Below are 57,671 nucleotides of genomic sequence, written 5' to 3' on the forward strand. Positions count from 1 at the left end.
ATCAAAAGCTGTAACCCTTATTCTGCATACCTTAGAGCTTTTCTTAGTGCCATTCGCCACTGAATTGACCTCATTTTCATGCCCGACAAAGGGTTGACCAATGGGCTGACCATTCACATCCCACAACCGTACTGTCTTGTCATCACTGCCACTGACAATCCGCTGACCCTCGGGGTCAAACGCCACTGAATTGACCTCATTTTCATGCCCCTGAAGGAATAATAAGACCCTGCCAGAGGATGCTTCCCAAACCTGTACAGTACCCTTACTATCTCCAATCACCAATTTTTTGCCATCTGGAGAAAATGCCACCGAGAAGACCGCTCCCAGAACTGGTGTAAAAACCGAGTTCGTGAGATCCGCTCCCATCAAATTTATCCACCGCAAGCTGGCATTAGCAAAGTTTACGTCTGTAATAACAGTATGGCTGAGATCAGATTTTTCTAGACTATAAGGATTTATTTCTAGTAGTAATCTCACCAGGTTGCCACCTATATAACCTACCTGAGTCTGGGTTTGGCCACGGGTTGACTGAATTAGTGCGAGCAACTGTTGTTTGAATACTTGCTCATCTAACATTGGCACAGCTAAATCTAGCAAAGCTTTTGCCAAGGGAGCGGTACCAAAATAATTAGATAATTTTTCTAAAGATGCTTTGGCGAATGAATTTAGCGGTGCTATTGGGAGCGGTTGCCTATCTTCCCCGCACTGTCGTTGAAAGTATTCTGACCAAGTGTAATCTTGTGGTGGAACAGTATCTAAATGAGACTGTGCTTGAGCCAGTTCTGTGAAGTCGGGAGCTAAAATTCCTAACTCTGCCACCAGCTTGTAGGCAGCAAAAAATTCCAATAACGAACGATGGGCGGGGCTGTAGTCTCCTTCCGCGTTACGAATTAGCATTGTTTGCCCCATCATGTCGTAATGCCAGTGGTCTAAATCTTTTTCTTCTTGGACTACAGCAGGAAATAAACGCCGAATCCGGTCGGGAAATTCTTTGTAGTTCATGCTCATCTGGTCTGTTGAGAGCATTTCCCAGGACAACTCACACAAAAAATAGAGCTTATCTGCCAATGAGGTAAAGGTACGGTTGGTTTTGATATCTCTCTCCATCTTGTGCCGCACAGCATATAAATATACCCGTGATATATCAACTGGCTTACCCGCCTCAATCTCTGGCAAAGCTTCTATAATTAGTTCCGTCATTACGGGACGACGTGCCAAATCCCGCAATGTCGGATTACTCATTATCTGTTCTACGGTTTCTGATTCAGCACGAAACGCTAATACCTGCCGAATTTGCTCGTCATCAAATTTTTCTAGTTCCAGCACTTCAAAGCGCGGTGTCTCTAGAGGCAAGTTAATTGTAGATGCTTGCAACTCTGCACTTAGCAAAGCCCTGCCTTCTTTGGCTTCCGGGAAATGTTCGGTGCGACAGGTGAGAATTACCTTTGCCCCTGGTACTACTACTTTGGCTAGTTCCCAGAAGTTGTTGATCATTTCTTGGCGATTGACTCTAGCTGCCATTTCATCAAAGCCATCAAAAATCAACAGCACTTTACCCATGCGGTTGAGTTGCTCAAAGGCAGAATAACCAGGCAGTGGGATTTCATGCTTGCGGAAAAAGAATTCTGAAAATAGCGATTCTACTTTGTTGTTTCTTTCCTAAAAAAGAGATTAATACACCCCAAATTGTTAGGGATGAATTTTTGGGATGCTGTTCCTGTTCCTAATTCCTGCCGCAAGAATGTTACTAGTGTTTCGTTCGTGACCCATTGGTTAGATACATCAGCCGAGTCAAATCCGCGCAAAATTGCGCTAGTCATTATGCTGCTGGCTCCGCTCACGTTTTCATGGGCTAGCTCAAATTCTCTGCAAGCGGCAATAAAACAGCGATCGCGTGTATTTCCGCGATCGCCTGGATCGGCTTCTGTAAAATTGAGTAGTTCCCCACTGTAACAACAGTCCAACCAAATAATCTGCTGCCTTACTGGACTTTCTTGCAATAACTCACGTAGCCACTTTAATTGCAGTCCCCAGTTCCCATCACAATCAGCATCACTGGTAGCTAAAAAACCTTCTTTAATGCGTCCTTTGCTGCGAAGACCATGCCCTGAGAAATAGAACAGGGCTGTATCTGGAACGCTTTTACCTTCAGGATAAAAGAGTTGTTCTAAAGCATTCTTTAAATCTGACACCTTGATTTCCTGATTTGGTGATATGCGTGGTGCATCACCTTCAAACGGATCTAGGAATTCTGGCAATCGCTTGACATGAAAATTTCCAGCTTCACTGAGTCGCTTGGCGATCGCTTCGGCATCGTTAGCAGGCGATCGTAACGCTGACAATCCTGGAATATTATACTTATTAATACCAACAACTAAAGCATCCTTACTCATTAATATGCGATTTTTTGTAAAAATTCTGGAAAATTTCTCAATATTCGTCTCTCAAAATTCTTTTTTTTGACTGCGGCTTTATACCCATAACTAAAGTTTTCTACCCCCTGTCTTTTTTTATAAATATTCCTTACTAAATATTTACCCATGAGAGTCACTTTTCCTTTAAAGGCGTAAATATTGGTCTGTCGCCATCTAAACCTCGTAACAAATAAATTGTCAATTGCTGACCTAATTCTTTTTCTTGCTTCGGATTAATAGGTATTCGCCAACGAAGAGATTTGTAAAGTTCTAAGCGATACAAATCAAACGCAGATTCCAATAAGTTACAGTAGACACTTGCGGCATCAACTGCCCAGGAATAAGCGAAGATTGCTCCCAGTAAAGCAGCAGGGATAGCCCACCAAGCCCAAACAGTCCAAACAATAAACAGCAAACTCCACAGCCAAAAACGGGCTGCTGTATTCAGATTTGACCGTGCTTCTTGTAATTCTTTCTTCACTCCATCCGGTAATAGTAGCCAGAGGCGAGACCAGCAAATTATAGCATCCAAGCCATACTTATCAAAAGGGCGGCTTTCGGATGCTCTAAGAATATTACCTAACTTTGTAGGCATTAACCTATTAGGTTGAGATGGAAACTGCATAAGTTGTCTATCCAGCGTTACATATTCCTCTAATTCTTCATCAGTTATTTGTTTATCTTTTTTATTAGCCAGAGTTTGCCAACGATTTTCTTTTCGAGCAAAATGACGCTTTTTTTGCTGTATCATCCAGCGTCGTAAGAAAAGTAAGGGAGACAGCCAACTAGGCCAATAGCCTTCTAAAAATCTGAGAATAAATAAATCGAACCTTTGAACCACAAAAGCTGAGACAGCAATAATCAGCAAACCACTTACCATCACAGCAATCAGCAAAGATTCTGATTGCAGTTTAAGCCAGTCTTCCAAGGGCTTTTGACCAAAACGCCACACCCAAGCTAGTAATCCCCCAATCCAGAAAACAAAGGCTGGTGTTAGTATGTTCGCAGCCCAGTTTTCTGCCAGCTTTCCACCCAGACTTTCCAAAAATTTGGTTGGCATATTTTGTAACTAATCAGCAGGTATTAGTGGGACATTATGAGTCGGACAGTTTGGTATATTTGCTCCGACAACGCGACGATACCAAGTATAGTCGTCCCCTTCAGGACATCTATATTTTGAAGCGGATATTGGTTGACCTTTACCTGGAAGTTCTTCAAAACCTTTTGATACCTGTTTTTTACTGAGAAATTCACCTATCCAGTTGCGAGTATCTGGGTAACTTTTGAGCGTTTCTAAAATCTGTTCATGGACTTGTTCGCCAGCTTTAGCTTGTGCCAACAGTTCAGACAATTGGCGGTCTACTTGAATCGCATCATCTCCTAAAATTTCTGGAAGAAAGGGACGAATCGAACGAGTTCCCTCTAGAATATCTTCAGGTTCAAACACCACAATTTAAAACCTCATTATGTAAAATTAATCGCTAATTATTTTACATATACACTGAAACAATAGATAAAGGACAATTTTTAGTCTAAAAACATAATGGGGCGCACAGTTAGCTGTACGCCCCCACGAATGAATGTATTCCACTGAATTGAAATATGTGATTTAAATGATCGAATTGCTCAAAAACACGATGCCGATCGCACACAAAGCGAAGCCAGCAATGCTCATTTTCCAGGGTAAAGTTCGGTTGATTTCTCCCATACCCATTGCCACGCCAATTTCTCTAGCACTCATGGCAACTGCAAACAGAGTTAAGGTAATGCCTAGTATATATGCAACTACTGGTATTATTCCTGTACCAACAATAGATTCAGCATTAGCGTAACCCTGAAATAAACCAGCACTAATACTTACCAGAGCAAGCACTATCAAGTTTAGTTGATTTGGCATCATCAGCATAGTACCAAAAACAATGGTAGAGATAGCGATGGCTGCGCCAACGCTTTCAGCGAACGCTATTTCTGTGCCTGGTAAATTTAGCTGCAATAAATGAATTACAATGCCCAAAACTGTTGCGAAGATAAAACATCCAGCGATCGCAGCGCCACGAACAAACACAGATGAGAGTAAGCCAATCGCAACAATACCAACTAAACAATTTAAGCTAATTACTGGATCTGCCAATCCCCAGAGAAAGCCTTCCCAGGCGTTAGAGATGGCATGATCAACTGGTGTACCACTCAAAGAACTCAGTAAGCTAATTAAAATTAAAGCTGCGATCGCCCCAATATGGCGAGGCATTAACTTCGAGGTATAAAGTTCCTTTGAGACAGAGAATTCTGATAATTTAGTCTTGAACATCACTATAGGCCAAATTAGTTTTTTCGGTAATTTATACTACCCACCTACCCCAAAAAACTAACGTAGTAAAAAAAGAATTAGGCAATAGAATTCGCTACTACACAAAACTTAGTCCACCTCTGTGGACTAAGAGAAAATCAAGGATTTTTAACCCACGGAAGTGGGTTTTGTTGATGTAGCCGCGACTTTCAGTCGCCTGATGAGTAATAAATATAACGTAAGTTCGACGAATCATATAATGTCCATCTAATTAGCCGTAAAAAAGACCTCTCCCTGGTTTTACTATGCAAAACCGTCCCTCTCCGACTCGGAGAGGGACAGACTTGAACTTTAGTTCAAGGTAGGGAGAGGTTTCTCGAACTCACGTTAAATATAGACTTTTCAAACAACCTCCGAGTCGGAGAAGAAAAGTTTTGCGTATTAATTTTTTTTAGTGGTCTTTTTATTCAGCTAATTAGACAGACACTATATGCAAATCTAGGCTTATGATAAAGCTTCTAACGTCTGAATTGTTCTTCAACCTAGTATTTATTCCAAGGTAGAATGTTCCCCTTTACCCAACTTAAAACTTATCTTAACTGAAGTCTATTCAAAAGAAGATTAATCTAGAAAATATCTTCATTGAAAGAGAGAATGAAATTCATCAACTTGCTACTACTTAGTATTACTCTCATCTTCTTTATATGGATTAATCCACTACAAGCTAGTTCACTAGCTCAATTGTCAACGCCTTTACCTTCAGTTGCACAACGGGAAACAACATCTCTGCAAAAGTCACAGGATGTATTGACTATTGCAACTTTTAATGTGGAGAATTTAGACCCTAAAGACCAACGCTTTGATAATATTGCTAAAATTATTGGCAATAATTTGAACGCACCAGATGTCATCAGTTTAATTGAAGTTCAGGATAACAACGGACCAAGCAATGATGACGTTGTTAATGCAAATCAGACTTACCAAAAACTGATTGATGCGCTCAAAAATATCGGTAGTCCAGCATACGAGTTTGTTGATATTCCGCCCAGCGACGATCAAGATGGTGGAGAACCCGGAGGAAATATCCGGGTCGGTTTCTTGTTTCAACCCAGCCGAATAACCCTCGCAAAACTACCCCAAAAAGGCGGCTCATTAGATGCTGTGGCTATTACTCAAGGTGCAAATGCTCTCGATCTCTCGCTTAATCCAGGTCGGATTGACCCCACGAATCCTGCTTTCGATGACAGCCGCAAGCCACTTGTAGCAGAATTTATTTTTAACGAGCAAAAACTGTTTATTATTGCTAATCACTTTGTTTCCAAACTTGGAGGTTCTCCCAGCGATGTGAAACGAGTCAAACAAGCCGAAATCGTGAATGGATTCGTCGCGCAACTACTAGAAGCTGACCCACAAGCTAAAGTAATTGTACTGGGTGATTTAAACGATTTACCAGATTCCTTAGCTCTGAAGACTTTAGAGGGTAACATTCTGGAAAATCTGACGGATAGTTTACCTGTTAGCGATCGCTTTAGTTTTAAATTCCGTGGAAGTAATCAACTTATTGATCATTTGTTGGTCAGTGAAAATCTTTCTCGTGTTGCTCAACCAGAAATTGACATTGTGCATGTTAATGTTGGCTTTCGTCAACCTGTCAGCGACCACGATCCTGTGATTGCAGCGTTTAACTTACCTCCTACCCAGTCCACCTCTGAAAACATTCCTCCTGTTGTCCAACCTACTCCCGCAAGTGATTCGGCGATTATATTGCCTCAATTATCCAAAGTTGCTTTAGTGAAAGAACTCGCTAAGGAGTATACGCCAAGCAAAAGTTTGAATTACGATCGCGCCAGAGATCAAATGTTTGGCGTTATTGACAACCAAGCAGGTATTGTCACAGATATTTATGCTACTTACCCAATTCGTTTAAGTGGCAATGGCGATCCTAGTCAAGAAGCTGACAAATTAGGACTGAATACCGAACACGTTTGGCCACAAAGTAAAGGTGCCCAAAAGGGTAATGCTAAAAGTGACCTTCACCATCTGTTTCCGGCACGAGAAGATATTAATACTGAGCGAGGTAATAAACCCTTCGACGATATAGCCGACACAACTACTAAGAAATGGTATCGAAATGATACTGTCCAATCTACAATTCCTACTAGTGCAATTGACGAGTTTAGCGAATCAGCATCTTCTAAATTTGAGCCTAGAGAGAAAGTAAAAGGGGATATAGCCAGGGCAATTTTCTACTTTTACACTATTTATCGGGATCAGGCTAAGAAAGTAGAAGAAAATTACTTTCAGAATCAGCGTCAGACTTTGTGTAAATGGAATCAGCAAGACCTACCTGATATTACCGAGATAGAACGCAGTCATGCGATCGCCCAATTTCAGGGTAATGAAAATCCATTCGTGTTAGATGTCACATTGGCAGAACGGGCATACTGTAATTCCTGAAACGGGAATATTTTATCGATGAAGGCACGAGACAGATAGCGCACCTAAAGCCTGCTCTTCTCCCAAGGACTTCCAAATAAAAAAAACTCAATTACTTCTTGTGGGGTGGACATCTTGTCCGCCCTTGGCTAGATGCCCACCCTAGAAGATTGGATAATTTATCAAAGAAGGCAGGAGGAAAACTACCCGACGCTTCAAACAGACTCGATCATAATCGGAATCTCAATGATGAACTCTGTGCCTTTAAGCGGTTCAGAAATACACTTGAGTTGGCCACCATGTTTGTTAATAATTTGGTAGCTAATCGACATTCCTAAACCTGTACCTGAACCAACAGGTTTAGTTGTAAAAAACGGATCAAAAATTTTTTGCTTTACTGCTTCTGTCATACCGCAGCCATTATCAGTAATCCGAATTATCACTTTATTCGTGTCTAAAATCTCAGTGCAAATGCGAATATGGGGATTGTTATTTATCGGTTCTTGGTTGCCAGTTATTTTTACATTGACCGCTAATAAATTGCAACCCAAGATTGATTCTCTCAAAGTATCAATAGAATTATTCAGGATATTCATAAATGCTTGATTTAGTTGTCCAGCATAGCACTCAACTTTAGGCAAATTGCCGTATTCTTTTATTACTTGAATATCTGGATGATTTCCTTCGCCTTCCAAGCGATTTTGCAAAATTAAGAGAGTACTATCAAGACCTTCGTGGATATCAACTGCTTTTTTTTCTGCTTCATCTAACCGCGAGAAGTTACGCAAGGATAAGACTAGGTTGGAAATTCGCTGAGTTCCTATTTTCATGGAAGATAAAATTTTCGGTAAGTCTTCTTTAATAAAACCCAAGTCAATTTTTTCAATATAAGTTTGAATTTCTGCTCCTAAAGGGGAATGGCATTCTTGAGAAAGCGTAATCAAATTGAGTAAATTTCTAATATATTCATTGATAATAACGATATTACCGTCAATAAAATTCACAGGATTATTAATTTCATGGGCAATACCAGCAACTAATTGCCCCAATGAAGACATTTTTTCAGTTTGAATGAGTTGAGCTTGCGTATTTTCAAGTTCCTTTAAGGTCAGTTTGAGTTGGCAGTTAGCTGCTTCTAGTTGTGCAGGACTCGGTAAAGCTATAGCTTGGGGAATGATGGGTAATAGTGCGATCGCTGTATATAGTGAGATAATAGCCGTAATAAACTTGATGAAAGTGGATAACCAATAAGTTGGATGCCAAAGCGTCCATACATCCATTACATGGGTTGTACCACAAGAGACGATAAAAGCTCCAAATAATAAAAGTATCCATTTGAAGGGGAAATCCTTTCGCTTGTGGACAAAGTAAATCAGGATCGTGGGGATAGAATAATACACCAAAGCAATCAGAGAATCTGAGATGATATTTAGCCACACTAAATTTGGCTTCCAGAGATAACAATGTCCATGTGGAATGAATGAACTCTCAGTCAAAAAATTTTGCAAAAGTTCCACCATACACCGCCAAACGAGGTAATTTGTTATTTAATAGCTGACAAATTATACACGCTGGATAACAAATTGTCCTTAAACTACCTATTCCAAATTAATGAAACGCTTAGGCTGTATTCATTTTAAATTTTAAATTTTAAATTCCGCCTTGAGGTACTAGTGCAGTAATTCCTCAACTTGATGTTGACTCCACAAAGTTCTATATAAACCCTGTCGTTTTACAAGTTCTAAGTGATTGCCTGTCTGCACAATTTTTCCCTTTTCCATTACAAAAATTCGGTCAGCAATTGCTGCTGCTGATAATTGATGCGTGATAAAAATTACCGTTTTTCTTTCAGTCCCATCGGAGAGGTTTTTGAGGATTTGCGCGGCTGTTTGATTATCTACACTAGAGAGGGCATCATCCAAAATTAACACTGGAGCATTGACCAGCATAGCCCTAGCTAAAGCAGTACGTTGTCGTTGACCGCCAGAAAGAGTAATACCGCGTTCACCAACAATAGTTTCATATTGCTGGGGAAAATTATGAATTTCTGATTCAATTTGGGCAAGTTTAGCAACAGATTCTACCTGCTCTTGTTCGCTAACTGGATCGCCGTAGCGGATATTATTTTTGATTGTAGTACTAAATAGAAAGCTATCTTGAGGAACGTAGGCGATCGCACCTCTTAAATCTGCCAAAGCAATCTTAGTAATATCCACCCCATCTAAAAACAATTGTCCTGATTCAATATCTAACAAGCGGGGCAAAGCATTGGCCAAAGTTGATTTCCCCGAACCAATTGACCCAACAATAGCCACAGTTTCTCCAGCCGCAATGCTAAAGTTCACATTTGCTAAAGCTGGAGTTGTTGAACCAGGGTAATTATAAGTGAGATTTTTCGCTGTCAGTTCCCCTTTCAGTTCAGCCACAGGCAGATGTATGGCATCGGCTGAATCTTTAATTTTCGGTGTGACAGAAAGAATAGATTCCAGCCTATCAATACTAACTTCACCCCGTTGGTAGGCAGTAATTGTGAATCCTAAAATGGCCGTGGGGAAGGCCAAACGCTCTACATAAATTAACAGTGCTAAAAAGTCGCCAACCTCAAGCGTCCCAGAAGACATCCGCGCTGTCCCTAGCCAGATGATGATCAGTGAACTGATATTAGCTAGCCCACCAATTAGCGGAAACAATGTATTTCGGATTTTTGCTAGTTCTAGATTAGCAGTCAATAGCTGCTGATTTTTCTTGGCAAAAGCTCGACGCTCGTTTGCTTCTTGGGCATAGATTTTAATTAAGGCAATGCCACTGATATCCTCCTGAATGAGTTCGCTGATGTCAGAGAGTTGCTCTTGGACTGTTGCTTGTTGTTTACGTAAGCGAGTGCTAAACAGACTCACCAACAAGAACATAAAAGGGTACACTGCCAAGGAGGCTAGTGTGAGATCCACACTAATCGCCAGCATTACTGGCAGTGTCAGAGCATAAGCAAAGGCTGTATTTGCTAAACTTAAGACCGCAAAACCCAACAACCGCTTGATATTGTCTACATCACTGGTAGCCCGACTAATCAAATCGCCAGCAGTATTACTAGCAAAATAAGCAGGCTCCAGCTTGAGTAAGTGTTCAAAAATCCGTTGTTTCAGGTCAAATTCCACTTGACGCCCCACCCCAAATAGCCAAATGCGTGATGCCATTCGCATTAACCACATCGCCGAACTGAGTAAGACAATGATTACTACATAATGTAATATTTGGTTCCAGTTGAAGGTTGTTGAGAGCTTATCAACACCAGCACGAATCAACCAAGGGATATAAACGCCCAGTGCATTGACAGACAACAAAGCGAGAATGCCTAAGGATGCCTCCTGCCAATGGGGTCGTAAGTAAGCACTGAGTTTAGCGAGTCGTCGAGATTTTGCCATTAAAGCAATTTTGCAACTTTATCATCCTAGATTAACTGCTAGTCCAAGAAGGCAGCTATGTAGGGGATTGGGGACTGGGGACTGGAGATTGGGGATTGGGAAAGAATGGGGTCTGAATCCCTATTTAAATTTTCTCAATCCCCCAGTCTTTAGTTTAATGAAACCCTTGCAAATTCGTAATTCCGAATTTCGGGTAGCGTTACTAAAGCGTTGCATTGCGGTCTTTTTAGTATTTCTTTTTTACTTTATTACCGCTGAACACGCAAGAACCTGTAAATTTCAACGAGATAACTTTCCCAAGTTCTGGTTGTCAATTGCAACGTTTCTGCATTTGGTACAAAGTCTTCAAGTCGTAAACCCCGTGTGCGAATATCTTGAGGATTTCCTTGTAATAGGTAGGGAGGCACTTTCAAATTATAAGAAAGAATGCTATCCCCCATCACATCTGAGATATTCGCTGTGGTACTTGGTTGCCCTAACGCCACTAGTGTCCCAGATGATTGTGTAGCCGTTGCTACATAATTTTGATCTGCCATTGCTAGAGGTGCGCGATAAAGGAAATAGGCGACTGCTGGTGTACTTGCTAACAGCAAAATCGTCAGTGCCCAACCAATCAAGTATCCTCCTGGTTTCTCTATCCCACCTCCTTTGATTTTCTGAGCAGCAAAAACCATCAGCAAAACAGAGGCTCCTAGAGGCTTAAGTGGAAAAGACAGCATCCTCCATAACGACGCCACAGCTGGTTCACTGGGGTTGAGAAATGATAGGGCTACGATTACCAAGATAACGACTAAGATTAATCGCCCAACAAAACTTCCAGAGGGATAAAATCGCTGGAACAGAGAATATACGATAGTGCCAATCAGCAGCCACAGCAGTACCCGGCTTAGCAATAGAAACATAGATTAACTCTCAAATTTTCTGGTGCGGTGAGCCAGTGTGGTGATGAGGCAGCCCGTTTTGTTCGGGGTTTCCACGCTAGTTCTTCAACGGAAGGAACCCCGCTAATGAACGTAGTGGCTCCCCAGTTGGGACTGCCGTGCATGATTTCCCTGGATAAAACAACTGGCGATTTCTTAGCCATAGCAACGCTAGCAGCGTCACCCGTAAAGGTCAACCTAGAGGTTTCGGGAAATGGATTTATTTGATTGTCAAATTGTAATCGCACTGTTTGACTTAAAATATCTCAAACCTCACACCCAAAGACTACCGTCGTAGTGATTTTAGTGCAATTTTTTGACACTGCGTCTATTATTTATAATTTTCCAGAAGAGTAATCAGGTACCGATAAACTAAATTAATTAAATAACTTACTCAAAAGGAAAAACTATGTCGCCTCGAAAGCCTACCATTTTGGTAACGGGGGGAGCTGGATATATTGGTTCACATACGGTGCTTGCTTTGAAGCAAGCGGGTTATAACGTTGTCATACTTGATAATCTGGTCTATGGGCATCGCGACCTGGTAGAAAGGGTTTTACAGGTAGAACTGATCGTAGGGGATACAGGCGATCGCGCCTTACTCGATCGCCTATTTAAAACCCACGATATTGCCGCTGTGATGCATTTTTCTGCTTATGCCTACGTAGGAGAATCGGTAACTGACCCGGCGAAATATTACAACAATAATGTCCTTGGTACTTTGACCTTGTTAGAAGCGATGCTGACGGCATCTGTAAAGAAATTTGTCTTTTCTTCTACCTGTGCCACCTACGGCGTACCAGAATTCGTGCCCATTCCCGAAAACCATCCCCAAAATCCGATTAATCCTTATGGCGCTACAAAGCTGATGGTAGAGCGGATTCTCTCTGATTTTGATTTCGCTTATGGTTTGCAGTCAGTACGTTTCCGCTATTTTAATGCGGCTGGTGCTAATCCCAATGGCTTACTCGGCGAGGATCATAATCCAGAAACCCATTTGATTCCCTTGGTGCTGATGACAGCTTTAGGCAAACGAGAATCGATCTCAATTTTCGGCACCGATTACCCCACGCCCGATGGTACTTGTATTCGTGATTATATTCATGTTAACGATTTAGCAGATGCCCATATTTTGGGATTGGAATATTTATTAAAAGGTAGTGATAGCGAAGTTTTTAATTTAGGTAATGGCAGCGGCTTCTCTGTTAGAGAAGTCATTGCCGCAGTCGAAGAAGTAACAGGAATTTCCATACCAGTAGAAGAACGCGATCGCCGTTCTGGCGATCCCCCAATTCTCATTGGCACTAGCGAGAAAGCCAGAACAATCTTAGGCTGGCAACCTCAGTATCCATCCATCCAAGATATTGTTGCTCATGCGTGGCAGTGGCATCAAAAGCGACACAAGTAATACCATTTCACTTAAAAAATGATACACATGGGCAAGCAGAGGAAGCAGAGGAGCAGAGGAGCAGAGGAAGTGATTTGTATCAAGAATTTCGTGAATTGGTATAAGGGGATGGGGCATTGGCATGGGAAAGAGGCAGAGGGGCAGGGTGCGGGGGGCAGAGGAGAAAATGCTCCCTGCCCCTCTGCCCCTCTGCCCCCCTGCCTCTTCCCTACTCCCCACTCCCCCCTCTCGTCCCTCGTAGTGCAACAACTAAGATGGCAATGAATCCGAATATTGGCAGTGCGATCGCCCAAGTTGGTAATTGCTGAGAATTTCCCTCTGCTAAATTACCATTGACATCTCGTATGTTTCGTGTACTCTCTTGTGTAGATCCACCTGCTACAGTAACTTCAAATTTGAACTCAAAGGGTTTGAATCTTGCCCCAGAGATCGGTTTACCATTCAGTTGCAACTCATAAATACCTGGCTTGGGAAAAACAACTTCCGCACCTGGAATGCCTTGATAGCGTTCAGCTGACACAGGTTTTAACTCTGGTTCTAGCAGTGCAGGCTCTCCGGCTGCATAAGGTTCGGCATAAACAGCCAACTGACAATTACACTGTGACAGGGGAATTACCCTTCCACCTCTGCGGGTAAGTGCAAACCAGGCTTGGCTCGGTTCTCCAGCACGGGGATTATCATTTGGTTCAATGTGGATAGTGCCACCGACATCTCCAGCTACTTCCACTTTATGAGCAGATGCAGGGTAAAGATTAGTCATTGATATAACTAAGCAACTCAGGAATAATAAATACTTTATTGTTCCTTGATTCTGCCAGGAAATGCCTTTAAGCAGGTAATGCCTCTGTTTTTGACTTGTTGGGATGAAGCCAGAAAATAAGGATGATTTACCGCGATTTGGTTGGGGGAACATAAAACTTTTCTACGGCTAACTTTGACCAAAAAAAGCGCGAACGGATTAGCAAGACACTGAGAGTAAAAAATACTAACAGGACTGCCGCTAATTTATTTCCCCAAGTTGATTGCAAGGAACCCAGGTAATGGGAACCAATCAACACAGTATGGATGGTACTCAAGAGCAAGGCTGGCACACCCAATAGATGAATCTGTCGCCAACGCTTACCCCAAGATTTTTGCAAAGATTCCCAACTTGTGAAAGCGGCGGGGGACATTAATACCAATGCTACAGCACCCGCAGCCATACCCCACTGAAATTCTAGCGGCATAAAATCAAAGGCGGCAAAATTCCATTGCAATGAGTGTTCTATCATGTGGGCAGTGTGAACCACAGAAAGCACAAAAGCTCCCACTCCCAAGCCCCGGCGGTAACGCAGTGGTGAAGCCCACAAGCCACTAATGGGACGCGCAATTAGCGCCAAAATTAAGCAGATTAAGGCAGCGTGTCCGGTGTAATCTACCATTGTGTCACCAGTCCGCAACAAGGTGATAGCGCCAATGATCAGCGTCACCCAACCGCCTAATCGAAACAACTGACTGCGCCTGTCTTTACTTACCAAAGATGTGGAAACGCCTACACCTAGCATCGTCGGCAGGGTTCCTAAGCCAAAAGCTAGCATCGTTGCCCCACCCATCCATAAATTGCCAGTTTCAGCAGCTTTAATTTGGGCAGCATACAAAAAACCACAGGGCATCAAACCCCAAGTCATCCCCAAAAGCATTGGTGTCCACCATTTGGCTTTTAAGGAAAGCTTAATCATTCCGGTGCTGAGGCGATCGTGTAAACTACCTTGCAATAGGGGATGTAGCACAGGAAGACGCGGCAGCAAATCGGGTTTTACTTGTCCTAAGCCAAACCAAATCAACATGACACCAGTCAGAATTGCCATCCAGCGCCGAAAGTCACTGCCAACACCCGCTAGCTGTCCACCTTGCAGCAATACCGAACCTAGCGCCCCAATACCCGCACCGACTAGAGCATAGCTCAACATCCGCCCCAGGTTTAGCAGGATATGAAATTTTAATTGCTGTTGCCAAGTATCGGACTTTTCTAAGGTTGATGTGCGCCCTAAGGAAGCGCTGTGTGGTATTTTCGGCTGATGAGACAGAGAAAACGCCACTGTTAAAGGGCCACACATCCCAAAGCAATGTCCAAAACTCCCCAGGAATCCCAGGATTGCGATCAGCAACAAATCTACCATAAAAAAGTCCTGAGTCTTGAGTCTTGAGTATCCGAATAAAGATTTTGAAGAAGTAATCAGAAATTCTTTTTTTTCTTCTTTACTCAGTAATCCCCTAATGCGGCACTTTACGTGAAGTTGCGATCGCTGTCAAAAGACAAACCGTCAAACTTGAGGTTTATTCTCGGAGTGTCCCATTGTCTTGAAAAAACTGTACCTTAATCATGCTGTAACCATCTGCTTATTATTTCTGCTAGGCAATACCCAGTCTCAGCCAGAGTCACAATGGACGCTACAAGTTTCAGCAGCGTTACCAAGCCGCAATTACTCAACTCGCTGGTAAACACTATGGAAATACAGCCTTCGAGAACGAGAAGAGATCCTATCCCAGAGCAATGATTGATTTTCTTGCAAGTAATCGAGCAAAAGCGATCGCATTTCTGCAATCAGAAGCTTACACCTTGGGAATTGATTTTTACTCTGGTTTTACCCTCAAAGGTCAAGTTCGCAAATACTTCTATTTTGGCAAGTATCTTGACCCAAAATATCGCCAGCGCATGAAGGAAGCAATGGGGATTTTGACTCAAAAGAGAAAATGGGGTTGCCACAGGCGGGGGGATCTTATCTAAACCGTATTGAGAGGTGTGTTAGAGAAGAGAATCCACACCCCTGTCTGGTAAAATAGCTTGCAATATTCCTTACCTCATCTTGGTAAAGGAAAATTGAATAAAAATAATCTTATAAAATAACGCGAGAGAATAATAAATGAGGTTTTGCTTGGCTCAATCTAGCGTATGCAAGATTTTGAAAGTAATTTCATGTAATATTAGGCGCTGATGGCTTGTTGTTCAGATTCAACTAACTGATTATTAGGTACATCAAATCTAATAGTGCTGGCTGCCCAGTCTTTGAAATCGGGTGCTAGCCAGACTAGTTTAGACAAAATTTCATCATTAACCCACAACACCAAGGGGAAGCGAAACTGTTTCCGAAACTCATCTCGCATGATATTAGTACTGATGATTAGTTGGTTTATTGCCACTACAGATTCTAAACCCCTGACCATCAAAGCATCGGGTTGAGTAGCACCAATTTCAGTTGTAATCGCTGTGTACAGTTTATCAGCCGTAGGTGAGAGCAAAATTTCGTGGATATCTGCTGATGAAAATTCTGTTAACAAATTCAGCACTTGCTCCTGTCTTTGAACGCAGTTACAACATGCTAATAACAGTGAAAACTCTCCACTAGAAACCATCATTGCCCTTGCCAGCCTCTTAGTGGCTGCTATACTGCTAACTGTGCTGTTTTCCGAATTACTTAAGCTAATCATTGCAAAACCCTGCTTTTGATTTTAAAACTAGTTGAGCTATATTCAGTGATTCTACCCTATTAATTTTTATTTAAAAGTGTTCATTGGGTAAGTTTGATGACCTTTTGTCTGTGATACTAAGTATTATATAACGACCAATCATTTGGTTATTATCTCATTTTTACAATTAAGGGAAAATGTAAAGGTAGTATCAAGACAATATCTGTCAAAGGGGGCAAGCGAGAAATTAGCAATTGAATTATTACTGTATTCTCATAGATTTTCGCATTTGTCAGCGATTAAGTAATTTTTTCTTAATATATAGTTAAAAAAATACTCAGTAAAAGTTTAACAGTAAAGATTAGGAAGTGGGAAAAAACCTATAGAAATTTTCAATTGCCTTCCTACTTTGACATGGGGGTTTATCCGCTTCTCCCTTCTCCTGTAGTATTTCTAATCCCTCTGCTCCCAGCAAGAACTGTCTAAACGAAGCAAGGCATCTGACAAAATCGCATCGCTCCCGGACAGGTATTGAGATTGGAATAATGAAATGGTATTAGCCCAAGATGCAAAATTTTAGCCCATTACAGCTAACTCATCCATTTGATAGAACTTTAGATTGAAGATGTCGCTCCATTAGTCAGAAGACATGGAATATTTAGCTTTCTATGATGGGTTCAGAGTATCTGACTATAACAGCAAGTTGGAAATTTAATTTATTGTTGGAGGTAGATAGCCGATGAAAAATGCGTACAAATTTTTAATTTTTTTGGTTAATTTTTTTTGAAACAATCAGGAATGTCACACCATGCTCTTCAAAGATTGGAGGTTTGCGGGTAAGGTATATAAACAAGCTTTGGTGTTTAGGGATTTCACTAGATGTCTTATGTTCATTTTAGTGCGATCGCACTATTGCACAGATACCTTAGTCAGGCTCGAAATAGCAAGCTTGTAGGATGAGCAAAGATTTGCCCACCCAGAGATATGAAACTAAACGGAGACGTTGCCACCAATAACAAGATTTGTCGCCGTGAAGCTATTCAAAGTCGTCAAAGTACTAAAAGCATTAGCACCACCATCGGCATCAAGTTGAACTCTAGTAGAAGTACCCGATTGCACAAAGCGTAAGTAACCATCTGTGATGGGATTAGTGCCAAGGTAATTTAGACTCCTAAATAGGTCAGTCAAAACCAATTTATCCTGGCTTTGATTAAAATCAGTGATTACATCACCAGTAGTTCCCTTATCGCTAAAAGCCAGGTAGACAAAGCGATCATTCTCAGTACCACCAGTGAGGATGTCATTACCAACACCGCCAATCAGGATATCATTACCAATACCACCAGCAAGGTTATCATTACCAACACCACCCCGCAGCAGGTCATTACCACTGTTGCCTCTGATGGTGTCATCACCTTCTTGACCATTAATCACATCATCAGAATTGTTTAAGCCATCAACAATGTTGTTGAGGTTGTTGAAAAAACTAACTGTGTTCTGCCTAGTAATACTAAATTGGGCGATGTTAGCATCGAAAGCATCAAAACTTTCTTGAATGGTAGTTTGTCCATCAAACAAGATGTTACCCAAGTCAACTCTAGCGCCGCCACTGATTCGGAGATTTTCGAGGTTTTCCAGAGCAAAGTTTTGTAGGATTACCTTGGGACTATTAAGGACGCTTTCAAAGGAGATTTCTAAATTACCACCATTATTAGTTAGTAGTAGCTTTCGAGCAGTTAAACCAGACCCCTGAAATTTGAGAGTATCAGTCGCGGCAATGACTGCGGCTGATGGATTCGCTCCTTTACCCACACCACCAAAATCAGTGATAGTGTCTGTACCGTCGCCTAAGTTGTAGACAAATCGATCTTGACCGCTACCTCCGGTGAGAGTGTCGTTGCCTTTATTACCCGTGATGGTGTCGTTACCAGCTAATCCAGTGATGATGTTGTTGCTAGCTGTGCCTGTGAGGATATCGGCATTTGAGGTTCCAGTTAATTTCAGCGGAGTAACTGTTAGGTTAAAGATATCGCTGACAGTAGCGTTGCTGTTGTCTTTAACGGTGACTTTGACGCTGATGGTTCCGACATTAGCAGCTAGGGGTATGCCGCTAAAGGCGCGAGTCGTTGCATTAAAAGTTAACCAACTTGGTAAGGCGCTACCGTTATTTAAGGTGGCTGTGTAGGTTAGGATATCGCCTGTGTCAACGTCAGCAAAGGTGTTGGCGGGAACGCTAAAGTTAAACTGACTATTTTCACTGGTAGTTTTGTCTGCGATCGCACTTACTATACTTGGTGCATGATTTATTCTGCCGTAGATATTATTGTTATTGTTGGATGTCCCTGCATCATTTGCTGCATTGTTGCCGCTAAAAGAAGGATTACCTAAAGAGTTGACAGTAGGTAAAACGGTAGGCATTCCCTGGTTATTAGTGTTGCTATTGGTGAGAGATTGCATGATAAAAATCCCCCCACCTAAGCCTTGACCGGGGTTTCCTCCTGTCCCACCTGTGGCAGTGTTGTTATTAAAGGTGGTATTGCTGAGGGTTAAAGAGCCACTGCGGACAAAAATTCCACCCCCCAGTCCAGCACCACCACCGCCGCTGAAGCCACCGTAGTTAAAGCTACCACCGCCGTCGCCGCCAAAGCTGCCGCCAGAGCCTCTACTGAAGTAGCCATAGCCGCCGCCGCCACCGTAGCCACCGTTGCCGCCAATGCCGGCATAATTACCGCCTTCGCTGCTAAAACCACCACCACCGCCACCGCCGAAACCGCCGTTGCCGCCGTTGCCGCCGCCGAAACCACCACCACCGCCACCGCCGATGCCACCGTTGCCGCCATTGCCGCCGTTACCACCGCCACTGTTGCCACCGTTACCACCATTGCTGCCGCCGCCGCCACCGAAACCGCCGATGCCGCGGCTGCCGCCAAAGCCAGCGCCACCATTGCCGCCATAATTGCCGTTACCGCCATAACCGCCATTTCTGTCACTGCTAGAACCAAAGAGTCCGCCGCCGCCGCTGCCACTAGCATTGCCAAATAGTCCACCACCGCCACCGCCGAAGGCGCCGCCCTCTACTGTACCGCTACCGCCTTGGGCTGCGTTATTACTAAAAGCGACATTGGTTAAAGAGACATTGCCATTATAGATAAACAAGCCGCCACCCATACCAGCACCGCCGCCGCCCCTACCACCATCTCCACCTTTTGCGCGTCCATTGGTGATGGTTAAATTGGAAATATTGACGGTTCCCGACAAGATGAATAAGGGGCGCACGTCGCCGTTGTCGTTGATGTTATTGCCATTGGCGTCGCCACTAAGGGTGTGGTTGTTGCCCACAATGTTGATGTTGCTGTTTACCAGCGTTTTTACTACCCCTGTCACACGCACATTATTATTCAGGGTAATTGTGTCATTCCCTGCTAGTTGGTTCGCTTTGAGAATTGCATAACTGAAAGTACCTGGAGTTAAGCCTGTGCCGTCATCGGTAGTCTTATTAACAATGAAATTTGCCATTTGATTTTTTTAGGTAAATGAGGGGTTATTTGTAGGTAGGACTTACACACTCGTGAGGCTGGATTTAGATCCTTAGGGACTTCCAAAAAAATATTCAATTAACTCTTGTGGGGTGCGCGTCTCGCCCGCCCTATGGACTGGGCGCTCATGTTGCCCACCTTACAATATTAGACATCTCCGAAAAAGAATGTAGAGACGTAGTAGTGCTACGTCTCTACAAGGGTTCTAGGTAACGCATCTTTAATTTCTGGAGATGTCTATTGGATAATTTATTTCTTGGAGTTCCCTTAGGGATATTGGCAACAAGTTTTGTAGGTCGATGCAACTTTAGATGCAGCCTTGTAGAAAAGGGAAAAAATTGAAAGCTTCATTAACTCATTGCTTCTACCGGCTGGGCGACAATCACATTCGCTAAACTATTGCTAGGGTTCTTCCAAAAAGACAACCCATCATATTGAGTAAATAAATCCGGTGGTAAAATCGTAAGTCGCGGTTGAAACTCGACTTTCGGACGCACCTGATGTAGCCCTTTAGTATTCAAGCGATTATCAAATTCGGAAGCTTCATATTCCACGTTGGCAAAATCATGCTCAAAGGGTTCCTCTTCTAAAAATTGATAAATCAGCGATATGGTCTTATCAGGTGCTTGGGTTAATAAGTCGTAGTCCACCAAAAGTAAAGACGCGCTATGTTCGCTATAAAAAGCTTCTTTCAGGGCGTTATAAGCAAACCCTACTAACCGTCCCCCTTGACTCAAAGCTTCGGTGCGGGTGTAGACTGTGGAGCGTTCAGCAGGATTATTAAACATCCGCGATACATCAAAAGCATTTCGGCGAATGAGCCGTTCGATGCTATCCATAATCCAAGCGACATTCCGCACGCAGCAAATCACTTTTGAGCTAGGAAATAGTTCGTGAATTAAGGACAATTTGCTACACCACAAACGATTAGTGTCAAAGATGACTTCTTTATCCGCTTGGAATTCGTAGAATGTAGAAAAAATAGCTAAGGTTAATGCTCGTTTTTGCTCAGGGGTGATAAAAACGGAAAATTCATTGTCTTCGCTCATTGCTTCTAGCATTCGGTTCACCAGACTACCTACAGGGCTAGACATACTGGCGTGAAACCGGGGATTTTGCCGCAGTAAGGCTCCGAGTAAGGTGGAACCGGAACGAGGTAAGCCGGAAATCAAGTGGATTTTTGGGATCATTTAGTTACAAAAATACTGCACCTATGGGCTTTGATTCGCAGAGAAAGAGCGATCGCCAAAGTTCTGAATCATTGGCATAATGGAATTGTACAGCGCTCGGCTTGATCAATGTATTTAGTTGTCCTATTTTTGACTAGGATCAATTACCTATATTTATGTATTTCACTTGGTTATTGATCCTAATTAATCTGATGTAGTAATACTAGAATACAGTGATACTACTAGGCTACTTATGCTAAATATAAAACTATTGAGGTATGCAGATATATGAATACCAGAAAGTTACCATCCTCTTGAGAAAATGTTTTTGCGATCGCTCAACCCTTGAACTGAGTCCTTCTAACATCAGGCATGATGTCAGCCAAGTACTAAATAAGTCAAGAGTAACAAATAGCACTGAAGCTACAACTACAGCAATGCAAGTTAAATGTCTTTAGTATTAGTGAATAAATTTAGTTACTTTTAAATAATTTATATTGCAAAGTTTTAAGTAATCAGACAAAAATATTTACGAAACCCTTTCGGGGCAGGAATAGGGAACAGAAGACAAGAACTAGCCCCAAAGTAAAATTTAAAGCCATATTTATTGTGGGGTGGATATCTTGTCATTGGTGTCAACTTAACGTTAAAGTTATGTCCCACAAGGAACTCAAGTTCCTTGCTAATAGCAAAAGTCATCTTTAGATGACTAAATACCTCGAAAAATCTTTAGTCTACTGAAGTAGACTTTAGCTATTAGCCGTGAAATTTATTTCACGGCGGGTGAAGAAGGCAACAAATAAGCTAAAACCCTTTTCAAACCTCGTTTCCAGCCGGAGGCTGGAAATGCTGCTCCTGGTGGCTCTGCCGCGAGTTCGAGAGGCGGAGCCTCAAAGACGAGCATTCCCAGTCGGAGACTGGGAACGAGGTAATCTAAGAGCTAGTTATAGGCTAACTTTCACGTTAAGTTGACACCAATGGGCAGTGCCGTGCCCCTACGGGTGTACCTCACGCTTGTCAATAAACGCTATAGCGATCGCTGTGTTGACAATCCTTATAGTTTGATACGACCTGTACCTACCTCTACCTTCTGCGATCCTTCAACGATTTGGTAAAGTTTGTGTTCAAATTTCTGCATACATGCCGACCAGTCAAAGTCAAGTATAGAGGGGCGAGCGTGTCTAGTCATGTCTGCTTTCAAATCAGGATTTTCCAGAATTGCAATTACCTTTTGGGCGAAATCTGTAGGGTTGTTAGGTTGGGCAAGAAAGCCATTATGACCAGGAATTACCTGTTCTGAGGTTGACGGTGCAACAACCGCAACTAGAGGGGTTCCAGATGCTAATGCCTCGTTATTTGTAGTGCAGAAGTTCTCAGTCACAGAAGGGTTGACAAAAATATCTGCTCTGGCAAACCAACCTAAAAGTTCTGTACCGTGAGACTCACCCCATACAGTAATACTCGATCCAAACTTTTTCGCGCGATCGCGGATCTCCTCATCTAGCGGGCCACTACCAACAATTACCAGATGAACATCAGGAATTTTGGCAGCGATGACTGGAAAGATATCAAGCAATTGGTTGACATTCTTTTCCGGTGTGATGCGTCCGACAAACAAAAGAGTTGGTCGGTTATCATTAGGAATTGGGTCGTAACAGATGTTTCGCGGGTGAAATTTTTCGCAATCGATGCCTTGATAAGCGACGTATTCGGCGCGTTGGCATTTCAGTTCTTCGTATTTAGTCAGTTGTTCTTTAGAAGAGAAGTAATTGAAGTCATAAGACTCACTAAATTGCTTGACTAAAACGGGAATGATCGGACGAACCAAATTGAAGAAGCGATCTCCAAAGTAATATTTGATATATGCGACGATATCTGTATGGAAGAGTGATATTATGGGTGTGCCTGTTCGCTTTGCGTATTCAGTGCCAATTGGACGACCGTAGCCTTGCAAGAAAAATGAATATAAACCTCTCATTTGTGCGGCTTCTTCAACCACAATAATGTCGGGTTTGAATTTCTCCAGCAACTTGGTATCACTCCAATGCCGATAGCTCAATGGTTGAGGAAGAGACTTGTAGAATACTAGTGGTTGTGTGGGGAATGCGTAAGCAGAGAAATTGGGGAAAGACTGAATTTCCTCTAAACCTGGCATGGGGCGATCGCCAACATTTTTGGGGTAGCGATCGTTGATTTGCGGATGGATTAGAAAAACCTCATGTCCCTGCTCTAGCAACCAACGAACCCGTTGATGTACTGCGACGGAAACTCCAGTCAAGAAAGGGGCATACAACCCAGTAAATAGTGCAATGCGAAGTTTTTGCTTAGTCATAAAAAAGGGGAATATTTTACGAAATTGCTGGTTTTGAACTTAGGATTTATACAGCAAATGTTCCATGAACATCCTGATTATTTGGCTCACAAATTCCCACTAATATACTTAGACTAAGGATTTACACATTTTCAAATTGTCTAAATCATCAATAGTCAAAAGGATGTTTTTAACCATGTTGACAAACTATTAAATCATCCAGAAAACTAAGTCAAAATCCCCCTTGATATATTTTTCTAACTTCTTGTCATCAATGCAAATACATCTTGCTAATCAACAAGTAAAAGTGTGTACTTTGACAAGTGTTATAGCTAATATATTTTTACTAAATATAAGATAATATAATTTGAAGACTAGGGAATGTTTAGTGTAATAACTTTCATACCCTAGTTCATATCTAGCGATTAAATTCAAAGAGAAACTTTGCTATCAATAGGTTGATCTAACCATTGATAAGGGCGATATTCGACTAGCCGGACATTCCAGGGCCCTTGAACGCGATAGCTGACGCCGCGCCAGGTAACTGTTGAAACCCACAGGGATGATAGCATCGCTAACCCATAAACCCACTGTGTTAAAGGAATCCCAATTAACATTCTGATAATTGTGGCAGCTGATAATTTTGCGTAGACATGCAAGGGCTTGCCCATAAGCATCGCTTGGTCATTAGCACGAACTACTCGCTGTATCTCTAATTCCAACACCAGCATTATCAAGAGTAATCCAACAGTGTAGACCCCATAGCAAACTAACAACAAAGCCGCAGCTTCCCACTTTGCCTCTAACAACGACTCTAAAACTAAAATGATTAGTAAAGTTGGAAACAAAATGCTTGAAACAGCTTCACTAACAAGAGCTAACCAACGTGGGTGATAGAGTCGAGAATAGAGGATAAGGCGTTTGAGATAGTCTATTAAGTTGAATAAATCAGTCTCTTCACGATTTACAATCAGCAGCGAAGGCACAAACTTTACCTGAAAACCATGTTTTTTCAGGATATCGTGCATCATAAAATCTTCGCCTAAAGCTTGTCCCCATTTATCTAGGAGTCCTGTTTGGCGAAGTACTTCTGTTTTCACAGCCAAAGTCCCACCCCAAGGAATCTGGAAGATAAACATTTGCACTACTGTAGATACATTGCCCACGTAGCGCACTAAAGAACCCCAATATCTACCTGTTGGTACGTACCAACGATTACCTGTTGTCGCACCGACTTTAGGATCGCCCAGAGGACTGACTAATTCTCGCAGCCAATTCGGATGAACTATAGTATCAGCATCTACTAAAGCAACCACCTTGTAGGAGTCGTCTAACTCACGGACAGCTTGGATTAAAGAACTGCATTTGAGACTACAATTGTTGCGGACTATTCTCAAAGGGCTGATTTGAACGTTGGTTGCTTCTTGTTCTGTGATGGTTTCACTAGCAATTTTCCAGGCGGGATCTTCGTGACTATCAACGATTAACTTTAAATCATACTGTGGATAGTTTTGATTTAGGAGCGATCGCAAACATCTAGGCAAAAACGGATCGGCACCGCGTAAGCAAAGAATCACTGCTGTTTTGGGCAACTGGTCATCTGGTAATAAGTTTTTTTTAGATGACCGCAGATACCATATAAAGACAAGCGTTAAACAGACCTGAATAACCAGCCAACCCATCAAAGACTTAGACAGAAATGTTGCCAAATCTTCCATTAAATTTTTAATCTCCGACAGAATGAGGGATTGGGGATTGAAAAGAGGCAGAGGGGCAGGGTGCGGGGGGCAGAGGAGAAAATTCTTATCCCTGCTCCCCTCATCCCCAGCCCCCAGTCCCTTTACGAATCAAGCGAATATTTCATGATGATGTTGACTGTTGTATTTTTGTTTACAACAAAACTGGCGTCGCGAAACTTTGGTGTACCTGTTTGTATGGACACAGTTGGATTTTTAGAAATTCCAAAACCTTCTGTGGGAATACCAAAAAAGTCTTTATTGAGTTTGCGATCGCCATTTTGATCGTCAACTATCGCAACAGCATAAGTTCCAGGCTTCAAACCGGAGAATTCTTTTTTTACAGAAGTGCCAGTAATCTTAACGCAGCCACTTTGAGATCCATTAGAGTTACTCATTGGAAATCCTTTTTCACTTGCGTAAACTCTGAAGCAAATCTCGCCTTTTTGGTGATGTATTCCATTTACTACAACACTTAGGGTTGCAGTTGGCTCTGCATTCACTGTTTTAGCAAAGCTGATGCTCACTAAAGCAGCAAGCAAAACATGAGATAATTGAGATAGTTTCAGCATAGTTTTGTAGTTGCAATAAATTATTTCGATTCGTTCAAAATGTGGCTTGCTGTTGTTTAATTGATGCTGGCTGCCAACCTTTTCCAATTCCTTGCAGCACCTTGAGAATATCTTTCAGCAAAAGATATTCTGTTCCTTTTAAGTGCTGATGTAGACTTATATGACAATACAGCCGCTCATTCAAACTCAGGGAGCTACGCCAAATAGAGAGTATATATTCCCAGAAGATTCTCCAATGTGGCAATAAAGTTTTCCCTTTATTTGCTGAATCAAACCACACTGCATACCCATAAAAATCCGGCAGAATATTCAATGAGGATTTTCGATTTTTCTTTCCTAATAATAAATAATTAGGAAAGAACATACTCATTGATTGTTGTGGATGACTTCTGGCAAAAAACAGGTATTCAGGGATTTCATAGAATCTACCAAGAATGCCAAGTCTTAACAAGAGAATTCCATCTGCATTACCGTAACCACCCATCTGTGGTATCTTTCTCAAGGCACTAGCGCGAATTACTCCGTAACATTGATAACATAAATGCTTCGTCAGCAATTCGTGAAAACGCTCGTGTGGTTTTAGCGCATCTGCCTTGAGTTTTATATCGTAGTTTTGCAGAAAATTCCCCTGTTCATCAATGAAATATACCTGGGAATGACACAAGATTATCGTAGGATCTTGGTCAAGCACTTCAATACACTTCTTGATAAAATCTGGGGAATGTAGGTCATCATAAGCTGCCCATTTAAAGTACTCACCCGAAGACAATTCAAAAACGCGATTGAAGTTACGCGCGCAACCAATATTTGTATCATTGCGGTAGTAACAAATACGCTGGTCTTGCTCGGCATAAGCTCTACAAATTTCCTCTGTTTTATCTGTAGAAGCATTATCTGAAATAATTAGCTCAAAATCTTCAAAAGTCTGAGCCAAGAGTGAATCTATGGCTTCTTTGATAAATCTTTCACCATTATATACAGGTAATCCGATGCTCAATCGTGGCTGATTGCTACTCATAGAAAACAAGTATTTGGAAAACGGTGGATTATTTTATGCTTAATTACAGCTAATTGTTAGGTAGATGCAATGTTATAGTTTAGAATTCAGAATTCAGAATTCAGAATGATTTGTGGTGTCCCGATCCCCGACTTATTTAATAAGTGGGGGATCTAATTTTTAAGTTACAATCCAACAATGATTGTAAAAATCTGTGAACTATTTCACCAAACTTTGAATATCTGTTTTTTGCAGCCATTCATGTGTTAACTGCATTCCTGATTCTAAGTCAATTTTTGGTTTATAATTTAACAGACTTTGGGCTTTGACAATAGAACAAGCGTAAGGACGAGTCATAAAATCTATAGACTCTGGTAAAATATCAACTTTTTTCCGAAAAAGTTTTTGCCCTTGAACACGTAGCTTGAGAAACAACTTAATTTCATCCTTCGATAATGAAAGGGGTGCTTGTAACCCTTCCATTGCTGCTAAACGCATAAAATACTCTTTCCAAGAAGTTTCTTGTCCGTCGGTAATATTAAATATTTCACCGTAGGTTTCTTTTTCCACCGCCAGAAAGATGCCATCAATCAGGTTATCTATATATACATGATTGATTACTCCTTTACCATCATTGGCACAGGCAAATAATTTTTGACGCATCATCAGAATTGGTCTGACTATCCAGGGGATACTTCCAGGGCCGTAAATATCTCCCGCTCGAATAACAATGATGCCAAAGTCTGAGGAATTATTCAGTTCTAACACTGCTGTTTCAGCTTCTATTTTCGTTTGACAGTAGGGATTATTCTCGCCAGATAGTGGCCCGGATTCTGTAACACCATTAGGATAGTTGAAACCGTAAACCATCACACTGGATAGATGCACAAATGTTTTTACGCCAGCCTGTTTAGCGGCTTTAGCCATGTTGACAGCACCGCCAACATTAATATCACGAAAATGGCTAATTGCACCAGCTTCTTCGGCAATTTGATCTGTATGTAAAACGATATCTACACCCTGACAAGCTTTTTGAGCAATAGCAGAATCGGTGATACTACCAATAATTACCTCAACACCTAAATCCTGTAATTTTTTGCTCTTTTCTGTAGAACTTTGTAATCCACGAACTTTCATTCCCTGCGCTATTGCTAATTCTGCTGTACGCAAACCGACAAATTCATCAATTGCAGTAATTAGAAGAGTTTTGTTGTTGAGGTTCATATATTAGTGGGTATGCCAATTTTGGATTTTGGATTAAAATAAAAGCCTAGTAAACTGTGGTGGAAGCTTACTTAGAGTAATTTATCTTGCTTAGAAAATATCTCCCGGATCTGCGGAGCGGAGTTTATTGATAGCAAGTGCCCCAGAAGTGATGCACATTAAAACTGTTGAGGTTAAAACAAGCACTGCATTATTATTAGTCATTACTATGGGTAGTTTAGTTGCATCTGCTGCAAAACTGTACAACAACACAGAAGTAATAAATCCTGGGATGTAACCTAAGATTGCCAAAATTAAAGCTTGCTGAAATACCACATTCAACAAATATCTATTGGCGTAACCTATGGCTTTTAAAGTCGCATAAGCAACAAATTGGGTAGCAATATTGCTGTAAAGAATTTGATAAACAATTACTACACCAACAACCGCAGCCATTGTCAACATCAAATTAAGTATAAAACCAATGGGTGTTCTAACAGCCCAATATTTTTTCTCAAAATCAATGAAGCCTTGACGTGTGAAAATTTGAACATCATTAGGCAATGTTGCTTGCAAATTCTTCAGTACGTTTTCTGGATTAGTACCAGGTTTGAGGGAAATCAAACCGATATCGATCATATCTGCCGGACGACTATTGGGATTTATCCTCAAGAAAGTTGAGTCACTGACAAGTAAATTGCCGTCTACCCCAAAGGAAGGCCCTAAGGTGAATAAGCCACCAATTCTAACTTTATAGCCAATTAATGAATTGAAGGGAAATATTTCAACTGTTTGTGTAGTATCTCCCGCATTAAATTTTTCAGCTATTGGACCAAACTCTGGACGAGAACCCCGATCAAAAAGCATGACATCGGGAATTTTGAGTTTGTCTAAATTTTTCTCAACTTCCGGGAGATTTATCACAGGTTTACCTGGATCGAAACCAATAACATATATTGAATATTTCTCACCAGTTGCCGGATTTTTTAGTTTGGCAAATTGCAAATACATTGGGCTAACTGACTCTACGCCATCAAACCCTAGAGATTGGTATAAACGAGTCCGCGAAAAGCTTTGATTTGAGGTCAAAGATTTATATTGCGAACTAACTAAAAATAAATCTCCCTTGAGATTTTGATGTACTGCGGTTGCGCTGGAATAGAGTGCATCTTGAAAACCAAGTTGCACAAACATGAGCAGCACAATAAAACCAATCCCGGCTACAGCTACTAGTAAACGAACTTTTTGCTGGGCTAGCTGTAGCCATGCTAAAGGAATTTTGAAAATCATGGATTTATTTGTTATTTGTCATACCCTGCGGGAAGGCAAAGCGCCTATGTCATTTGTCATTTGTCATTGGTCATTTGTGAATGACTAATAACTAATGCCTAATAGACTAAATATGAATGGCAACATCCACTTGTAAATTGGTTAAACGGGCGACCTTTTCACTATCTGCGGCATTATCAATGGAGATTTTGACCTCAATTATTCTGCGGTCTGTATCTGAACTAGGGTTAAGGCTAAAGATGCTTTGCTTGTCAACTTGCCAACCAATCTCTTTGACAGTTCCTTTTAATGTTCCGGTAAATGCAGTGCTGTTAATGGTGGCTTTTTGTCCTACACGCACTTTTTGAACATCGGTTTGATACACCTCTGCAATCACATACATTTGAGATGTCTTACCTATTTCAGCAAATCCTCGGCTGGTGCTGATGACTTCTCCAGTTTTGGCGTGAATTTTCAAAATTTTGCCATTGATGGGAGATTTGATATAACTTAAATCCAAGTCGGCTTTTGCTTGTTGCACAGAAGTTGTTGCACTGTTGACTTCGGTTTGTGCAACTTGAACATCTACACCACGCACTTCGCCTATACTCTTGAGTTGCGCTTCTGCTTGTTTGCGTTGTTCTTGGTATGTGTCTTGAGTCCGCTTGAGGGTGGCTTGCGCTTCTGTTAACTGCTGTTGTGTAGTCTTTAGTTGCAAAGCTTTGGTATCTGCTATGGAAGCCGCGATCGCACCTTGTCTATATAATTGCTGATAGCGATTATTCTCGGCTTGAGCATTATCTACTTCCGCCTGGATGCGGTCGATTGTCGCCTGTTGTGTCGCAACATCCCCTTTATATTGTGGCTCTAACCGGGCAATTACAGCCTTTTGAGCATCGACATCTCCCGTTTTACCTCCAGATTTCACCTGCGCTAGTTTAGCTTTGGCAACTTGCAACTGGTCTAAAGCCTGTTGTAATGCGGTTCTAGAACGACCATAATTTTCTAAATAGGCTAATAATTGCCCTGCATTAACCGCATCTCCTTCTTTGACCAACAATCTGTCTACTCGTACCCCATTATTTGAAGCAGGAGCAGTCAAAGAAGTTACTTCACCTTCTGGCTCTAAACGTCCTAAGGCTGTCACAGCAAGTTTTGCAGGTGTGGCAGCTTTTGGAGGGTTGGCTGGCGCTGTCACAACTTTCGGTTTAGACCAATAGGGTGTCAAACTATAGAAAGCGATTAATCCAGCCGCTAAAGTCAGAGAAGCTGCTAAAATTAGTTGCGATCGGCCTACAGGTTTTGTGAATAATCGACTTTCTTTATTTACTGCCATATTTTCATTCCAATTCTGCTTTTTTAGGGGATAACCTGGTTATATTTAGTCGATTACAATAGACTCATCCGCAAATTACTAAGAGGCTTTTCCTCTAGATTTTCTACCTTAATCAAGTGGATGAATCTAAATTGGTTTTATATGATTTTTGTACGCTTTTACCGCCCAAACTTACTATTGTGGCGTGAAAATTAATGGCGTGTTACTTCAAAGCTTCCTAAGTTATATCCTAATTTGATATCTATTCCAGTAGCGTAAAATACAATCCCGCTAGCCAGAAAACTTAATTCTCAAAAACAATGAAGCGCTAATAAAAGTGAGATCAAAGGTTGGATAAACTTGTTATTAAGTATCGCGTGAAAATTGAGCTTTGTCAACCAATTAAATTCGCATAAGTCTTGATTCTCTCACTAAAATTTTCATCATAGTTGGATTAGAGACTGAAGTATTTACTTATTACTAATTTATTGTCTAGCAATTGAATACCAACCAATAGTTAGTTATTAAGCAGATTTGATATTACTAACAGATTATTATTAACAAGGTTGTGTACTATAAAACATTCTTGTAGCGATTTGTAGTAGGGGTAGTACCATGCGGGCAGCCGCTTTGCATCTACATGAATTACCTCTACTATGAACACTGGAATTGATTGATTGCAGAGCGGGTAAATGTAAACTCTGAGCTTTGTTTTCGGTTAACTTTTTACTGGAGACTCATTTTACCCATATTATGTTTAGCAAGGAACATACTAAAAATTAACATTTGCTTTATAAATAACTGCTTTACTTCTTAACTTGACTTATATTGAAAAATGACCAACAACTTTAGTTAAATTATGATGTTTTTCTGAGAAAAAATACTTATGCTTATTCAATTTATCTATGTATTCATTGAATTGTTATACCGTTTCTTTGTGAAGCTGCATATAATTCAATGCGCTTGGGTTTTCGAGACGCGATAAATAACTGTCCCCCGATGCCTTGGCTACGATGTACACAAGTCGAAAAAATCTTGATTCTCGATTGTTTTTTGGTTGTTCTTGTTCCCATACTCTGCATGGGAATGCCTGATTAGGGGCTGCCCTCCAGTCAGATATTGAGTCATAAACTCAATGAATGCATTCCCAGGCGGAGCCTGGCAACGAGGAAATGGATAAGAGAATCCTCACACATTTATAGAGTCATAAATTATACTTTTCTGATGATTTTTATTCAAAATTCACCTCAGTAATAGTATCGGGTTATTTATAAAATAACTTTAAAGGAATGATTTAGTTTCTGTAAAGTGTGTTATTGTTTTTATTAATTCAATGCCTTAAAGTAGTTATACAAACTAGTTATTTAATTGATATTTTGAAATTAAAAATAACTAAAGATAACTGCTTTGTAACCACCTTACGATCGTTTAATTACTTTTTCAACTTGCATAAACTCGGATTAAAGGTGGTGTCTTTTCTGTAACGAACTTGGCAACTTTACTGGGTCAAATACCATAAAATATGTTATCCCGGACGTTGAAACTAGCTATGACATTCATCAAGATACAGAACGTTGTCATTAGCACCAGTTATATTGTTGTGGTTGGGCTAGATAATCAAACGGTTTCGGGTGAAAAAACGCTTCTGTTCTCTTAGCTACTCCTCAGTTTTCATCGCTCCAGTAGGATACCATTGCTCAAAACATTTTAGATTTTGGATTTTGGATTTTTTTGGTTCATCCTGCACTTATTGTAGGTGAAACAAATCTAAAAGACACTTTAAGACTCGCTAACACAAATCTAAAATCCCAAATTGATTGACCCAATATTAAGAGTTTAGCGTTGTATAACATTTTTTCGCGATGTCTACGACGGGCTACGCCTACGCTGCGTACCAAAATTGCCTTCTAAGGCTTTATGAGGGCAGTATGTATCGTGTGGCGTCGATTTGGAGGCAGATAGAATAGCTAGCTGCTAACAAGACGAGAGATTTTCATTATTTAGTAGGCAACAGAAATTACTGTAACTACACAATCCACAGTACTAACTATGCCCTATGTCTGCTTATTCAATTGATACTGCCTTAGCGGAGTTAGAGAGCCTTGTCAATAATTGTGAACAGGCTGTGATGAGGTCTATTGAGGAAAAAAAAATGAAGTCAGATAAGCCAAATAAATCAGTGTCAACCAATAAAATCAACAGACAATTACAACACAATCCTATCGCCATCGTTGGTATGGCTTCTCTATTACCTAAAGCTAGAAATTTACGAGAATACTGGCAAAATATTGTAAACAAAATTGACTGTATTACTGATGTTCCTTCCACTCACTGGAGCGTGGAAGATTATTACGATCCGAATCCCAGAACTACTGAAGATAAAACCTACTGTAAAAGAGGCGGGTTTCTTCCAGAGGTTGATTTTAACCCGATGGAATTCGGTATACCACCCAGCATTTTAGAAGTCACAGATGTATCGCAACTATTAAGCTTAGTGGTTGCGAAAGAGGCAATGGAAGATGCAGGTTATGGCGAAAAACGTGATTTTAACCGCGAAATGGTTGGGGTAATCTTAGGCGTGGCTATGGCCAAGCAATTAGGAATGCCACTTTCAGCCAGGTTGGAATATCCGATTTGGGAAAAAGCGCTCAAAAGCAGTGGTTTATCTGACGAAGATACCCAAAAAATCGTTGAAAAAATCAAAAGCGCTTACGTTAAATGGGATGAGAACGCTTTTCCTGGAATGTTAGCTAACGTAGTCGCGGGTAGAATTGCCAATCGCCTAAATTTTGGCGGGATGAATTGTGTAGTTGATGCCGCTTGTGCTAGTTCCTTCGGTGCTTTAAAAATGGCAATTAGTGAGCTAGTTGAGCATCGTTCTGACATGATGCTAACTGGTGGTGTTGATACCGATAACACCATCATGGCTTACATCTCTTTCAGTAAAACGCCAGCAGTTTCTCCCAGTGAGAGTGTTAAACCTTTCGATGCAAAATCTGATGGGATGATGCTGGGTGAAGGTATTGGGATGATTGTCCTCAAACGGTTAGAAGATGCGGAACGGGACAACGATAAAATATATGCCGTAATTAAAGGTATTGGTACTTCCAGCGATGGGCGCTACAAGAGCATTTATGCTCCCCGCAAAGAAGGTCAAGTTAAAGCCTTAGAACGTGCTTATGAAGATGCTGGCTTCTCTCCCGCAACTGTTGGTTTGATGGAAGCACATGGCACTGGTACAATGGCTGGAGATCCGACAGAATTCGGTTCTTTAAAAGACTTCTTTGATGTACATGATGATAAAAAGCAGCACATCGCTTTGGGTAGTGTGAAATCACAAATCGGACACACAAAAGCGGCTGCGGGTGCGGCGAGTTTGATTAAAACTGCTTTGGCTTTACATCACAAAGTATTACCGCCGACAATTAACATTACCGAGCCGAACCCCAAACTCAACATTAAAAATTCATCCTTTTATTTGAATACCGAAACCAGACCTTGGATTCGTCCAGAAGGGGAAGCGCCAAGACGCGCGGGTGTAAGTTCCTTTGGCTTTGGCGGAACAAACTATCACGTCGTTTTGGAAGAATATGAAGCCGACCAAAATGAGGCTTACCGCTTACACAGTGGTGCTAGTGAAGTGCTGTTGTTTGCTCCCACGGTAGAGGAATTGTTGAGCAAATCGGAAGAGATTTTAGGTAAGTTGCGTTCACGAAGTGACTCCGCAGGAGTATCGCCTGAAGCACGTACACATTACGCACAATTAGTTAATGAGTGCAAATCACAACAAATTCCCCTCTCTGCTCCCCGGTTTGGGTTTGTCGCTGAGAATCTAGAAGAAGCTTGCAAGTTTCTGCAAACTAGCATTGATTGGCTGAAACTCAAAGGTTCAGCAGCATCTTGGGAGCATCCCCAAGGGATTTATTACCGCGCCTCTGGTATGGAGTTGGGCGGAAAAGTTGTCTCTCTATTTTCTGGTCAAGGTTCGCAATACCTGGAGATGGGACGCGAACTGGTGATGAATTTTCCTTTGATGCGCCGTCTGCATGGTTATATGGATAGCCTGTTGCTCAAAGATAATTTGCAGCCGCTTTCAGAAATCGTTTTCCCTCATCCTGTGTTTGGAGAGGCAGAAAAGAATGTCCAAATTGCTGCCTTGCAACGCACAGAATACGCTCAACCAGCCATTGGGGTATTGAGTGCAGGGATGTACAGCATACTGCAACAAGCTGGGTTTAAGTCAGATTTTGTGGCGGGACATAGCTTCGGTGAACTAACAGCGCTATGGGCTGCGGGGGTTTTGAGTACGGAAGATTACCTGTTCTTAGTGAAAGCTAGGGGTCAGGCAATGGCTGCACCCGAAGATCCTGATCATGATGCGGGTAGTATGCTGGCTGTCAAAGAAGATATCAGCAAAGTGGAAGCAGTGCTGAAGCATTTTCCGCAAGTTGCGATCGCTAATCAAAATTCTCCGACTCAATTTGTCTTGGCTGGGCCTACCGCAGAAATAGCGAAAGTCAGAGAGATTTTACACGAGAAAGGATATACAGCTGTATTGTTACCTGTTTCAGCAGCGTTCCATACACCGCTAATCGCCTTTGCTCAAAAATCCTTTGCGATCGCAACCAAGTCTGTCAAATTCCAAAGCCCCAAAATCCCTGTTTACAGCAACGTCACCAGTAAGCAGTATCCCAAAGAAGCCCAAGGTATTCAAAAGATTCTGGAAACGCACCTTTCCAACTCAGTGCTGTTTAAACAGGAAATTGAAAATATCTATGCGGAGGGTGGTACTTGCTTCGTGGAATTTGGGCCAAGGAGAATTCTGAGCAACTTGGTGAAAGAGATTCTTGGCGATCGCCCACATATTACCGTATCTTTGAACCCCAGCGCTCAAAAGAATAGCGATCGCTCTTTGCGAGAAGCAGTTGTGCAATTGCGAGTAATTGGTTTGGCTTTGAATAACCTCGATCCTTACCACCTTCCCCAAACTATCCCTCCAGTTGAGACGAAGAAGACATTAAATGTGCGTTTAAACGGCATCAACTACAGATCCGAAAAAACGAAAAATGCCTTCGCTCTTGCTTTGCAGGATGGACACAAAGTCACATTACCCGCTCCTGAATATTCTGAAGCGGCTCCTTTATTTAGCAGCCCGGGTGTAACTCCACCTGTAGCAGTGATAGAGACTAACGGACATAAAAAACTTACCCCAGCAATGAACGGTGTGACTGCTAGTATCATCACCCAGCCAGAGCAACAGATGAATCCTGTTACCCTGTCACAACCAGCCCAGGAATCTAAGATGCAACCAACACCAGAAAAACTTACAAATTACGAACAACTTTTAGCAAGTTTAGAATATCTCCTGACACAGTTCCAGGAAAATCAAGCCGAGAATTTACAAGTTCACGGTACTTATCTCAACCATCAAATGGAATACGCTAAAGCGTTTTTCCAACTAATGCAGCAGCAGAATTCCTTGTTGAGCGAAAGTAAATCAACAGCCGAAACTGCCAAAATGAAGCTAGTTGTCATGGAAAGCTTAGAGCGTAGCATGATGCAGTTTCATTCCCAACAAGGTGAAACTCTACGCATCCATGAGCAATATCTCCAAGAGCAACTGGAATATACTAAGAGCTTTTTCCAACTCATACAGCAAGAGTATTCTCAAATTATCTCAGGTGAGGGAGTAACTCAACTTACAGAGAAACTCAGCAATTTCACTCCGTTTACCACAGAAGCACCAGTACCCGCCACTACCAAGATAGTAGAAAGCCAGCCTTTGCCTGTCACTGAGCCTGTAGCTAAAAATGGCTTAAATGTTACCCAAGAACCTCTCCCGGCTGCTGTAGAGCCTGTAGTTGAAACTCCTGTATTCTCAGAGACACGAGCGATCGCGTCTCTACTTCCCACTCCGCACTTCGCCACTGTCGAGACAGTAGAGCCTGTAGTCGCGCCACCTGTCCCAGTTGTAGAACCTCAAGCCGAGGTTGTAGTCAAAATTAGCTCACCTCCAGTCAACGACGTTGTTGCATTCAAAGCAGAACCAGCACCCACAACTGCTGCACCTGTATCTGGCGCAACTATAGATATTGTTGACTTGGATAAAAATCTCTTAGCCATCACCAGCGACAAGACCGGCTACCCAGTCGAGATGCTGGAAATGGACATGGATATGGAGGCCGATTTAGGAATTGACTCCATCAAACGGGTGGAAATTCTGGGGGCACTACAAGAAATGTACCCCAGCCTACCCAAGCCCAACTTAGAAGAACTAGCAGAAAAACGCACCATCGGTCAAGTTGTCGAGTATCTGCAATCCCACGCTTCCCAAAGTGTTTCGGTAGAAATTGCAATTCACGAAGTACAACAAGTAACCGAGACTGCACCAGTAGTTGAGGTAGTTACTACACCGGAAGTAAGCGTAGTTGTTGCATTCACTCCAGAACCAGAACCTACTCCCGCTATAAGTGATGAATTTGCAAACTTAGGTGAAACCCTGTTAGCCATCACCAGCGATAAGACAGGTTATCCAGTGGAGATGCTGGAACTGGACATGGACATGGAAGCCGACTTGGGGATTGACTCGATTAAACGGGTAGAAATCTTAGGGGCGATGCAAGAAACGTACCCCAATTTACCCAAACCGAATATCGAAGAACTCGGCGATCTCCGCACCATTGGTCAAATAGTTGATTACCTACAGCAGTTGGCTGGAGGTGAAAAAAAAAAGTCTGAACCTGAGTTTGTCCAACAGCAGCCACCCCAATTAGAACATGAATTAGAGCATAATGTCCCGCGGCATCTCGTCAAACTCAAAAGCCTAGCACAGCCCGATTACTTGGATTTCACATTACCAGAGGGACACATCGGTTTAATCACCGATGATGGTTCCCTCACCACCTATAAATTAGCTGAATCCCTAATCGAGAAAGGCTGGAAAGTAGTAGTTATCAGCTTCCCCCAATCGCTCATCGCTCAACAAGCGCCCTTACCGACAGGAGTAACCCGCGTCACCTTAGCAAACTTGAGTGAAGAACATCTCCAACAACAATTGCAAGCGATCGCATCTCATTGTGGAGCGATTGGGGCCTTCATCCATCTCCATCCAATGTTTGTAGGAAATCACACCGGGAGTATTTCTTACAACGAATCAGAAAAGGCGATCGTCAAGCACGTATTTTTGATGGCGAAACACCTGAAACCCTCCCTCAACGAAGCCGCAAAGCATGGACGTAGTTGCTTCTGCACAGTTGCTCACCTGGATGGAGCCTTCGGTTTAGAGTACAAAGTCAACTTCGGTGCGATCGGCGCTGGTTTATTTGGATTAACCAAAACCCTCAAATGGGAATGGCCAAAAGTTTTCACTCGTGCGATCGACCTAAGCCCCAGACTTGATGCCAAACAGTCAGTACAAAATATCATCGCCGAACTTCACGACCCCAACCTTTATATAAGTGAAGTTGGCTACGGCTCACAAGGACGAGTCACCCTCATCGCCGATTAAAAAGTTGATTAACGCCGTGTGCAACTTTCTCTCGAACCTAACCCCCAACCCCTTCCCTACTAGCGTTGGGGAGTAAGAATCAAAGCCCGGTGTACACACAAGTCGAATTACCCCCCTTAATCCCCCCTTATAAAGGGGGGAAACATGAAATCTAGTTCCCTCCCCGTATGTATTGGGGAGGGTTAGGGTGGGGTAAAACCCTGATTAATCAGCTACTCTTCAGACTTGTGTGTACACGGTAGCCCTGTAGGGGAGAGGAATAGAAGCGGGGGTTTCAAAAATAAGTTACACATCAAACCCAATTTATGCAGGTATTCACGAGGATTTATGACACAAACAGCCCAGCTTAGTCCATCATCTGTCTTTGTCGTGAGCGGCGGTGCAAAAGGGATTACGGCTGAGTGTACTATCAGATTAGCCCAGCACCAACCCTGTAAATTTATCCTTCTCGGTCGTTCCGAACTATTAGAAACCGAGCCAGATTATGCTCAAAATTCTGATGACTCCGCATTGAAAAAATGCATCATGGAAAATCTTCTTTCTCAAGGAGAGAAGCCCACACCCATGAATGTGCAAAAGATATATAACAAAATTACCTCCAGTCGCGAAATTAAAAAGACTCTAGCAGCAATTGAAAAAACAGGAGCTAAAGCAGAATATATCAGCGTCGATGTCACAGATACGCAAGCCTTGCAAGAAAAACTTGCCACTGCTGTGCAACACCTCGGCCCAATTACCGGAATCATCCACGGGGCGGGAAACTTAGCCGATAAGTTAATTGAAAAGAAAACAGAACAGGATTTTGAAAAAGTTTACACTGCCAAAGTGCAAGGATTGGAAAATCTCCTTACTTGCGTTAATCCTAATCAACTTCAGCATTTAGTTTTGTTTTCTTCTGTAACAGGTTTTCATGGAAATATTGGGCAGTCTGATTATGCGATCGCAAATGAAATTCTGAATAAATCAGCCCATATATTTAAACAAACTTATCCCTCATGTCATGTAGTCGCGATCAACTGGGGCGCTTGGGATAGTGGGATGGTGACAGCAGAATTAAAGAAAGTGTTTCAAGAGCGAAACATCGAAATAATTCCCGTTGCAGTTGGGGCACAAATGCTCGTGAAAGAAATGGATAATTCCAATCACGCAACCGCACAAGTTGTTATTGGTAGTCCACTAATTCCACAAGCTACAGAGTTAGATTCAGAACTACGAACCTATCGTATCCGTCGCCAAATGACATTGGAGGCTAATCCATTTTTACACGATCATACTATTGCTGGTTATCCAGTTTTACCAGCAACTTGTGCAATGACATGGATGATAAATACCTGCGAACAACTTTATCCAGGTTACAAATTGTTCCATCACCAAAATTTTAAAATTTTGAAGGGGATTACTTTCAATGAATCCTTAGCAAAGGAACATATTTTAGAAATAGAAGAAATATCCAAGGTTAGCTTTGAAAACATCGAAGTTAAAGCAACAATCTTGAGTAAAAATCCCGAAGGAAAAACTCATTATCATTTTAGCGCTCAACTCAATCTCCAGCAAAAAATCCCCATTGCTTGCCCTTATGAATCAATTAATCTTGAAGAAGATAATATCATCACCACTAGAGGAAAAGCTTTTTATCAAAATGGAGGGGCTACATTATTTCATGGCCCTGCTTTTCAGCAAGTTACAAAAGTCTTAAACATCAGCCCGGAAAAAATCACTACAGAATGTCTTTGGCAAGAAATTAGCGACAAGCAACAAGGGCAATTTCCAGTGCAATGGATCAATCCTTATACGATTGACTTGAGTATGCATGCGTTATGGATTTGGACACAGCACTTTCATCAAGAAGCTTGTTTACCTGGTAGGGTGGAAAAATATGAACAGTTTGTAGCTACACCACATAACAAACCTTTTTATGTTTCGTGTGAAGTAAAAGCAAAAACAGCAACTAGTGTAATTGCTGATTTTATCATCCATGACCGTCAAGGACAAATATATTCGCGGATGCTCGGTGCCCACGCAATTATTTGGTCGATGAAATTACTCAAAAGCTAATAATTTTCCAAAAATTGCCATTTCTACTTTGCGTTTTTATGTGAGCTTTTTCTTCACCACTCAACAGCTAAACTGCCTCTTTTAAAGTTTGGGGAACAGCGTAAATCCTGCCTGTTAATTATCTCTTGCCTAATACCCAAACATCGAGGATATCAGTAGTGGAAAAAATCGCCATTATCGGATTGTCATGTCTATTTCCAGATGCTAAAAACCCTGAAGAATTTTGGCAGAATATTGTTACTGAAAAAGATTCAAAGTCATCTGCGACTGTCGAAGAAATTGGAGTAGATGCAACAATTTTTCACCATCCAGTTAAAGGCACACCAGATAAAACCTATTCTCTCAAAGGCGGATACATCCGTAACTTTCAGTTTGACCCTGGTGAATACAATCTACCATCAGAAATTGTTGGTGGTTTAGATAATACCTTTAAATGGTCGTTGTATGCTGCTAAACAAGCAATTGTGAATAGTGGTTATTGGGGTAATCAAACTGTTCTCTCAAAATGTGGTGTAATTTTAGGTAATCTTTCGCTGCCGACAAAATTATCTAATCAATTATTCTCTCCAATTTACCAGCAAGCTATTACCCCGGCTGTCAGGGAACTTTTGCAGGATGAAGACTTTGATTTAGCTACTCTCCCAACTGCAACTAAAGCATCTTTGTACAATGCCCTGATATCTGGCTTACCAGCATCTATCATTGCTCAAGCTTTATCTTTATCCCAGATTAATTTATGTCTGGATGCTGCTTGTGCGTCATCATTTTATGCTATTAAACTAGCATCTCATTACTTATGGTCGCATAAAGCTGATGTGATGTTAGCTGGAGCCATCAGTTGTGCAGATTCCCTGTTCGTGCGGATGTTATTTTCCGGTGTTCAAGGGTATCCAGAAAATGGTATCAGCCTTCCCTTAGATAAATCCTCTAGAGGGCTAATTCCCGCCGATGGTGTTGGGATGGTAATGCTAAAGAGATATTCTGATGCCGTTAGAGATGGCGATAATATTCTCGCTACTATCTGCGGTAATGGACTCTCGAATGATGGCAAAGGTAAACATTTACTGAGTCCGAATCCTAAAGGGCAAGTTTTAGCTTTTGAACGAGCCTATAATGAGGCGAAATTTAGTCCCAAAAGCATCGATTATTTAGAGTGTCACGCCACCGGCACATTGTTAGGAGATACAACCGAGTTTAACTCCATAGAAACATTCTTTGGTCAAAATCAAGCTGTGCCTCTGGTGGGTTCTGCCAAAGCAAATACAGGTCATTTGCTAACTGCTGCTGGTATGGTTGGCTTGACTAAAGTGATTTTGAGTATGTCTTATGGTGTAATTCCAGCAACCATGAACGTTTCCGATCCTTTAACGTCAGAAAAAGGTGCAATTTCCGCCGATAAAATTGTTAGAACAGCTACAGCATGGCCGAATAATAACACACCAATTAAACGGGCAGCTATTAGCGCTTTTGGATTTGGTGGCACTAATTCTCATCTGATTTTAGAACAAGGAAATACAACAGAATCAGTTGAATCAACACCACCTGTTCCACCTACCAAAATTGCCATTGTCGGCATGGATGCCTTTTTTGGTAACTGCAATGGTTTGGATGCTTTTGAACGCAGTATTTATGATGGAACACAGCATTTTACTTCTCTACCGCCTCAAAGATGGCATGGGATAGAAAATCAAGAAAGTATTCTGAAGGAGTACGGTTTAACAGATGGAAAAGCGCCAGTTGGGGCATATATCAAGGATTTTGAAATCGATACTTTATCGTGCAAAATCCCACCGAATGAAATCGAGAAATTAAATCCACAACAATTGTTGCTCCTCAAGGTTAGCGATCGCGCCGTCAAAGATGCGAAACTACAGGAGGGTGGCAATGTGGCTGTGATTGTCGCCGCCGAGACAGAATTTTCCGTACATCAGCTACAGCAAAGATGGAATCTATCTTGGCAAGTTAAGGATGGCTTACTCAACCAAGGAATTTCTCTACCTGCTGAACAGCTTTCCCAACTGGAAACCATTGTTAAAGATAGCATTCACCAGCCAGTAGAAATCGGCGAATATGTCAGCCACATCGCCAACATCATGGCGAGTCGGATTTCTGCTTTATGGAACTTCACTGGCCCTGCATTCACCGTCAGCGCTGGCGAAAATTCTGCCCTCAAAGCCTTGGAAATTGCCCAAATGCTACTCGCTACTGGAGAAGTTGATGCGGTGGTTGTGGGTGCAGTAGATTTAGCCGGTGGTGTGGAAAATGTCTTATTCCGCAGCCAATTTGCCCCAATTAATACGGGTGTGAATACGTTGGGCTATGACCAACAAGCTAATGGCTGGACAGTTGGCGAAGGCGCGGGTGCTGTTGTCCTCAAGTGCTACGAAGCTGCTAAAGAAGACAATGAACGCATCTATGCAGTAATTGATGCTATGAGTTTCGCACAAGGTAATTCTACTTTGAGTGATGCTTTGGTAAAACCTGATGCTTCAGCTATCAGTGATGTCTGCAAACAAGCTTTCGAGATGGCGGAGATTCAACCCACAGAGGTTAACTATGTGGAAGTCTTCGGTAGCGGCGTTCCCCAGGAGGATGAAGCCGAAATCACAGGTTTGCTGCAAGCTTATCCGAAAGTGGGCAATGGTTTGCACTGTGCATTAGGTAGCGTCAAAGCTAATATCGGACACACCTATACAGCATCGGGAATTGCTAGCTTAATCAAAACCGCTCTCTGTCTTTATTACAGGTATATTCCCGCCACCCCGAAATGGTCTGGTGTCAAAACACCGCAAGTATGGGAAGGTAGCCCCTTCTATGTAGCGATGGAGTCAAGACCTTGGTTTGTCGATAAAGGCAGCACACGCAGAGTAGCAGCAATTAATAGCATGGCTATAGATGGGAGTTATGCCCATTTAATCTTATCGGAGGAACCCAGCCAAGAGGAGCGCGACAACAGATATTTGCAACAAATGCCTTTTCATCTGTTTCCCATCGCAGTTAGCGATCGCACCACTATCCCCGATCTTCTCAACAATCTCCAAAATACCATAGAAGCGAGTTCTTCTTTAGCAGCTACCGCCAGCCAAGCATTCGCTACTTTTCAACAACATTCTAATCCAAAATACGTCTTATCAATTACAGGACGTAACACAAAAGATTTACTCAAAGAAATTGAATCTGCCCGCAAAGGTATAAGTAATGCCTTTGAAAACGGCACAGATTGGCAAACACCTTTAGGTAGTTATTTCACAGCAAAACCATTGGGTAAAACTGGAGCAGTTGCTTACGTTTACCCCGCAGCAGTCAATTCTTATATTGGCATTGGTCGCAGCGTCTTCCGCTTATTTCCGAAAGTTTTTGAGGATTTAAAAAGTAACAACCTCTACAATCGGGCTGCCGATGTTGAAAAGCTGGTTTATCCCAGAAGTTTACCTAAATTGACAACCAGGCAACTAGAAACTCTCGAAAAGCAATTGTTAGATGATTCACTGGCAATGTTTGAAAGTGAAATCGCCTTTGCTAGATACATGACGGCAATTTTTCGAGATGATTTTCAAGTCAAGCCGCAATCTGTATTTGGGTATAGCTTGGGTGAAACTAGTATGATGGTTGCCCAAGGAGTTTGGAGTAATTTTGAGGGCGGAAGTAACACCTTAAACTCATCACCTCTATTTGGCGATAAGTTATCTGGGCCAAAAAATGCTGTACGTGAATATTGGGGATTAACCGATTCACCAAACAACAATCTTTGGAATACTTATGTTCTTATGGCTACTCCATCGCAAGTTAGAGAATGCCTCAAACATGAGAATCGCGTCTACTTAACTCAAATCAACACACCAGAAGAAGTATTAATTGCTGGTGACGATGCCGCCTGTAAGCGAGTGATTGAAACTCTAGGCTGCAATGCCTTCCCCGCTCCCTTCGACCATGTGATACATTGTGAAACGATGCGATCGCAGTACGAGGAAATCAAGAAGGTAAACACCTTACCATCGCAAAATCTCCCTGGTATTGTGTTTTACTCAGCCGCCGATTATCAACCAATTACACTTGATAGCGATACCATTGCCCACAACATCGCCAAAGGATTGTGCCAAGAACTTGATTTTCCGCAATTAGTTAATCGTGTCTACGGTGATGGAGTCAAAATATTTCTAGAAGCCGGTGCAGGTAATGTCTGTTCGCGATGGATTGATAAAATTCTTGGAAACCAAGAACATATCACAGTCTCTCTAAATCGTAGAGGCATGGATGACCATGCTGCAATGGTCAAAGCATTAGCAAAACTACTTAGTCATCAGGTGAACGTAGATTTATCACCGTTGTACAACAAAGCTCAAGGAACTGCTAATCAAAATAAAGCAACATTGAGAACAGTTACCTTGGGTGGGAAAGCGATCGCTGCTACAATTTTGAGTGATGAAAATCGTAAACTTGTTGAAGATTTCGCTGGGGATCTTAGGAGCGATCGCTTCAAAATACAGCATCCAAAGATACCTAATCTCCAGCAATCTGAAATCACAGATTATCTTAACACTTCCAACAAAATAACCCAAGAAGAAAATTACTCTCCTAATATCTTGCCTCAGCCAGAAGAAGTAAAACCGAAAAATATCATTGATAACGTTTTTCAAACGAGAGAACAATTACAATCTTCTGAGTCAAGCGCAATTGGGCAGCAAATTTCTCTTTCTTCGCCACCTGTCATCACTAAAAAAATTAGTAGCATCATCAGCATGTTCGATTTAAATAAGACCCAGTATCAAAAGCTCAATGCGAATAATTCAAAGATAACTAAAGCACACACCGCCTTCTTACAAGCTAGACAAGATTACAGTCAACAAATGAGCGAAATCATTCAATTGCAACTAGCTTGCGCCCAAAATTTGCTTAACGACGAATCTTGATAATTTTAAATGTAGGCTCTTCTCAATATGGTTCAGTTAAGATCCCCCCGCCTACGGCGACCCCCTTAAAAAGGGGGTAAATAAGAAAAATAGCTTCTTTAAGGAGTTAAAAAAGGAAAATAGCTTCTTTAAGGAGTTAAAAAAGGAAAATAGCCCCCCTTTTTAAGGGGGGTTGGGGGGATCTCCAAGCGATAAACAACTTAACCGAAGCGTATTGAAACTTTTTCCAAGAGTTTACACCCTTCACCCTTCAATTTTAATCATCCATTGTTTGTATAATCTGAGGGATAACTACCGTGACAACCGTAGATACGGTACTAAGTAAACACGATAATGGTCTTAACTTCTCCGCTTGGTCATATAACAAAAACCAAGTTTGGAAAGGTTCATTAGAAACTGTATCTTTTGAGAAAAAAACCATCAAAGATAAATTGATGGTGTTAAATAAACCCTGCTACATCGTGAAAGTTGCCGGAAAAATCGGTGTCACTAATGAGGGTTATTTATCCCCAGGTGATAATGGCACAACAGCACAAGTAGAACTGCTAACATTTGCAGCCCCAATCCGCATTCAACAATTTGGAGATCCGAATTTTCTCTCCTCTCATGGAGTAAAATATGCCTACGTTACTGGCGCAATGGCTGGCGGAATTGCTTCTGAAGAAATGGTCATTGCACTCGGAAAAGAGCAAATTTTAAGTTCCTTTGGTGCAGGTGGTTTAACTCCAGAACGTTTGGAAGCAGCCATAAATCGCATTCAACAAGCCTTACCTCAAGGGCCTTATGCATTTAATTTGATTCACAGCCCGAATGAACCTGCGAGTGAACGCCGCGCTGTAGATTTATATCTCAAATATCAAGTGAGAACAGTAGAAGCCTCTGCATTTCTCGACTTGACCGCCAACATTGTTTATTACCGTGTTGCTGGATTGGGGTTGAATAACGCCAATCAAATTGAAATCAAAAATAAAATCATTGCCAAAATTTCTCGTCGAGAAGTTGCTACTAAATTTCTCCAACCAGCACCAGCGAGAATAATCAAAGAACTTCTGGAACAAGGGTTAATTACTGAGTTACAAGCAACCCTAGCAGCCAAAGTTCCGATGGCTGATGATATTACCGTCGAGGCTGATTCTGGAGGACATACAGATAACCGTCCCCTGGTTTGTGTGTTACCTTCTATTATTGCCTTGCGGGATGAAATTCAAGCCCAATATCATTACCAAACACCGATTAGAATCGGCGTTGCAGGGGGAATTGGCACACCACAATCAGCATTAGCAGCTTTCATGATGGGTGCTGCTTATATAATGACTGGTTCCATTAATCAATCATGCATTGAATCTGGGGCTTGTGAACATACCAAAAAGTTATTAGCCCAAGCAGAAATGGCTGATATGATAATGGCTCCAGCAGCCGATATGTTTGAAATGGGAGTCAAATTGCAAGTTCTCAAACGGGGTACAATGTTCCCCATGCGAGCGCAGAAATTATTTGAACTCTATCGCGCTTATGATTCCATTGAAAGCATCCCCCTTGCAGAAAGAGAGAAATTAGAAAAGCAAGTTTTTCGCAAAACTATTGCTGAAGTATGGGAAGGAACTGCGGCTTATTTGTCCCAAAAGAATCCTGAGAAACTTGGGAAAGCAGTCAATAATCCTAAACTGAAAATGGCGTTGATTTTCCGTTGGTATCTCGGATTATCTTCTCGCTGGTCTAGTTCTGGTGAAAAAGGTAGAGAAGTCGATTATCAAATTTGGTGTGGCCCGGCAATGGGCGGTTTCAATGACTGGGTACGTGGTTCCTACCTGTCTGAACCAAATAATCGTGGTGTAGTTGATGTTGCTAATCAAATTATGACTGGTGCAGCCTTTTTGTACCGCGTCCAAAATTTGAAAATTCAAGGGTTGCAAGCTTCCGATTATTACAGTCAATATCACCCTGTTCGTTCTACATCCTTATTGGAGATTTAAAAATGACTATAAAACAGTCTTTCACAGCAGACGATATTCAAATATTTTTGATATCTAACTTAGCTAAGTTGCTAGGAGTTGCAACTGATGAAATAGATGTCAAAGAACATTTAGAAAACTATGGCTTGGATTCAGCCCAAGCAATGATTCTAGTCAGTAACTTAGAAAAGTTGCTCGGATTTCAACCATCTCCATTGCTGCTGTGGCATTACCCAAATATTGAAGCTCTTTCACAGCGTTTAGCTGAAGAAGTGCAAGATGGTTCACCAGTTCAAGATACAAAGGTAGTAGCCTCTAATGCCAATACTGCACCCTCTGTTCTAGATTTAGGTGCTGAGGCTGTTCTTGACCCTACCATCCATCCTGGTGCTGCATCTAATGTATTTGTGGGTGAACCCAAGAACATCTTTTTAACTGGAGGAACAGGCTTTTTAGGAGCTTTTATCATCCGGGAATTGCTACAAGAAACTAATGCGGATATCTATTGCTTAGTGCGTGCTGCTAATGCCCAAGAAGGTAAAAGCAAACTCCAAAAAAATCTGGAGCAGTATGCAATTTGGCAGGAAGAATTTAACTCCAGAATTATTCCGATTGTCGGTGATTTATCTCAGCCTTTGTTAGGTATTGGTTCGGAACAGTTTCAAATTTTAGCTGCCAATATTGATACTATTTATCATAGTGCTGCTTTATTGAATTATGTTTTCCCATATTCAGCATTGAAGGCAGCCAATGTTTTAGGCACTCAAGAAGTTTTGAGATTGGCTTGTCAAATTAAAGTCAAGCCTGTACATTACGTTTCTAGTGTTGCTGTTTTTGAATCCACTGCTTATGCTGGTAAGGTTGTTAAAGAGCAGGACGATTTCAATCATTGGGAAGGTATTTATCTTGGTTATTCTCAAACAAAATGGGTAGCCGAAAAGTTAGTTAAAATTGCTCGTGACCGTGGACTTCCTGTAACTATCCATAGACCACCACTGATTTCCGGTGATAGCAAAACAGGTATTTGTAACACACATGACTTTATCAATTTGATGACCAAGGGCTGTCTACAAATGGGATATTTCCCTGATGTAGATTATATGTTGGATATGTCACCTGTTGACTATGTAAGTAAAGCGATCGTTTATCTATCACGCCAAAAAGAATCCATAGGTAAAGCTTTCAATTTACAACATCCCCAACCTGCCTCTTTGAGAATGCTAGTTGAGTGGATACGCTCTTTTGGTTATTCAGTTGAAATGATTCCTTACGAAAAATGGCAATCAGAGTTAATCAATAATGTCACTTCTGCTGACAATCCTTTATACACTCTGCGACCATTTTTGCTGGAACGTTGGTCTGATGAACAACTGACTATTCCTGATTTGTATTTACAAGCTAGAAGACCTCATATTAGTTGCCAAGACACTCTTCATGCACTAGCAGGTAGTTCTATTGCTTGTCCTCCTATTGACTCTCAATTGTTTATGACTTATACCGCCTACTTGATTCAAAGCGGCTTCTTGAATCTCGCTTAGTAATTCACAACTTGCGTAGTGGAGCAGCAAGGCTAAAATGTTGCAAAAAAATTGTAGGTTGGGTGGAGGCTTTGCCAAAGCCAACATATCTCAGAATGTTGGGTTGCGCTTCGCTTCACCCAACCTACATCTAATACACTATTTTAGTCTTGCCATGCCACTACAACTACAACAAAATAAGTTTATTTAGTCCAAGCTTTTTAAAACTCAGTACTACTGAACAGCCAATATTTCAGATGCCAGCAACAACTCATGCATTAACAGCGGCAATCTAATTGCCCTGTTTTTTTATGCTCAATCATGTAAATTTTTAGTATTCACCCCTTGACAGAAGTAATTGAGGATAGAATGGTTAATGTCGGGCATAAAAGTTTCGTTTTACCCCCTGGCTTTTGTGAGCGATCAAAAGCCAAATCCTAGTAGTCTGAAATAACCAAACTTATTTAATGCCCAACTTCTTCGATGCATAAGTCCTAAATTTGCGTTTGGACTGCTACATCTATTCAATGCACCAAACAAGCATTTGAAAAGGTAATAACTCAAGATATATCTTGTAGGTTGAGATATTACGCGTACTTAATTGTAGAGCGAGAATCACTGTAAATGCAACGCAGCTTCATCAAGTTGAATTCACCAATATTCTTACATGAACACAAAACATCAAAATCAGAACCAAAAAACTGCTTTCATTACTGGAGCAGCTGGTGGAATTGGCTACGAATTAGCATGTATTTTTGCTGCTCATAATTATAATCTTGTCTTAGTAGATAGAAACGAGCCAAAGCTTGTAGAAATTGCAGTTAAATTTCAAAAAGAGTTTGGAATTTTTGTCAAAACTATTGTTAAGGATTTATCTACATCAACGGCTCCTGAAGAAATTTTTACAGAGTTACAACTCGCCGATATTAATGTTGATGTGCTGGTAAATAATGCCGGATTTGGTATCTATGGATTATTTCACGAAACAGACTTAGCTGCTGAATTGGAAATGCTACAGGTAAATTTGGTCTGTCTCACCCATTTAACTAAGCTATTCGTAAAGCACATGGTCAAGCAAGGTGAAGGCAAGATATTAAATGTTGCGTCGGCTGCTGCCTTTCAACCTGGGCCTTTGATGGCGGTTTATTTTGCGACTAAGGCTTATATCTTATCGTTTTCAGAAGCGATCGCTAACGAATTAGAAGGTACAGGTGTCACTGTGACAGTTCTTTGCCCAGGCTCAACCGCATCTGCTTTTCATGAAAGAACCGGAATGGCTGACTCTAAGCTGCTCAAGGGCAAGAAGATGATGGATGCACGAACAGTAGCAGAAGTTGGTTTTCGTGCCTTAATGAAGGGGCAAACCATTGTCATTCCTGGTTTACTCAATGCAATACTGGCAAAAAGCGTCAGATTTGTACCTAGAAACTTAGTGACAAAAATTGTGCGAAATATGCAGGAGGATAAATAGGGCATGGGGCATAGAGTATTCACTAATGACTAAGATTAATACTGCAAACATTTTAAATCCCAGCCAAAATCTGCTACCGCAACAGCAGCAACATAATTGTTAGCGGGTACTAGTTCAAAAAGACTCCACTCTTCAGATATCTCTAACTTGGCTGGTTCTGTAGGAGTTAGCGACACTTCAATTTGCTCTAACTGGGATAGTCCGTCTCCAGTTGCTTTTAAATAAGCTTCCTTACAAGTCCAGTAACGGAAAAATATCTCTTGCTGTTGGTCGGGAGATAGCGATCGCAACATTTCATATTCTCTCGGTAAAAAGAACCGTTTGGCAAGAGCTTCCAAGTCAGACATCGGGCGAATATATTCTAGGTCTACACCAATTGGGCGAGTACAATTCACCGCACACAAACCCAATCCTTGAGAGTGAGACAAGTTAAATGCCAGTCCACTATCGGCAAATGTATCTGCTAATACTGGTTTACCACGCTGTTGATAATTAAACTGAACTTGTGACGGCTTAATATCCAAATAGCGACCTAATATAGTTCGCAGGATACCACGACCAGCGATGAAATGCTGGCGATGCTTTGGAAAATAGAACCGTTCAGCACGAGCCATTTCGTCACTGGAAAGAGTTGCAGCTAAATTTTGTAGCTGTGATTCTGGTTGGTTAAGGTCTATGCGCCAGACATGAATCTCATCCTGTAATAGAGTTAAATCTGTTGGTGCAGGTTGCCAAATATCATTAGAACCGATCATTGGGTCAAAAAGTCAAGGGAATTGTACTCTAATAATTTGTTTAATTACGACGATTATTATGGGTGGATTTATGAGATTTTGCACCTCATTTACCTGAAATCTGCTGTATCTCTTCACTGGTAAATAGTTTATCTCCAAAAGTGTTAAATCTGGAACAATAAAACCTTGTAAAAGCTTGTTAAAAACTATTAGAACAACTTTTGTGGTGAGGATGAATGATTATTAATTTGCGGTACTTCGCCTTTTTTATACTACTACTGGCAGCGCTGCTATTAGCAATTAGGCAAATGAGCATTGCTTTAGATGAACTAGATATTGAACGCTTTACCCTCTGGACAGGTATTGCTTCTGTCATTGCTGGTTTACCAATAATATTGTGGTAGCTTCTGGGTCAACCCTTTCGGGAAATTAAAAATTAAGAATTAAAAATTAACATCCCCTTAAATAAATTTAGTTGCTTTGAAGTCAGGACGAGGTATTTCTAGGCTGTTCGCTTTTCCTCCAACCATTCTAAAACCCGATTCCATGCCCACCAAGGATCGGAATCCTTTACTTGACGCTGGCAATCTTTGCTGCTCAAATAGCCAACATGACCGCCGTATTGAGTGAGTAACAAATCTATTGCGGAATTGCGATCGCACGCTTCTTGTAATTCCGGTATGATAGCTGGGTCAAAAAGTGGGTCATCAGCAGCATATAAAATCAAAGTCGGTTTCGAGATTTGCGGCAATATTTGTAAAGCACTACTAGCTTGGTAATATGCTTCCACAGAAGAAAAACCAAGTTGCTTAATTACCAATTCATTGTCAAAACCCCAAATACTGTTCGCCCGTTCAATCGCTTCTGGGTCAAGCCTTCCAGGATGGGCATCATGGATTCGCCATGCCAGTTTTTTTAAATTTTGGGCAATCCCCGCTTCCAAATATCTGCCGAAGGGCTTTGTAACTAGGTAAGATAGCGATCGCTGTGAATCCAAACTCGGACAAATCACCATACCACCGCCAATATCGCTATCTTCTATTCTTAAATCTCCATACTCCCTAATTACCTCACTAGCCACCTTCACCGCCCATAGTGCCAATTGCCCTCCTAAAGAAAACCCTGTAAACCAAAATTTTCCCGGACATCCCATTGCCTTTGCAGCAGCAGCAATGCGAACAAAATCTTCCCCCTCATACAAACCATCAGAGGTGAGAGTTGGCGATAATTCGGCAGTTTTGCCGTGGGCCCGCCAATCAAATAACACCATCGCGTATCCCTGAGCGTAGGCTTTACGTCCTAGCACTCTCAAAAACCATTCCGTCTCTAACTCTCCAGTAATGCCATAAGTACCGATAATTGTGCTATGAGCATTTTCTGGGATAGCAACCAAGCCAAAGATTGGCACACCTTGGCCACCAATAAAGATTTCTTCGTGATAAGACGGTTCTGGGTCTTTAGTAGTACTTTGCCAGTTACGTTTTCCCCACAAAGCGGTGTATACAGTCATCATTACACCGTTTTGTAAAAACCAAGACGGATTGTAGGGCGGAGTATAACACATCATAGACTATAAGATTTCGTGTAATTGAGTCTTGATTTCACAGTCATTTAATCTTAATATTTATGTAAGATTTAAAAACTTTTTCATCATTGATTCAAAAATCTTTGTATCTATCAAAGGTTGTTAATTATCCTTAATAAGTAGTAATAATTTTTTAAGAATGCCGAGGATTCTTGTCATAGACGATGACCCAGCGATTTCAGAACTAGTTGCCGTCAACTTGGAAATGGCTGGCTACGATGTTAGTCAAGCTGAAGACGGCATCAAAGGTCAAGCGCTGGCTCTCCAGCTACAACCAGACTTGATCATGCTCGATTTAATGTTGCCCAGGGTAGATGGGTTTACCGTTTGCCAACGCCTGCGCCGCGACGATCGCACTTCTGAGATTCCCGTGTTAATGTTGACGGCTTTGAGCCAAACTCAGGACAAGGTGGAAGGCTTCAATGCTGGCGCAGATGACTACCTCACTAAACCTTTTGAAGTTGAAGAACTGCTGGCGCGAGTGCGGGCACTTTTGCGGCGGACTGACCGAATTCCCCAAGCCGCAAAGCACAGTGAGATTCTCAACTATGGCTCACTCACCCTCGTTCCCGAAAGATTTGAGGCAATATGGTTCAATGACACAGTGAAATTGACTCACTTGGAATTTGAGTTACTTCACTGCTTACTGCAACGCCACGGTCAAACAGTTTCTCCCAGCGAAATCCTCAGAGAAGTTTGGGGCTACGATCCTGATGATGACATAGAAACGATTCGAGTCCATATTCGGCATTTAAGAACCAAGCTAGAACCAGATCCTCGTCATCCCCGCTATATTAAGACAGTTTATGGTGCTGGATACTGTCTGGAGTTACCCGGTATACCTCCATCAATTGAAGGGGCTTCAGTAACAGTGGTGGAGTGAAATCATCCAAGTAGTGCTGAGTGTCAACAAGAGGCAGGGGGCAGGGGGAAGGGAGCAGGGGGAAACTTCATCCATGAATGGAGGGGCTTGAGGCCCAATGGCAGGGGGAATTCCAGAATCTTTCCCCCTGCCCCCTGCTCCCCGCTCCCCTGCCTCTTTGGTGAATAGATTGGGGCTAATGGGTTAAACCCCTTATCAATTCGCCAACAACTGTTTACGCAGTATCGCTTGCAATAATTTAGATGTAGAGACGTTGCAATGCAATGTCTTTACTAATGATTGAAAACTGCGATATCCTATTTGATTTGCAAACCAGTAGGAGCAGGTTGAGCAACAGAAACCACACTTTGACGCATAAGACGCTTGCGAGCGCTTTTACGAGTACCTCCAGCCATTTGATACTCATAGCTATTATTACCAAATTTATAAGCTACACCACGTAAAATTTTCTCAGAATAGTCTGCCAAATTTTCTTCATTTTCGACGATCTGGGTTAGTAAGATATCAATAGTGGAGAGGGTGGTATTATATGCTTCTAGAGATTGCCGTAGGCGTTCGATTTTTACAGTATAATCTTTGACTGACAATCCCTCTCCGACATCTAAACTTGAATTGATTGATTTAATGCTTGCTAGACGTGTTTCAGCTTTGCCAAGAATACGTGAATTACGTTTTGGTCTTGCCATAATTGTTACTCATTTTTAAAACTTACATAACTCTATAGTGGACAATTGTTTAAAAAGTTGTCATACGTAGAATTATTGATTTTTATCAAGAAACTTAGAATTTAAGTAATTTACATCTGCTTTTGGTAAAGTCAGGGCGGAAGTTGCTACAGCCTGCGCGAAACACCCAAACGTGAAGGCAGAAGTTACTACAGTCAAGGCGGAAGTTGCTACAGCTTGCGCAAAACACTCAAACGTGAAGACAAAAGTTACTACAGCCAAGGCGGAAGTTGCTACAGCCTGCGCGAAATACTCAAACGTGAAGACAAAAGTTACTACAGCCAAGGCAGATTAAAAATGGCTGGCTACGATGTTAGTTAAGCTGAAGACGGCATCAAAAGTCAAGCGCTGGTTTTCCAGCTATAAGCAGACTTGCTCATGCTCGGATTCAGACCCGCCACTGATTGTTCACCTTTGGCATCTTTGCTTTGAGAAAAAATCACTAAATTACTTTTTCTTCACTCAGCACTCATTACTCAGCACTCTTCACTGTTGCGATGAGTAAAATAGCAAATTTTGGTTTTCATGTCATCTTCTATAATTAATAGAATCTGCACACCTAATTTTAGGCATGAGACTGTGACCGAACCAGGAAGTTATAAAGATACTGTAAACTTACCCAAGACTAACTTTGATATGCGGGCAAACGCCATCAAGCGTGAGCCTGAAATCCAAAAATTTTGGGAAGAAAATAAAATTTACGATCGCCTCTTTGAAAATAACCCCGGCGAATTATTTATACTGCACGATGGGCCTCCCTACGCTAATGGCTCACTCCATATTGGTCATGCCTTAAATAAAATTCTCAAAGATATTATTAATCGCTACCAAATGTTACAAGGGCGTAAAGTTCGCTACGTTCCTGGTTGGGATTGTCACGGATTGCCAATTGAGTTGAAAGTTTTGCAGAACATGAAGTCAGCAGAACGGCAAAATTTAACGCCTTTACAACTGCGTCATAAAGCGGAAGAATTTGCTCTAGCTACGGTAGATAATCAGCGCCAAAATTTTAAACGCTACGGTATTTGGGGTGATTGGGAAAACCCTTATCTAACTCTGAAGCCGGCTTATGAAGCGGCTCAAATTGGCGTTTTTGGTCAAATGTTCTTAAAAGGCTACATCTATCGCGGTTTAAAGCCGGTTCACTGGAGTCCCAGTTCTAAAACTGCTTTGGCTGAAGCTGAGTTGGAATATCCAGAAGGTCACGTTTCCCGCAGTATCTATGCAGCTTTTGCAATCACAAGTTTGGCAGAAGCTGTAAAACCACTGTTGGCCCAATATCAGTCTGATTTGGGTGTGGCTATCTGGACGACTACACCTTGGACTATTCCGGCAAATTTGGCGGTGGCGGTGAATGCAGATTTGAATTATGCAGTGGTAGAAGTTTCCCACTCAGAAGCGCAAAGTAATTTCAAATACCTCATTGTTGCTGCTGATTTAGTCGAACGTTTATCTTCAACCTTGGGAGTTGAGTTAACCATCAAAGCTACCTTTAAGGGGAATGACTTAGAACATACTACTTACCGTCATCCTCTATTTGACCGCGAAAGCCCGATTGTTGTCGGCGGTGATTACATCACAACTGAGTCGGGTACTGGGTTGGTACATACCGCACCCGGTCATGGTCAAGAAGATTATATCGTTGGTCAGCGTTACGGTTTACCCATCCTTGCACCAGTGGATGACAATGGCAATTTTACCGAAGAAGCGGGACAATTTGCGGGGTTAAATGTGCTGGGTGATGGAAATCAGGCGGTAATTGATGCATTAACGGCTGCTGGTTCTTTGTTGAAAGAAGAAGCATATCCCCACAAGTATCCTTACGATTGGCGGACGAAGAAGCCGACAATTTTCCGCGCCACTGAACAATGGTTTGCTTCCGTGGAAGGATTTAGAGAAGAAGCATTAAAGGCGATCGCCACGGTAAAATGGATTCCAGCCCAAGGTGAAAATCGCATCACGCCAATGGTGGCGGAACGTTCCGATTGGTGTATCTCTCGTCAGCGTAGTTGGGGTGTACCTATTCCCGTTTTCTACGATGAAGCCACGGGAGAACCACTGCTGAATGAAGAAGTTATCAACCACGCTCAAAAAATTATCGCTGAAAAAGGTTCTGATGCTTGGTGGGAACTTTCGGTTGAGGAGTTATTACCCGAATCCTATCGCAAAAATGGCAAGTCTTACCGCAGAGGTACAGACACAATGGATGTATGGTTTGACTCTGGTTCATCTTGGGCATCTGTTGTCCAACAGCGTCCAGAGTTACGCTACCCTGCTGATATATATTTGGAAGGTTCCGACCAACATCGCGGTTGGTTTCAGTCAAGCTTGCTCACCAGTGTAGCGGTAAATGATATTCCACCTTACAAAACTGTGCTAACTCACGGCTTCGCTTTAGACGAACAAGGGCGAAAGATGAGTAAGTCTGAAGGAAATGTGGTTGACCCAAATACAATCATTGAAGGTGGGAAAAATCAAAAAGTAGAACCGGCTTACGGTGCAGATGTCTTGAGATTATGGGTATCATCTGTAGACTACTCCGGCGATGTCCGCATTGGCAAAAACATCATTAAGCAGATGAATGATGTTAGAGGCAAAATCCGCAATACGGCGCGGTTTTTGTTGGGTAGCTTAGATGATTTTGACCCGGAAAAAGATACAGTTCCCTTCGAGGAATTGCCAGAACTTGACCGTTATATGCTGCACCGCATCACCGAAGTGTTTGAGGAAGTAACAGAAGCCTTTGAGAGTTTCCAATTCTTCCGCTTCTTCCAAACAGTGCAGAATTTCTGCGTGGTGGATTTGTCCAACTTCTATTTAGATGTTGCCAAAGATAGACTCTACATCAGTGCAAAAGATGCTTTCCGCCGTCGCAGTTGTCAAACAGTGCTGAAGATAGCTTTAGATAATTTAGCACGAGCGATCGCCCCAGTGTTATCTCACACTGCCGAAGATATCTGGCAATATCTCCCTTACAAAACACCTTACAAATCAGTGTTTGAAGCCGGTTGGGTGCAGGTTGAGGATAAATGGCGTAATCCAGAATTAGCAGAATTTTGGGAAACACTGCGACAACTCGGCACCGATGTTAATAAGGTGTTAGAACAAGCCAGAATAGAAAAACTCATTGGTTCTTCCCTGGAAGCCAAAGCTTTGATTCATATACCTCACAAACAGTTAGGTGATGCTATCAAAGCCTTCAACCCGGTTAAAGGTAACGGAATTGACGAACTGCGGTATTTATTGCTGACTTCCCAGGTGGAATTATTAGATTCTGCTCAAGGGTTGCAAGGATTAGAATATACAGCGCAGACGGAAGACTGGACAATTGCTGTAGTAAAAGCAGATGGGCAAAAGTGCGATCGCTGTTGGAACTATTCCACCCACGTGGGAGAATCAGCAGAACATCCCTTAATTTGCGAACGGTGTGTTGCAGCCTTAGCCGGAGAGTTTTAACAGAATAAAACTTACTGGCTACAAACAAAGCCTGATGAGACTAGCTGATTTTTGCGTTCTGATTGGATTTTTGCTCTGAATTCTTCAAACGTGTTGCCTGACTTTTGCGGATGCGATCGCTTTTGCGAACAGCACCCGCCATTTCATACTCACGGCTGTCTTTACCGTACTTGAAAGCAACTCCAATCAGCATTTTCTCAATCAGATCGTTTAAGTTTTTGTCTAATTCATCCATTTCAGTTCTAGAAGAGTTAATCACAGCTAGAGCAGTATTATAAGCATCTATCTTGCTACGGTACTGCTCTATTAGTTGTGTGACGTTTTGCAAGTTGCGAATATCCCCAAAATCCATACTCGGATCGATCGCTGTAAATCCCGCCAGTCTTAACTCAGCTTTTTCTAAAACGCGGTATGTACGTTTTTGAGCAGTC

Annotated in this window: 39 protein-coding genes (1 of these 39 running past the window's edge); 14 read left to right on the plus strand and 25 right to left on the minus strand. The window is 41.8% G+C overall.

The window, feature by feature from the left end; translation table 11 throughout:
* The 6 genes from HWQ39_RS07535 to HWQ39_RS07560 all read right to left on the minus strand — a co-directional run.
* On the minus strand, positions 1 to 1,563 hold a 1,563-nt coding region (locus HWQ39_RS07535), incomplete at its 3' end, for a pentapeptide repeat-containing protein (protein ID WP_366932233.1).
* 80 nt (positions 1,564 to 1,643) lie between these two features.
* Complete coding sequence (locus HWQ39_RS07540) at positions 1,644 to 2,396, minus strand: caspase family protein (protein ID WP_292843156.1); 753 nt, start codon at positions 2,394 to 2,396, stop codon at positions 1,644 to 1,646.
* Positions 2,397 to 2,550: 154 nt separating this feature from the next.
* Positions 2,551 to 3,477 (minus strand): hypothetical protein, encoded by a 927-nt coding sequence (locus HWQ39_RS07545; RefSeq protein WP_292843158.1) that lies wholly within the window; start codon positions 3,475 to 3,477, stop codon positions 2,551 to 2,553.
* Positions 3,478 to 3,486: 9 nt separating this feature from the next.
* On the minus strand, positions 3,487 to 3,867 hold the full coding sequence (locus HWQ39_RS07550; RefSeq protein WP_292843160.1) for a hypothetical protein: 381 nt from the start codon (positions 3,865 to 3,867) through the stop codon (positions 3,487 to 3,489).
* A 159-nt stretch (positions 3,868 to 4,026) separates the two neighbouring features.
* On the minus strand, positions 4,027 to 4,725 hold the full coding sequence (locus HWQ39_RS07555; protein WP_292843162.1) for a HupE/UreJ family protein: 699 nt from the start codon (positions 4,723 to 4,725) through the stop codon (positions 4,027 to 4,029).
* Between the two features lie 97 nt (positions 4,726 to 4,822).
* Complete coding sequence (locus tag HWQ39_RS07560; protein ID WP_292843164.1) at positions 4,823 to 4,960, minus strand: hypothetical protein; 138 nt, start codon at positions 4,958 to 4,960, stop codon at positions 4,823 to 4,825.
* Positions 4,961 to 5,358: 398 nt separating this feature from the next.
* On the opposite strand from HWQ39_RS07560, the gene HWQ39_RS07565 reads away from it, so the two are divergent.
* Positions 5,359 to 7,161, plus strand: a complete 1,803-nt coding sequence (locus HWQ39_RS07565; RefSeq protein ID WP_292843166.1) for an endonuclease — start codon at positions 5,359 to 5,361, stop codon at positions 7,159 to 7,161.
* 194 nt (positions 7,162 to 7,355) lie between these two features.
* On the opposite strand, the gene HWQ39_RS07570 is transcribed toward HWQ39_RS07565, so the two are convergent.
* The 3 genes from HWQ39_RS07570 to HWQ39_RS07580 all read right to left on the minus strand — a co-directional run bounded on the left by HWQ39_RS07570 (position 7,356) and on the right by HWQ39_RS07580 (position 11,464).
* A complete protein-coding gene (locus tag HWQ39_RS07570; protein WP_292843168.1) occupies positions 7,356 to 8,660 on the minus strand; it encodes an ATP-binding protein in 1,305 nt (434 codons plus the stop codon).
* A 150-nt stretch (positions 8,661 to 8,810) separates the two neighbouring features.
* Complete coding sequence (locus HWQ39_RS07575) at positions 8,811 to 10,562, minus strand: ABC transporter ATP-binding protein (RefSeq protein WP_292843170.1); 1,752 nt, start codon at positions 10,560 to 10,562, stop codon at positions 8,811 to 8,813.
* Positions 10,563 to 10,810: 248 nt separating this feature from the next.
* The gene (locus tag HWQ39_RS07580; protein WP_292843172.1) at positions 10,811 to 11,464 is read right to left on the minus strand and encodes a hypothetical protein; all 654 of its coding nucleotides are present in this window, start codon (positions 11,462 to 11,464) and stop codon (positions 10,811 to 10,813) included.
* Between the two features lie 27 nt (positions 11,465 to 11,491).
* Between HWQ39_RS07580 and HWQ39_RS07585 the strand changes: the two genes are divergently transcribed.
* The gene (locus tag HWQ39_RS07585; protein ID WP_292843174.1) at positions 11,492 to 11,710 is read left to right on the plus strand and encodes a hypothetical protein; all 219 of its coding nucleotides are present in this window, start codon (positions 11,492 to 11,494) and stop codon (positions 11,708 to 11,710) included.
* A 181-nt stretch (positions 11,711 to 11,891) separates the two neighbouring features.
* Entirely contained in the window at positions 11,892 to 12,890 is a 999-nt protein-coding gene (gene galE, locus HWQ39_RS07590; RefSeq protein ID WP_292843176.1) for a UDP-glucose 4-epimerase GalE, read from the plus strand.
* 208 nt (positions 12,891 to 13,098) lie between these two features.
* Here galE and HWQ39_RS07595 read toward each other — a convergent pair whose 3' ends face one another.
* Together HWQ39_RS07595 and HWQ39_RS07600 are read right to left on the minus strand one after the other, a co-directional pair.
* Positions 13,099 to 13,803: a hypothetical protein gene (locus tag HWQ39_RS07595; RefSeq protein WP_292843178.1), complete on the minus strand. Its 705-nt coding sequence runs from the start codon at positions 13,801 to 13,803 to the stop codon at positions 13,099 to 13,101.
* Entirely contained in the window at positions 13,778 to 15,049 is a 1,272-nt protein-coding gene (locus HWQ39_RS07600) for a sulfite exporter TauE/SafE family protein (protein WP_292843180.1), read from the minus strand. Before HWQ39_RS07600 ends, HWQ39_RS07595 begins: the two co-directional genes overlap by 26 nt.
* 374 nt (positions 15,050 to 15,423) lie before the next feature.
* On the opposite strand from HWQ39_RS07600, the gene HWQ39_RS07605 reads away from it, so the two are divergent.
* Positions 15,424 to 15,657, plus strand: coding sequence for a hypothetical protein (locus HWQ39_RS07605; RefSeq protein ID WP_292843182.1), 234 nt, complete (start codon positions 15,424 to 15,426; stop codon positions 15,655 to 15,657).
* A gap of 197 nt (positions 15,658 to 15,854) precedes the next feature.
* Here HWQ39_RS07605 and HWQ39_RS07610 read toward each other — a convergent pair whose 3' ends face one another.
* The 10 genes from HWQ39_RS07610 to HWQ39_RS07655 all read right to left on the minus strand — a co-directional run bounded on the left by HWQ39_RS07610 (position 15,855) and on the right by HWQ39_RS07655 (position 30,466).
* Complete coding sequence (locus tag HWQ39_RS07610) at positions 15,855 to 16,358, minus strand: hypothetical protein (protein ID WP_292843184.1); 504 nt, start codon at positions 16,356 to 16,358, stop codon at positions 15,855 to 15,857.
* 969 nt (positions 16,359 to 17,327) lie between these two features.
* Positions 17,328 to 19,853, minus strand: a complete 2,526-nt coding sequence (locus HWQ39_RS07615) for a putative Ig domain-containing protein (protein ID WP_292843186.1) — start codon at positions 19,851 to 19,853, stop codon at positions 17,328 to 17,330.
* A 370-nt stretch (positions 19,854 to 20,223) separates the two neighbouring features.
* Positions 20,224 to 21,063, minus strand: coding sequence for a sulfotransferase (locus HWQ39_RS07620; RefSeq protein WP_292843188.1), 840 nt, complete (start codon positions 21,061 to 21,063; stop codon positions 20,224 to 20,226).
* 1,033 nt (positions 21,064 to 22,096) lie between these two features.
* Entirely contained in the window at positions 22,097 to 23,374 is a 1,278-nt protein-coding gene (locus HWQ39_RS07625) for a glycosyltransferase (protein ID WP_292843190.1), read from the minus strand.
* 410 nt (positions 23,375 to 23,784) lie between these two features.
* Positions 23,785 to 25,071 carry a glycosyltransferase family 2 protein gene (locus tag HWQ39_RS07630; RefSeq protein WP_292843192.1) on the minus strand — a complete coding sequence of 429 codons (1,287 nt, stop codon included), beginning with the start codon at positions 25,069 to 25,071 and terminating at the stop codon, positions 23,785 to 23,787.
* A 122-nt stretch (positions 25,072 to 25,193) separates the two neighbouring features.
* Positions 25,194 to 25,661, minus strand: coding sequence for a DUF2141 domain-containing protein (locus HWQ39_RS07635; protein WP_292843194.1), 468 nt, complete (start codon positions 25,659 to 25,661; stop codon positions 25,194 to 25,196).
* Positions 25,662 to 25,695: 34 nt separating this feature from the next.
* Positions 25,696 to 26,679 carry a glycosyltransferase family 2 protein gene (locus HWQ39_RS07640; RefSeq protein ID WP_292843195.1) on the minus strand — a complete coding sequence of 328 codons (984 nt, stop codon included), beginning with the start codon at positions 26,677 to 26,679 and terminating at the stop codon, positions 25,696 to 25,698.
* A 198-nt stretch (positions 26,680 to 26,877) separates the two neighbouring features.
* Positions 26,878 to 27,882: an NAD(P)-dependent oxidoreductase gene (locus HWQ39_RS07645; protein WP_292843196.1), complete on the minus strand. Its 1,005-nt coding sequence runs from the start codon at positions 27,880 to 27,882 to the stop codon at positions 26,878 to 26,880.
* A 90-nt stretch (positions 27,883 to 27,972) separates the two neighbouring features.
* Complete coding sequence (gene devC / locus HWQ39_RS07650) at positions 27,973 to 29,151, minus strand: ABC transporter permease DevC (RefSeq protein WP_292843197.1); 1,179 nt, start codon at positions 29,149 to 29,151, stop codon at positions 27,973 to 27,975.
* Between the two features lie 106 nt (positions 29,152 to 29,257).
* Positions 29,258 to 30,466, minus strand: a complete 1,209-nt coding sequence (locus HWQ39_RS07655) for an ABC exporter membrane fusion protein (protein ID WP_292843198.1) — start codon at positions 30,464 to 30,466, stop codon at positions 29,258 to 29,260.
* A 2,035-nt stretch (positions 30,467 to 32,501) separates the two neighbouring features.
* Between HWQ39_RS07655 and HWQ39_RS07660 the strand changes: the two genes are divergently transcribed.
* From HWQ39_RS07660 to HWQ39_RS07685, 6 genes are all read left to right on the plus strand, one after another.
* Positions 32,502 to 37,952 carry a type I polyketide synthase gene (locus tag HWQ39_RS07660; RefSeq protein WP_292843200.1) on the plus strand — a complete coding sequence of 1,817 codons (5,451 nt, stop codon included), beginning with the start codon at positions 32,502 to 32,504 and terminating at the stop codon, positions 37,950 to 37,952.
* 327 nt (positions 37,953 to 38,279) lie between these two features.
* Positions 38,280 to 40,007, plus strand: coding sequence for an SDR family NAD(P)-dependent oxidoreductase (locus HWQ39_RS07665; protein ID WP_292843202.1), 1,728 nt, complete (start codon positions 38,280 to 38,282; stop codon positions 40,005 to 40,007).
* A 158-nt stretch (positions 40,008 to 40,165) separates the two neighbouring features.
* The gene (locus HWQ39_RS07670) at positions 40,166 to 44,917 is read left to right on the plus strand and encodes a PfaB family protein (protein ID WP_292843204.1); all 4,752 of its coding nucleotides are present in this window, start codon (positions 40,166 to 40,168) and stop codon (positions 44,915 to 44,917) included.
* Positions 44,918 to 45,213: 296 nt separating this feature from the next.
* On the plus strand, positions 45,214 to 46,890 hold the full coding sequence (locus tag HWQ39_RS07675) for a PfaD family polyunsaturated fatty acid/polyketide biosynthesis protein (protein WP_292843206.1): 1,677 nt from the start codon (positions 45,214 to 45,216) through the stop codon (positions 46,888 to 46,890).
* A 2-nt stretch (positions 46,891 to 46,892) separates the two neighbouring features.
* Positions 46,893 to 48,407 carry a thioester reductase domain-containing protein gene (locus tag HWQ39_RS07680; RefSeq protein WP_292843208.1) on the plus strand — a complete coding sequence of 505 codons (1,515 nt, stop codon included), beginning with the start codon at positions 46,893 to 46,895 and terminating at the stop codon, positions 48,405 to 48,407.
* Positions 48,408 to 49,053: 646 nt separating this feature from the next.
* A complete protein-coding gene (locus tag HWQ39_RS07685; protein ID WP_292843210.1) occupies positions 49,054 to 49,857 on the plus strand; it encodes an SDR family oxidoreductase in 804 nt (267 codons plus the stop codon).
* A gap of 35 nt (positions 49,858 to 49,892) precedes the next feature.
* Here the strand turns inward: HWQ39_RS07685 and hetI are convergent, their stop codons facing one another.
* Entirely contained in the window at positions 49,893 to 50,612 is a 720-nt protein-coding gene (gene hetI / locus HWQ39_RS07690; RefSeq protein WP_292843212.1) for a 4'-phosphopantetheinyl transferase HetI, read from the minus strand.
* Positions 50,613 to 50,827: 215 nt separating this feature from the next.
* Between hetI and HWQ39_RS07695 the strand changes: the two genes are divergently transcribed.
* Positions 50,828 to 50,995, plus strand: coding sequence for a hypothetical protein (locus HWQ39_RS07695; protein ID WP_292843214.1), 168 nt, complete (start codon positions 50,828 to 50,830; stop codon positions 50,993 to 50,995).
* A gap of 98 nt (positions 50,996 to 51,093) precedes the next feature.
* Here HWQ39_RS07695 and HWQ39_RS07700 read toward each other — a convergent pair whose 3' ends face one another.
* Positions 51,094 to 52,158, minus strand: coding sequence for an alpha/beta fold hydrolase (locus tag HWQ39_RS07700; RefSeq protein WP_292843216.1), 1,065 nt, complete (start codon positions 52,156 to 52,158; stop codon positions 51,094 to 51,096).
* 157 nt (positions 52,159 to 52,315) lie between these two features.
* Here HWQ39_RS07700 and HWQ39_RS07705 point away from each other — a divergent pair, with 157 nt between their 5' ends.
* Positions 52,316 to 53,059, plus strand: coding sequence for a response regulator transcription factor (locus HWQ39_RS07705; RefSeq protein ID WP_012410020.1), 744 nt, complete (start codon positions 52,316 to 52,318; stop codon positions 53,057 to 53,059).
* A gap of 296 nt (positions 53,060 to 53,355) precedes the next feature.
* Here the strand turns inward: HWQ39_RS07705 and HWQ39_RS07710 are convergent, their stop codons facing one another.
* Complete coding sequence (locus HWQ39_RS07710) at positions 53,356 to 53,745, minus strand: hypothetical protein (RefSeq protein ID WP_292843218.1); 390 nt, start codon at positions 53,743 to 53,745, stop codon at positions 53,356 to 53,358.
* 216 nt (positions 53,746 to 53,961) lie between these two features.
* On the opposite strand from HWQ39_RS07710, the gene HWQ39_RS07715 reads away from it, so the two are divergent.
* Positions 53,962 to 54,105 carry a hypothetical protein gene (locus HWQ39_RS07715; RefSeq protein ID WP_292843220.1) on the plus strand — a complete coding sequence of 48 codons (144 nt, stop codon included), beginning with the start codon at positions 53,962 to 53,964 and terminating at the stop codon, positions 54,103 to 54,105.
* A 258-nt stretch (positions 54,106 to 54,363) separates the two neighbouring features.
* The gene (gene ileS, locus HWQ39_RS07720) at positions 54,364 to 57,240 is read left to right on the plus strand and encodes an isoleucine--tRNA ligase (RefSeq protein ID WP_292843222.1); all 2,877 of its coding nucleotides are present in this window, start codon (positions 54,364 to 54,366) and stop codon (positions 57,238 to 57,240) included.
* 40 nt (positions 57,241 to 57,280) lie between these two features.
* Here the strand turns inward: ileS and HWQ39_RS07725 are convergent, their stop codons facing one another.
* Positions 57,281 to 57,671: the 3' portion of a hypothetical protein gene (locus HWQ39_RS07725; RefSeq protein WP_292843224.1), read on the minus strand. Its footprint extends 2 nt past the window's final position; only the last 391 of its 393 coding nucleotides appear in the window; only part of the start codon is in view: it crosses the right edge, with 1 base visible at position 57,671; it ends in the stop codon at positions 57,281 to 57,283.

The sequence above is a fragment of the Nostoc sp. NMS8 genome, assembly GCF_017115045.1.
In the GTDB taxonomy this organism is placed as follows: domain Bacteria; phylum Cyanobacteriota; class Cyanobacteriia; order Cyanobacteriales; family Nostocaceae; genus Nostoc.

Excerpts from the sequence above, each read along its gene's own strand:
- HWQ39_RS07540 (WP_292843156.1), bottom strand. The coding sequence starts at position 2,396 with ATGAGTAAGGATGCTTTAGTTGTTGGTATTAATAAGTATAATATTCCA.
- HWQ39_RS07545 (WP_292843158.1), bottom strand. The coding sequence starts at position 3,477 with ATGCCAACCAAATTTTTGGAAAGTCTGGGTGGAAAGCTGGCAGAAAAC.
- HWQ39_RS07555 (WP_292843162.1), bottom strand. The coding sequence starts at position 4,725 with ATGTTCAAGACTAAATTATCAGAATTCTCTGTCTCAAAGGAACTTTAT.
- HWQ39_RS07560 (WP_292843164.1), bottom strand. The coding sequence starts at position 4,960 with ATGATTCGTCGAACTTACGTTATATTTATTACTCATCAGGCGACTGAA.
- HWQ39_RS07565 (WP_292843166.1), top strand. The coding sequence starts at position 5,359 with ATGAAATTCATCAACTTGCTACTACTTAGTATTACTCTCATCTTCTTT.
- HWQ39_RS07570 (WP_292843168.1), bottom strand. The coding sequence starts at position 8,660 with ATGGTGGAACTTTTGCAAAATTTTTTGACTGAGAGTTCATTCATTCCA.
- HWQ39_RS07575 (WP_292843170.1), bottom strand. The coding sequence starts at position 10,562 with ATGGCAAAATCTCGACGACTCGCTAAACTCAGTGCTTACTTACGACCC.
- HWQ39_RS07580 (WP_292843172.1), bottom strand. The coding sequence starts at position 11,464 with ATGTTTCTATTGCTAAGCCGGGTACTGCTGTGGCTGCTGATTGGCACT.
- galE (WP_292843176.1), top strand. The coding sequence starts at position 11,892 with ATGTCGCCTCGAAAGCCTACCATTTTGGTAACGGGGGGAGCTGGATAT.
- HWQ39_RS07595 (WP_292843178.1), bottom strand. The coding sequence starts at position 13,803 with ATGTTCCCCCAACCAAATCGCGGTAAATCATCCTTATTTTCTGGCTTC.
- HWQ39_RS07600 (WP_292843180.1), bottom strand. The coding sequence starts at position 15,049 with ATGGTAGATTTGTTGCTGATCGCAATCCTGGGATTCCTGGGGAGTTTT.
- HWQ39_RS07605 (WP_292843182.1), top strand. The coding sequence starts at position 15,424 with ATGATTGATTTTCTTGCAAGTAATCGAGCAAAAGCGATCGCATTTCTG.
- HWQ39_RS07610 (WP_292843184.1), bottom strand. The coding sequence starts at position 16,358 with ATGATTAGCTTAAGTAATTCGGAAAACAGCACAGTTAGCAGTATAGCA.
- HWQ39_RS07615 (WP_292843186.1), bottom strand. The coding sequence starts at position 19,853 with ATGGCAAATTTCATTGTTAATAAGACTACCGATGACGGCACAGGCTTA.
- HWQ39_RS07620 (WP_292843188.1), bottom strand. The coding sequence starts at position 21,063 with ATGATCCCAAAAATCCACTTGATTTCCGGCTTACCTCGTTCCGGTTCC.
- HWQ39_RS07625 (WP_292843190.1), bottom strand. The coding sequence starts at position 23,374 with ATGACTAAGCAAAAACTTCGCATTGCACTATTTACTGGGTTGTATGCC.
- HWQ39_RS07630 (WP_292843192.1), bottom strand. The coding sequence starts at position 25,071 with ATGGAAGATTTGGCAACATTTCTGTCTAAGTCTTTGATGGGTTGGCTG.
- HWQ39_RS07635 (WP_292843194.1), bottom strand. The coding sequence starts at position 25,661 with ATGCTGAAACTATCTCAATTATCTCATGTTTTGCTTGCTGCTTTAGTG.
- HWQ39_RS07640 (WP_292843195.1), bottom strand. The coding sequence starts at position 26,679 with ATGAGTAGCAATCAGCCACGATTGAGCATCGGATTACCTGTATATAAT.
- HWQ39_RS07645 (WP_292843196.1), bottom strand. The coding sequence starts at position 27,882 with ATGAACCTCAACAACAAAACTCTTCTAATTACTGCAATTGATGAATTT.
- devC (WP_292843197.1), bottom strand. The coding sequence starts at position 29,151 with ATGATTTTCAAAATTCCTTTAGCATGGCTACAGCTAGCCCAGCAAAAA.
- HWQ39_RS07655 (WP_292843198.1), bottom strand. The coding sequence starts at position 30,466 with ATGGCAGTAAATAAAGAAAGTCGATTATTCACAAAACCTGTAGGCCGA.
- HWQ39_RS07660 (WP_292843200.1), top strand. The coding sequence starts at position 32,502 with ATGTCTGCTTATTCAATTGATACTGCCTTAGCGGAGTTAGAGAGCCTT.
- HWQ39_RS07665 (WP_292843202.1), top strand. The coding sequence starts at position 38,280 with ATGACACAAACAGCCCAGCTTAGTCCATCATCTGTCTTTGTCGTGAGC.
- HWQ39_RS07680 (WP_292843208.1), top strand. The coding sequence starts at position 46,893 with ATGACTATAAAACAGTCTTTCACAGCAGACGATATTCAAATATTTTTG.
- HWQ39_RS07685 (WP_292843210.1), top strand. The coding sequence starts at position 49,054 with ATGAACACAAAACATCAAAATCAGAACCAAAAAACTGCTTTCATTACT.
- hetI (WP_292843212.1), bottom strand. The coding sequence starts at position 50,612 with ATGATCGGTTCTAATGATATTTGGCAACCTGCACCAACAGATTTAACT.
- HWQ39_RS07695 (WP_292843214.1), top strand. The coding sequence starts at position 50,828 with ATGATTATTAATTTGCGGTACTTCGCCTTTTTTATACTACTACTGGCA.
- HWQ39_RS07700 (WP_292843216.1), bottom strand. The coding sequence starts at position 52,158 with ATGATGTGTTATACTCCGCCCTACAATCCGTCTTGGTTTTTACAAAAC.
- HWQ39_RS07705 (WP_012410020.1), top strand. The coding sequence starts at position 52,316 with ATGCCGAGGATTCTTGTCATAGACGATGACCCAGCGATTTCAGAACTA.
- HWQ39_RS07710 (WP_292843218.1), bottom strand. The coding sequence starts at position 53,745 with ATGGCAAGACCAAAACGTAATTCACGTATTCTTGGCAAAGCTGAAACA.